Origin of the sequence: Ureibacillus xyleni (assembly GCF_900217795.1) — a bacterium.
Lineage (GTDB): Bacteria > Bacillota > Bacilli > Bacillales_A > Planococcaceae > Ureibacillus > Ureibacillus xyleni.
The window spans coordinates 1-57,671 of the sequence record NZ_OBMQ01000010.1 but is presented as its reverse complement, the minus strand read 5'-3'; the positions used below and the strand labels follow the sequence as shown (position 1 = coordinate 57,671).

Sequence of the window (57,671 nt, the reverse complement as noted above, 5' to 3'; positions counted from 1 at the left end):
AAAATTAATGGTTCCAATCGACTGAGAAATGTATGGTGTATTTTCCACAATTTCAACTTGAAAAGGGACAAATGGATTTATTGAGCGAAATCTTTCTGTTCGATTGACAAGGCGTTCTGTCGCTTCTTGTAAAACATTCAATTCATCTTTTTGTCTTTTTATACTTTCAAGCATTTCGATTTGTATTTGTTGGATTGATTGAACTTCTAAAAATTGATGAACAAACTGGGCAGCTTTTTCGTAAGATTTTATTCTAACTCCACTACCCTTCGTTGCCTCTACAATTTCTAAATCTTGCAGTACAGCAATTGCCCGTCTAGCAGTTTCTGATGATACCCCGTACTGGCTTGCTAAAGAGGATCTTGCATATATTTTTTCACCGATTAAATATTTTTTCTCTACAATTTTTGAAGCTATATCAGCAGCTATTTTCTGATACTTTGGCTGCTTTACTTGAAGCTTTCGATTTTCCATTATGGCTACACCTTTCAAATGCGTTTATATAATGGATAATATTAGCCCATTCTTTTTTTATAATCTAGTTTAAATATATTTAATTTATTCGTTTGTTCAACTTTCAAATTAATTATTAGAGGAATTACAATATAAAGAGCATATGCACAACACATCCAAGCTGCAAAGGAAATTACTTGTGATGTTTCAAGCTTTTCAAAGATTATTTCATAATTGGATAGTGATAAGGTATCCAAAGTGAGCCCAATTATTGTTCCGATTAATCCAAACTTCAGAGGCCCATATTTAGTTTTGTCAAATAACATATAAATTTTTGTAGTAAAATATAATAATATGCCTGTACCTAGTAATAAAATTATTAAGCTGACAAAATATCCTTCTTCACCAGGAGTAATCAGTACATACTTCCCCAAAAAAACAAAAAACATCGTCGCAAAAAACCAAACGAATAACCCAAATATCAATGGTTTAAGGAAATTTTTCATTTTACCTATCCTCCGATTGTAACGTATTTAACCCAGCTATCAATTTTTCTATTTGTTCATAAACCTTATCTACAGGGAAACCCTTCATCAGTACGGTTTGTAACGCAATTCCATCAATCATCGCGTTGAAGAGAATCGCCCAAGTTTCGTGATCTACACCGTTGATAGGAGATTGTGTCCAACTAATCCTAATTTTTTTATAAAGGCTCTCATTTTCTAATGCTAAAATTCCACCTAATTGTTCACGAATTTTTTCGTTATGAAAGCCCGCTGCAACTAAAGAGAAGAAAAGTTTATGAAAAAATGATTCATGACTACATCTGCTTTTTGCAGAGTGTAATGCCTCTTTTATAATCATCTCATCACTATTTGATAATTCACGCCAGGCTGATTCACAAATATCCTGCACAATCTCGACAAGCAGTTGTTCCTTTGTTCGAAAGTGATAATAGATTGTACCTTGAGTTACCTCCGCTTTTTCTGCTACAGAGCGCAAAGTAAAGCTTTCTATGCCGTTCTCTACAATACACTGTTTAGCACTTTGAATCAGTGTCTGTTTATTAATTACATTTGGCTTTGCCATGTTACCCTCCTATATTTAGTTATTCAACTGACTAACTCAATTCATACTTTAACATCAACTTTTTATTTTTTCAATTCATTTATTGACATTCACGTTACGTCATCCTTTATGCTGTAAATATCAGGAGGGTTACAAAAATGGAATACACAATCAGTAAACTTGCAAAATTAGCGAATGTTAGCACGCGAACATTACGTTATTATGATGAAATTAATTTGTTAAAACCTGCTAGAATTAATAGTTCAGGCTACCGTATTTACGGGCAAAATGAAGTAGATCGCCTACAACAAATTTTATTTTTTAAAGAGCTAGATGTGGATTTGGATACCATTTTATCAATAATGAATAATCCAAACTTCGATAAACAAACCGCCTTACAAAATCACTATAGCCAACTTGTGGATGAACGCAACCGCCTGAATCAACTGATTGAGACAATTGAAAAAACAATGAAACATGAGAGAGGAGAAATTCAAATGAGTAATCAAGAAAAATTTGAAGCCTTTAAAAATAAACTAGTAACTGAAAATGAAGAAAAGTACGGTGAAGAAATACGGGGTAAATATGGTGTTCAAGTAGTAGATGCATCTAACAAGAAATTCAAGGGAATGTCAGAGGAAGACTACGCCGCTTTGGAGAAGTTGGGTAATGAAATTTTAGATTTACTTCCAAAAGCAGTTGCTACAGGGGATCCTACTTCCGATATAGCACAACAACTTGCTGCAAAACATAAAGAATGGCTTACATTTACATGGCCATCTTACTCAAAAGAAGCACATGCAGGACTTGCTGACATGTACGTTGCAGATGAACGTTTTAAAGCATATTACGATAAAGCAGTCGACGGAGGTACTGAGTTTTTACGAGATGCCATTCACATTTTTATAAAAGGAAATTAATAGCTTGTTTTAGAGGTGTAGAGTCTTCCCCTTTACACCTTTTTGATTTTTTTACAAAATATTGTATTTTTGTTTTCGATTTTGGGCAACATACAGTTAATACTACCTAAAATAGGTAAGTTTCGAATCTATTAAGCCTCATAAAGGAGACTAAAATTAATATGCAAAAGCACGAAACTAAATTGAAAAAAGTTTCTTATGAATATGACGATAAAGAATACATAGTAATCAGTAAATGTCCTCATTGTAATTTAGATATTCATCCGAATGCAGAAGACAGTAAAGACTTAGAAAATGATAACTTTAAAATTCGGGTTATTTCTTTAAACTGTCCATCCTGTAAAAATCATTATTTTATATTTAATGATTTTGGCGAAGGAGTACCAGCGAATGGCAAGTATCTATTCTCTATTCCAATGTATGGGTTTAACGAGCACTCTCTCATTAAAAACACTTCGAAAAAGTTTCAAAGCTTATATACACAATCAATCAATACAGAATTACTCGGCTATAAAGATATTTCTTTTTTTGGCTATATTAAATCCCTTGAAATTCTACTTAAAGATATTGCTGTTATCGAACATCCAGAATCAGAGGATCAAATTCTCTTTTGCAATCTTACTACATGTTTAGAACAGTTTCATGCGACGAACATTCATTTGTTTTCTAATAAATTATTGGAAGTACTAAAATGTGATTATTTACACTATCAAAAAACAGATTCCTTTTTTTCGTATATTGATCTTGTAAAGGATTGTATTGATTATTTCCTTCTTTATTTAGAATTACTATTAAAAACGATAACTATCAACGAAAATAATAAACTTATTAATGAAGCCAAAAAGGGAGCAAATTAATATTTTATTAAATTCAGCTGTTGGAGGAAATATTTCTTCGACAGCTTTTTATTATGTACACACCCAAAACAATGCATATTTAAAAAACGCCCGGTGAAAACTATGAAAAAGAGGAGTTTACGATTATGCCTAAAATTGTTTCCATTAGTACATATAACCCACCATATATACTAGAACAATCTAATATTGAACAATTAACTAAAGAACTTTTCCAGGATAAAATCCCACAACTCGAAAGATTATTAAAGGTTTTTGAAAATGGTGAAATTGAACAACGCCAATTTTGTGTTCCATTGGATTGGCATAGACAAAATCACACTTTTGAAGAACGTAACAACCTATATATAGAACTCGCTACGAATTATAGCGTAGAAGCAATAAAGGCTTGTTTAAAAAATCCCCAGTTTTTAGATCAGCCAATATCCACTATGGAGATTGACGCGATTATTTTTGTTTCAAGCACGGGCATATCAACTCCAAGTATTGATGCCAGAGTAATGAATAAATTAAAATTCTCTGATCGTTTAAAGCGGCTTCCAATTTGGGGATTAGGTTGTGCTGGAGGTGCTTCGGGTGTTAGTAGAGCCTTTGATTATTGTTTAGCTCACCCTACTGAAAAGGTTCTTGTTGTATGCGTTGAGCTAGCAAGCCTCACTTTCCAGCAAAATGACTTTTCAAAAAGTAATCTAGTAGGTGCTTCACTATTCGCAGACGGTGTAGCATGTATATTAGTATGTGGTGATCAAGTACTATTGAATACAAAGAGACCGATACCCCATATTGTGAATACTGCTTCAAAGTGGATGCCAGACTCAGAGAATGTCATGGGTTGGGATATTAGAAATGATGGTCTTCATGTTATTTTTTCAAGGGATATCCCTTCAATTATATCAAAATGGCTTGGTCCCTTTATTCATGACTTCTTAGAGGAGGAAGGTATTACAATAAATCAATTGGTAAATTTCGTAGCCCATCCTGGTGGTAAAAAAGTATTAAGGGCATATGAAGAAACATTGGAACTAACCGAAGAACATACTGCAATTTCACGTTTTATATTAAAACAACACGGCAATATGTCCTCCCCTACTGTTTTATACGTTCTTGAGCAGTTTATGTTAAAGGAAACACAACCGGATACTTATGGATTATTAGTCGCTCTTGGACCTGGTTTTAGTGGAGAAGCAGTTCTTTTACATTGGAGGGATTAAAATGATTATTGTCGTGATTATTGCTTTCGTTGTAATTCAAAGACTTGTTGAAGTTCTTATTGCGAAAGGTAATGAAAAAAAAATGAAGGCATTAGGTGCATATGAAGTTGGACAATCACACTATCCTTTTATGATTGCACTTCATGTAAGCTTCTTTATTAGCCTAATTGGAGAAATCCTTATATTTAACCGTCAACCTTCTCCTATTTTTATTTGGCTATTTGCTTTATTTTTATTAACTCAAGGTTTGCGTATTTGGTGTCTAGCTTCCCTTGGACAATATTGGAATACTAAAATTATTATTTTACCTGGAGCTAATGTTGTAAAAAAAGGGCCTTATTTATTTTTCAGACATCCTAACTATTTAGTTGTATGTATTGAAATTCTAGTTCTCCCGCTTATGTTCCAAGCATATTTTACAGCTATCTGTTTTACACTATTAAACTTCGCAATGCTGTCTGTTCGTATCCCACTAGAAGAACGAGCATTAGTAGAAGTCACAAATTATAAAGACCAGTTTAAAAAGAACGTATCCTCCCCATTAACAAACGATAATCATAACTAAATTGGATAAATTTAATCTATATTCTAGATAAATTTGCCCTTTATCATAAAAGCAACAGAAAAGGTAGTATATTATTAGAAATACACTCAAATAAGTCGTATAATTCAATTTGATTATGGCATACAATATTCACAAAATGGCAAAGATTTTGTCGAAAATTGTTAAATATTAATATTCACACAATCATAAACAATTTTTATTGCTAGCGAGGAGACAAAGTTTATATTACAATGTAAATTTTTAGTTTTTTTGTAGTTTTTCATCTATACTTATATAAAAGGTCTATTGTTTACTATGTTTTTATATTATGATGTTTTACGTAGCAATGGTAAAATAGTCAATTTATTTCAAAGTGTGGCTATTTGTGAAATATTTTTCAAACTTTTTAGATAAAAAGAAAATTCAAATGGAAAAGGAGAATGAAAATGTCAGAAGAATTGATCCAAGCTCAAGCATCTGTTAGCAAAGAAAAAATAGATTTACTTGATCAATTATTAAAACCTGAAGTTCAAGAATCGTTAACAACTTTAGTAGAAGCATTACCAAAATTAGCTGAGGTTGTTACCCTTCTAACTAAAGCTTATGACATGGCGCAATTAGTAGCTACAGATGATGTATTAAAAAATGATACAGTAAACGCAATTAAAGAAGTTTCAGTACCTGTTATTGATTCTGTAAAAGGGTTAGCTTCAGCTGCAATCGAAGCAAAAGACCGCGCAGAAGAAACAAACGAATCTATTGGCTTATTTGGTTTATTAAAACTATTAAAAGACCCAGAAGCACAAAAACTTTTCCGTTTTGCCAACGCATTTTTACAAATCCAAGCTGAACGTAAAGCTTAAAGTTATTTAGCCATTAATTTAATAAGGACGGAGGATAATCATGTCAAAAGAAATCGTCATCTTAGGTGCGGGCTATGGTGGTTTACTTACTGCACTTAAATTACGCCAATATGCAAGCAACGATGAAGCAAAAATTACCGTTGTAAATAAATACCCTTCTCACCAAATCATTACTGAATTACACCGATTAGCAGGTGGAACAATTAAGGAACCTGCAATTTCATTTTCATTAAACAAGTTATTTAAAGGGAAAGATATTAACGTAGTTGTTCAAGAAGTTAAATCTTTCAACGTAGATAACAAAGAAGTATACCTTGCTGATGGATCAGTTCTATCATACGACAATTTAGTTGTTGCTTTAGGAAGCCAAACAGGTTTCTTCGGTATTCCAGGACTTGAAGAAAATAGCATGGTGTTAAAATCTGTTGATGATGCAAATCGTATCTACGCACATATCGAAAGTAAAATTGAGTCATATGCACAATCAAAAAATCTAGCTGATGCAACGATTGTAATTGGTGGTGGTGGTTTAACTGGTGTGGAACTAGTTGGCGAAATCGTTGATAACTTCCCAAAAATCGCTAAAAAATACGGTGTAGATTTTAATGAATTAAACATTAAACTAGTTGAAGCTGGTCCGAAAATTTTACCAGTTCTTCCTGATGACTTAATTCAACGCGCTACTGAATCGTTAACGAAACGTGGCGTAGAATTTTTAACAGGCCTTCCTGTAACAGGTGTGGAAGATAATAAAATCTCATTAAAAGATGGCACTGTGATTACTGCAAACACATTCATTTGGACTGGTGGAGTAGCAGCTTTACCAATCGTTCAAGAATCTGGTTTAACATGTGATCGTGGTAAAGCAACAATTAATGAGTATCTACAATCAACTTCTCACCCAGACGTATTTGTTGTTGGAGATGCTTCTGTAGCTCTTCCTTCAGATGGTGGACGTCCATTATATCCACCGACTGCACAAGTTGCATGGCAAATGGGTGAAACTGCCGGGTATAACATTTTTGCCTTACTACGTGGTCAAAAACTTGAACCTTTTAACCCAATTAACTCTGGAACACTTGCTAGCCTTGGACGTAAAGATGGTGTAGCAATTGTTGGTGGTAACAATATACCTCTTAAAGGTCTTCCAGCTACTTTAATGAAAGAAGCTAGTAATATTCGTTACTTATCACACATTAAAGCGTTATATGGTCTAGCGTATTAATAAAAAAAGATTCCGGGCAATCCGGAATCTTCTTTTTTTGCTTTGGGCGCCTTCGCTATTCTATTGTTCTATACTTGGTTTTCCAGCTTCAATTAGTTCTTTGCTGCTCAATAGGAAGAAACTAAGAATAAAGATGAGTAGCCCTGAAACAATGAGTAACCATTCAATTGCAACGATATCTGCTAATGGTCCATAAACAAGCATTCCTAATGGCATCATGGATGTCGAAATCATCGTAAGTACTCCAAAGACACGGCCTAAAAAATTCGCTTCCACTTTTTCTTGTATAAGCACTGTTGCTGGTGTATTAAACATCGGCATAATAACCCCAGCCAAGCCCATGAAAATTAAATATAACCAAAATACAGGAACTACGCCAAATAGAAGCGTGCAAATTCCAAAGATAATGGCTGACAGTGTCATCGTATGAGTTTTATTTTTAAAGCCTCCCCATGAAGCCATAAGTCCCCCACCAACAATCATTCCAATTGAAAAGGCTATTTCAATTGCCGATAGATACCATTCATTTGCTCCAAACGTACGGGTCACTTGTAATGGTGTTAAAAAGGACGCTGGTGCTGCTAAGATAAAGAAGGCGCCAAAGAAAATAAAGTACTTTTTAAGAAACGCATGGTTGTTAATATACTCAAGTCCTTCTTTAAAATCATTAAAATAAGTTGTTGTTTGCTGCTCCTGCGCTTTAGTATGAATAGGAATCTTTAAGAATAGTAAAAGTGTCAATACAGCAATGGCAGCGGTGATAACATCAACAAAGAATATGAACTCAATAGTAGTAAATGAAAGTAAAGCAGCACTAGCCATTGGAGAAATAAGCATTATCAACGCCTGAATACTTCCATTGATTCCATTTACTTTTGTAAGTTTATCTTCAGGAACAATTTGAGGTAAAATCGCTCCCACAGCCGGCATTTGAATACCCGTTCCTATTGCACGGATTGCATACATCACAAATAACAGCCACATTGAGTCATACCCGTTTAAAAATAATATAGCTAATATCAATGTCGCTAGGGCAATCATTGAATCTGATAGCATAATGAGCATTTTTCGATTGTATCGGTCTGCCCATACCCCAGCAAAGGGTGACAGGAAGAATGCCGGAAGAAATCCACATATAATGGAAATCGTCATCATGATTCCTGATTGGGTTGTAAGCGTAATATACCACATAATGGCGTATTGAACTAAGGAAGAGCCAAATAATGAAATCGTTTGGCTAGTTAAAAAAAGAGCAATATTTCTTTTCCAATTCAAGTTTGTAAGTTCTGTATGATTCATAAGGACATCCCTTTTCTATATTTTGATTGACTTATCAACATAGAACCGTTCGTCACAAGACTTACACTAAAAAAACACAAGGATTGCCCCTCGTGTTAAAAAGTAAATGGATTTATTGATTAAAAAGAGGACACACTAATCCCCATTTTAAGCACACGAATAATGTAGGTTTCTTAACATGTCAGACTAATCCCATTTACTCACTCAAAAAGCAGAGCCTTGAACGTATTAAATTAACGGTTCGCAGTTTGGAAACGTAGTCTAACTGATTGCATGTCTTGAAACCTCCGTTCATTAAAGATGCAGTTATTATATCACAAGCCCCCCTACCAAAAAACCGATTTACACTATCTTGATTATTTTCCTTTGCAATTATCTGTAAAGGGGTATAATGGTAAATACGAATTTAGTTTAGAAGGTGAGAAATTTATGAGTCACACAAAAGCTACTCTTAATAATCCCATTTATCCTGTTATGATTGCGATTGGAGTAGCTCATTTAATTAATGATACGATGCAATCAGTCGTTCCAGCAATGTTCCCCTTACTTGAACGGGATTTAGGGTTGTCATTTACAGAGCTCGGGATAATTTCCTTTGTATTAAATATGTTTTCATCTGCTCTTCAACCCGTTGTAGGATTCGTCAGCGATAAAAAGCCGATGCCCTTTGCGTTACCTATTGGCATGATGAGCTCTTTTGTTGGACTAACAATGCTAATATTAGCTGAACAATATTGGTTAATCCTAATTTCTGTTTTGTTTTTAGGCTTTGGCTCTGCAGTTTTCCATCCTGAAGGCTCACGGGTTTCCTTTATGTCTGCGGGAAACAAACGAGGGCTAGCTCAATCGATTTATCAAGTCGGCGGAAACTCAGGACAAGCATTAGCACCTTTAATTAGTGCTTTTATTTTAGATGTATATGGTCAACGAGGTGCTGCCATTGTATTACTACTTACAACGCTAGGCATTGCGATTTTATTAAAAATTTCAAGATGGTATGTCCTTCAATTACAGGCAGAAAAATTGGCAGTTAAAAAGAAAAAAGTGCTTGTTTCATCATTACCACCCTTAACGAAGAAACAAGTAGGTATTGCTTTAACACTATTAATGGTCATCATATTTGCCCGTTCTTTTTACACGACCAACATTACAAACTTTTATGTCTTTTATTTAATGGATCATTATGACTTAACATTGCGTTTAGGACAAATATTTATTTTTATCTTTATGGCCTGTGGTGTAATCGGAACATTCTTCGGTGGGTCCTTATCAGATCGTATTGGACGAAAAAATGTAATTCTACTATCTGTTGTAGGACCGTTACCATTTTGTTTGCTATTACCATATATGCCGATATGGTTAGTCTTAATCTTTTTAATCGTTATTGGCACACTGATTATGATTAGCTTTTCGGTTACAGTCGTTTATGCTCAAGAACTTGTCCCAAGTAAAATCGGCACAATGGCGGGTTTAACAACTGGATTTGCCTTTGGTATGGGGGCAATTGGTGCTGTTGTGATTGGATTTTTACTCGACAAAATCGGAATCGCTAGTACTATACAAATTATATCAATTCTCCCTATCCTATTAGTTGTTGCATTCTTCTTACCCAAGGATAAAGTTGAGAAACCCGTTTAATGAAAAAAGCAGGTTGAGCACTTACACTCAATCTGCTTTTTAAAATTATTTTCTTAACTTCTTTTGGTAAAATCGAATGACCACAATGCAGAACACAATTGCAATCGCTGCATAGGCAATATTCGAATAGATGTCCATGTAATGCACAATCGTTTCCCACGACTCCCCAACTGCTGCACCTATATTTACTAACACCATATTCCAAATTAACGTACCTAGTGTTGTGAGTAATAAGAAAATCCCAAAGTGCATTTTGGCTAGTCCAGCTGGTAATGAAATTAAACTACGAATTAGAGGTATAAACCTGCAGAAGAATACCGTCCAAACTTCATATTTTTCAAACCAAGCATTTGCTTTATGAATATCTCGACTTGTTAAACGTAAAATTCTCCCCCATTTATCGACAAAGCGCTCTATACGATGAATCCCTACAATGGCTCCAATCCCATATAAAATAATAGCACCTACCACAGATCCAATTGTTGATGCAATCACAACCCCTGTAATCGTTAAATCCGTTTGGGTTGTCATAAATCCACCAAAAGTTAAAATAACCTCTGAAGGAATTGGTGGAAATAGGTTTTCTAACATTATAAGTAGGAAAACACCTATATACCCAAAGTCCTCCATAACGGTTGTTATCCAGCTTTCCATTGATTCTCTCCTTATGTATAAGTTATCCGAACACGTTTACTCTAATGCTACTTCATATTCTAACCCTATTCAAATAGTTTTTATTAGATTCTTGATGTTTGAATTTTAAGTATGTTAAAAGTTTATGTGCGGTTTTCATCACTTTATGTGCGAATTCCACGGGTTTATGTGCGGTTTTATTCACTTTATGTGCGCTTTCTACCAATTTATGTGCGAAAAAATAAGCCAACGAATTTTTCTCGTTGGCTATAATATAAGACTATTATATAAATCTATTGGTTCCCACATTACTTTGTCCATTTTTTTATTTGACTTTCCGATCCGTATACAAAGTGATTAGGCAATACTTCATATACTTTCATTTGCTCAGTTGCATCTTCATGAACGTATGGTATTCTCTGACGCTTTCTTTCTGTCAATGGATCTGGTAGAGGAACTGCTGATAATAGCGATTTTGTGTAAGGATGAATTGGATGATTATAGATTTCATCGGATGTACCTAACTCTACAATTTTCCCTCTGTACATTACAGCAATTCGATCACTAATATATTTCACCATTGATAAATCATGGGCAATAAACAGGTATGTTAAATTACGTTCTTTTTGCAATTTTTTCAGCAGATTCACAACTTGTGCTTGTATTGAAACGTCTAGGGCAGAAATTGGTTCATCTGCAATGATAAAACTTGGGTCTAAACTTAATGCGCGGGCAATACCGATACGTTGGCGTTGACCACCAGAAAACTCATGGGCATAACGGTTGGCATGTTCACGGTTTAACCCAACCGCTTCTAATAACTCGCCAATTCGTTCGCGTCGTTCTTGTTTATTTTTATATAAACCATGAATATCAAATCCTTCTGCAATAATTTCACCCGCTGTCATACGTGGGTTTAATGATGCATATGGATCTTGGAAAATCATTTGCATTTCACGGTTAAACTGCTTTAACTCTTTTCGAGATTTTCCAGCATGAATATTTTGACCTTTGAACAGAATTTCACCATCAGTAATATCGTAAAGTCGGATAATAGAACGGCCAGTAGTTGATTTCCCGCAACCAGACTCCCCTACTAAACCTAGTGTCTCTCCCTCATATACATCAAAACTAATACCGTCTACTGCTTTAATTGGATTATTGGAAGAGCCGAAATATTGTTTTAAGTTTTTTACTTCAAGCAACTTATTTGCCACTATTTTCAGCCTCCTCTAAATAGCCTTGAATTCTTTTTTGGATTGCATCTGGAATCGGAATTTGCGGTGCGTCTGGATGCAAGAGCCAAGTTTTCGCATAATGTGTGTCGGAAATTTTAAACATTGGTGGTTCTTTTTCATAATCAATCGCAAGGGCAAATTCATTTCTTGCTGCAAAAGCGTCCCCTTTTGGTGGGTGAATTAAATCAGGTGGTGACCCTGGAATAGTGCGCAATTCTTCTTTTTCATTATTTTTCAAGTCAGGCATCGAACCTAATAGACCCCACGTATAAGGATGTCTTGGGTTATAGAATATATCATTTACAGTACCATACTCCACAATTTGACCAGCATACATAACTGCTACCCGATCAGCAACATTTGCTACAACACCTAAATCATGAGTAATAAAGATAATCGAAGTGTTTCGTTTCTTTTGAATATCCTTCATCAATTCTAAAATTTGCGCTTGAATTGTTACGTCTAGAGCTGTTGTTGGTTCATCGGCAATTAGTAGTTTTGGATCTGCTGCTAATGCAATGGCAATTACAACACGCTGACGCATCCCACCACTAAACTCATGAGGATATTGACGGAACCGTTTTTCAGGCATTGGAATACCAACAAGATCTAATAATTTAATTGCACGTTCTTTTGCTTCAGCGCTTGTTACTTTCTTGTTATGTTTTAGAATTACTTCTGTTATTTGCTTTCCTACACGCATCGTAGGGTTAAGCGCTGTCATTGGATCTTGGAAAATCATCGCAATTTCATTTCCTCGAACCTTCGACATTTCTTTTTCTGTAAGTGGGACAATATCACGGCCATCAAACAGAATTTCTCCACCTGCATAAATTCCTGGCGGTTGCGGAATGAGTTTCATAATCGCGTTACTTGTTACACTTTTTCCCGAACCTGATTCACCAACAATCGCAAGGGTCTCTCCTTCGTAAAGGTCAAAACTAACACCACGTACAGCTTGAACGATTCCTGCATATGTTTTGAAGTTAATTTGTAAGTCATTAACTTCTAGTAATTTCTTTTTCATCATTTTCACCTTCTTCTATTTACGTAATTTAGGATCAAGTGCATCTCGTAAACCGTCTCCAACCGCATTGAACGCGAAAATTGTTAACGAAATGAACAATGCTGGGAAGAATAAACGCCACGGTGCTGAAGTTAATGCTTTATTCCCTTCAGAAGCCATTGTTCCCCAACTCGCTGTTGGCTGTGGTACGCCTAGCCCTAAATAACTTAAGAATGATTCTGTGAAAATCGCAGAAGGAATTGTTAATGTCATTGTAACTAAAATTGCACCTAAAGCATTGGGAACTAAATGGCGAATAATTAAATGCCATGTATTTGCTCCTAATGTTCTAGCAGCTAATACGAATTCTTGACTTTTTATTGATAGCACTTGTCCACGAACGATACGTGCCATGTTTACCCAACCTGTAATCGATAAAGCGATAATCATAGGAATTAAACCTGGTTTTAAAACTACTAATAAAATGATAACTACTAATAAATATGGAACAGCTGATAAAATGTCTGCAATACGCATCATAATATTGTCAACGCGTCCTCCAGCTAAACCTGAAATACTTCCCCACAAAACCCCAATGATTAAATCGATGATCGCTGCAGTAATTCCGATGAATAGGGAAATACGTGCTCCTTGCCATACACGAACAAAAATGTCACGGCCTAAATCATCAGTTCCAAACCAGTGAGCGGCAGATGGAGGCGCATTGTAAATTCCTAATTGTTCACGGTAACTATAAGGTGAAAATACTGGCACAAATATTGCCATTAACACGACGATAATTAAAATGATTATACCGACAATCGCTAATTTATTTTGAGAGAAGCGAAGCATTACTTCTTTCCAAAACGACACGGATTTATCAGCCAATTTTTCACTTTCATCTGTACGAACACCGACAATTTTAAACTTGTCAGGTGAAATCTTATCAAATTGTTGATGTTGTTGTGTCATTACTTTTTCGCTCCTTTCAATTTAATTCTTGGGTCAATTACACTATATAAAATATCTACAATTAATACGGCAAATAAAAGGATAATGGAATAGAAAACAGTAGTTCCCATGATTACTGTATAGTCACGGTTTGTAATACTCGTAACGAAATGTTTTCCTAATCCTGGGATGGCAAAAATTTGTTCAATAATGAAACTACCTGTTACTACCCCTGCTGTTAGTGGACCTAAATATGTAACTACAGGTAGTAAGGCATTTCGTAATGTATGTTTAAATACAGTTGTCCATTTTCCAAGTCCTTTTGCCCTTGCCATTTTGACATAATCACTGCTACTTTGCTCTAACATACTAGAACGTGTCAACTTTGCAATAAAACCTGCATGTGTAATGGCAATTGCAGTGGCAGGTAAAATACTATAGGAGAAACCTTTCCAACCACTAACCGGGAATAAATCTAACTTAAACGCTAAGAAATATTGCATTAATCCAGCTAGAATAAATGAAGGAACAGAAATACCTAATACAGCAATTGTCGATGATAAATAATCAGGAAAACGATTATGGTACAGTGCTGCAATAACTCCTAATAATATCCCTAAACCAACAGATATGAGCATTGCTTCAATTCCTAATGTTAATGAAATCGGGAAACTTTCCGCAATAATATCATTTGTTGAACGACCTTTATATTTCATTGATTCTCCAAAATCAAATGTCACAGTATCGATTAAATAATCCTTATATTGAACGTACCAAGGATTATCTAATCCATATTTAGCATTTAATTGTGCTTCAATTTGCGGCGGGAAATCACGCTCACTTGCAAAGGGACTACCAGGTGCCAATTGAATTAAGAAGAAAGTTGCAGTTACGATAATGTACAGAGCAATCAAAATATATACTAATCTTTTAAAAATATATTTTAGCAAAATGGTCCCCTCCTTATAATAGAAATCTAATAAGTACAAAAAGCTGCTTAAAATCGAATTGTCATCGATCGAAGCAGCTTTTGTACCATTACAGAGCTGTTAATTATTTTTTAATATCTACATATTTTAAGTAAACATTACCCAGTTGATCTGGAGCCATGTTTTCAACGTAATCTTTCTTAACTGAAAGGTTTGTGTAGTAGTAAATTGGTGCAACAGGGAATTCTGTCATAGCAATTTTTTCTGCTTGTTTTAACAGTTCAATTCGTTTTGCAGGATCTGTTTCTTTTGCAGATTGTTGTAATAAAGATGCATACTCAGCATTTTCCCAACCTGTATCGTTGTTACCATTTTCTGCAGAATCAAATTGTTCTAAGAATGAATATGCATCGTTGTAGTCAGCAATCCAACCCATACGAGCAGTATCAAAATCTAAAGCAGTTAATTTATCTAAGAATACTTGCCATTCTGAGTTATCAATCGTTACATTAATACCTAAGTTTTTAACCCAGCTTTCCTGAATGTGTTGTGCAATAGCAGAATGGGCTTCACTTGTGTTAATAGAAATACCAATTTCAATTTCACTTGGATCAGAAATTCCAAGTTCTTTCATACCAGCTTCTAGTGCTGCTTTTGCTCCTTCGATATCATTATCTTCGAAGTAACCAGTAGCATCTTCAAATCCTTCAACAGCGTTAGGAACCATACCTAAAGCAGGTGTTTGTTCACCTTTTGTAATGTTTTCAATTAAGCCTTGACGGTCAACTGCTAGAGTTAACGCTTTACGGATGTTAACATTTGAAGTGAATTCACCAGTTGTATTGAATTTGTACCAATAAATTGCAGAATAAGGCTCGATATTTAAAATACCTTCTTCGTTATAACGATCAATTGCATCAAGAGCAACTGTTCCAAATGGAGCACCTAAGAAATCAATTTCCCCAGCGTCAAACATTGTAACTGTAGTTGTTTCAGACTCAACCATTGAAATATTTACTTTGTTTAAAGCAACATTTTTTGCATCCCAATAATTTTCGCTTTTTTCTAATGTAACTGAACCACCATGTTGCCAATCCGTTAATTTGAATGGACCATTTGTTACATAAGTTTCTCCAGCTTCAGCATACCAAGTGTCGTTTGCTTCAGCTGTTGCTTTGTGAATTGGGAAGTATGTTTTAAATGCTGTTAATTCTAAGAAGTATGGAGTTGGATTTTCCAATGTTACTTCTAACGTTTTTTCGTCAACTACTTTAATTCCTAAATCTTCTTCTGATCCTTCACCTAAGTTATAAGCTTGAGCTCCTTTAATAGGGTAAAGAATAGAAGCATATTCAGAAGCATTTGCAGGATTTAAAGCCCATTTCCATGCATATTCAAAGTCTGAAGCTGTTACAGCATCACCATTTGACCATTTTGAATCACGTAAAGTGAACGTATAAGTCAGTTGGTCGTCGCTAATTTTTACATCTTCAGCAGCGGCATTTTGGATTTCACCGTCTTTTCTAGTTGTTAAACCTTCAAACACGTTTTGTAAAATCACTCCTGATGTACTATCAGTAGCTAGTCCAGGATGTAATGATGGTGGTTCAGAAGCAATTACTAAATTGATTTCTTTTGAGCCTTCCCCATCTTTTTCCTTTGAGGCACTCTTATCCTCTTCTTCCCCTCCGAAGTTACAAGCAGCTAATACTACAGATAAAGCTAGTAACAGCGTAAGAAGGAGAAAATTCTTTTTCTTCATATAAAATCCCCCTAACTTTTTCGTTAATATATATTTCCCATTTTTCAGAAAATTTTGCTGGTAAATTTCAACTTTCTGAATACTGAGCCATTAACAATTATTATATTAACAAAAAGTTAATAGTAAATAAACAAAAAAGCAATTTTTCTGATATATTAATATTTTCCAACAATAATACGAAAAACCTTGTAAAATAATTACTTTTTACATTCATTTTTCACAAATAATTATATGTTAATAATTTACAAAATTATATAAATAAAATATTATATCAATATTCTGATAATGCGTACCCTCCACTCAACTTGTTGGTGCATAAATGATGAACCGTTGATTAAACAGAAAAAAACACAACAATTAAATGTTGTGCTTTTTCGGATACATTATTTATTCCACTTAGTTATTTGACTTTCCGTACCATAGACAAAATGTCCAGGTTTTACTTCGTGCAATGTAGCTGTATTGTCAGATTCCTCATGTACATACGGAATTCTTTGACGGATTCTTTCAGTAAGTGGATCTGGCAAAGGAACTGCCGATAAAAGAGATTTTGTATACGGATGAATAGGATGATGATAAATCTCATCTGACGTCCCCAATTCCACCACTTTCCCTCGATACATTACTGCAATACGATCACTGATATATTTCACCATCGATAAATCATGGGCAATAAACAAATATGTTAAATTTCGTTCCTTTTGTAGCTTCTTCAAAAGATTCACAACTTGCGCTTGGATAGACACATCCAAGGCTGAAATCGGTTCATCTGCAATAATAAAACTCGGATTCAAACTTAACGCTCTTGCAATACCAATCCTTTGACGTTGCCCACCTGAAAATTCATGAGCGTAACGGTTTGCATGTTCTCGATTTAAACCAACTGCTTCTAATAATTCAGCTATCCGCTCTTGTCTTTCTTTTTTATCTTTATATAGACCATGGATGTCAAAGCCTTCACTTATTATCTCTCCTGCCGTCATACGGGGATTAAGTGAAGCATATGGATCTTGGAAAATCATTTGCATATCTCGGTTAAACGCTTTCATTTCTTTACGAGATTTAGATGCATGAATATTTTTTCCGTTGAAAAGTATTTCACCATCTGTTATATCATAAAGGCGAATGATGGATCTGCCTGTTGTGGACTTTCCGCAACCGGACTCACCTACTAAGCCTAACGTTTCCCCTTCATAAATATCGAAACTAATTCCATCAACTGCTTTGATTGGATTGTTAGAAGCGCCAAAGTATTGTTTTAAGTTCTTTACTTCAAGTAATTTTTTAGCCATTTTCATGCGCCTCCTTCAAATAGCCTTCAATTCTACGTGAAATTGATTCTGGCACTTCTACTTTCGGAGCATCTGGATGTAATAACCATGTTTTTGCAAAATGTGTATCTGACACTTGAAACATTGGTGGTTCCATTTCGTAATCGATTGCTAAAGCAAATTCATTTCTCGGTGCAAAGGCATCCCCTTTTGGTGGTTGTGTTAAATCTGGTGGTGATCCAGGGATTGTTCGTAACGCTTCTTTCACATCATTTTTTAAATCCGGCATAGAACCAAGTAATCCCCATGTATATGGGTGTTTAGGGTTATAGAAAATATCATTTACTGTTCCATACTCTACAATTTGGCCCGCATACATAACCGCTACCCGGTCAGCTACATTGGCAACAACACCTAAATCATGAGTAATAAAAATAATAGAAGTATTACGCTTCTTTTGAATATCCTTCATTAGCTCTAAAATTTGTGCTTGAATCGTTACATCAAGTGCTGTTGTTGGCTCATCTGCAATTAAAAGTTTTGGATCCGCTGCTAGAGCAATCGCGATAACTACACGTTGACGCATCCCACCACTAAACTCATGCGGATATTGACGGAAGCGCTTCTCAGGCATTGGAATTCCGACCAGTTCTAATAGTTTTAATGCTCTCGCCTTCGCATCTGCACTCGATACTTTTTTATGTTTTAAAATCACTTCTGTAATTTGCTTTCCTACACGCATCGTGGGATTTAATGCGGTCATCGGATCTTGGAAAATCATCGCAATGTCATTTCCTCGCACCTTAGACATCTCTTTTTCAGTTAACGGAACTATGTCTTTTCCATCGAATAAAATTTGACCTTCCGCATAAATACCAGGTGGCTGTGGAATAAGCTTCATAATGGCATTACTCGTCACACTTTTCCCTGAACCAGACTCACCTACGATAGCCAACGTTTCGCCTTCATATAAATCAAAGTTAACCCCACGAACAGCTTGAACAATTCCTGCATAAGTTTTAAAGTTAATTTTCAAATTATTTACTTCTAACAATTTTTTACGCATCTCATTCACCTCTTTTATTTACGTAATTTCGGATCAAGTGCATCTCGTAATCCATCACCGACTGCATTAAATGCGAAAATCGTTAGTGAAATAAATATTGCAGGGAAAAATAGTCGCCATGGTGCAGAAGTTAACGCTTTGTTCCCCTCAGAAGCCATCGTTCCCCAACTTGCTGTAGGTTGTGGTACACCCAAACCTAAATAACTTAAAAACGATTCTGTGAAAATCGCTGTTGGAATTGTTAATGTCATCGTAACTAAAATTGCACCCAATGCATTTGGAATAAGATGTTTTTTGATTAAATGCCATGTATTTGCGCCGAGAGTTCTTGCTGCCAATACATATTCTTGATTTTTAATTGATAACACTTCCCCACGAACGATACGAGCCATATTAATCCACCCTGTAATGGATAAGGCAATAATCATTGGCAATAAACCAGGTTGTAAAACTACAAGGAGAATAATTACAACAAGTAAATAAGGCACTGCAGAAAGAACATCTGCTATACGCATCATAATGTTATCTACACGTCCACCAGCAAGCCCTGAAATACTTCCCCATAGAACACCAATGATTAAATCGATAATGGCAGCGGTTACACCAATGAATAAAGAAATACGTGCCCCTTGCCAAACACGGACAAATACATCTCGTCCTAAATCATCTGTACCAAACCAGTGAGCTGCAGATGGAGGCGCATTATAAATCCCTAACTGTTCTCGATAACTATAAGGTGATAAGAAAGGAACGAAGATGGCCATTAACGTAACGAGCACTAAAATGATAATACCAAATATAGCCAATTTGTTTTGACTAAATCGTAGGAACACTTCCTTCCAAAACGATACAGATTTAGCGGCTAATTTTTCATTTTCATCCGTACGACTTCCTACAATTTCAAACATTTCAGGTGAAATCTTTTCTTGTTGTTTAGTTTGTCCCATCATTTCTTCGCTCCTTTCAATTTAATGCGTGGATCAATGACACTATATAAAATATCTACTACTAGTACTGCAAATAAAAGAATAATTGAATAAAAAACAGTTGTTCCCATTATAACTGTGTAATCACGATTTGTAATACTTGTTACGAAATGTTTTCCTAACCCTGGAATCGCGAAAATTTGTTCAATAATAAAACTTCCTGTTACAACCCCTGCTGATAATGGTCCTAAATATGTTACAACAGGTAGTAACGCATTTCGCAACGTATGGCGGAATACTGTTGTCCACTTTCCAAGTCCTTTTGCTCTTGCCATCTTGACATAATCGCTGCTTTTTTGTTCAAGCATACTAGATCTTGTCAATTTTGCGATAAATCCTGCATGCGTAATAGCGATTGCAAAAGCAGGTAATATACTATAAATAAATCCCTTCCATCCACTAACTGGGAATAAATCTAATTTAAATGCTAAAAAGTATTGCATCAGACCTGCTAATATAAATGAAGGTACCGAAATTCCCAGTACAGCAATGGTAGACGCTAGATAATCTATAGTACGATTATGGTAAAGTGCCGCAATTACACCCAATAAAATTCCTATACCAATAGATAAAATCATTGCTTCGATACCTAAAGTTAAGGATATTGGGAAACTTTCTGAAATAATATCATTTGTGGAACGCCCTTTATATTTCATAGACTCCCCAAAATCAAAAGTAACCGTGTCAATTAAATAATCCTTATATTGAATATACCAAGGATTATCCAATCCGTATTTCGCATTCAATTGTTCTTCTATTTGCGGTGGAAAATCACGTTCACTTGCAAATGGACTACCAGGTGCTAATTGCATTAAAAAGAATGTCGCTGTGACAATGATATAAAGAGCAATAAGTATATAAACCAATCTTTTAAGAATATATTTTAGCATTCTCTAGCCCCTCCTCTTTCTATTAATTTTAATCGTAAAAAAGGCTGCTATAAATCGATTAACTCGATATAAGCAGCCTTAAAGATCTTAACCTTTTTTCAAGTTAATAGATTACTTTGTAATATCTACATATTTAAGGTAGATGTTACCAAGTCTGTCTGGCTCTAAACCTTGAACGTAATCTTTCTTAACAAATAGGTTTGTATAGTAATAGATAGGTGCTACAGGGAATTCAGTCATTAGAATAGACTCTGCTTGTTTTAGAATTTCTAGACGTTTTGCAGGGTCTGCTTCTTTATTCGATTGGTCGATAAGCGCTGTAAATTCAGGGTTTTCCCAACCTGTATCGTTGTTACCATTTTTAGCAGATGCGTACATTTCTAGGAAAGTATATGCATCATTGTAGTCAGCAATCCAACCTAAGCGACCAATTTGGAAGTCTAAGTTAGTCAATTTGTCAAGATATACTTGCCATTCAGAGTTATCAAGTGTTACTTCGATTCCTAAGTTAGTACGCCAGCCTTCTTGGATAAATTGAGCGATAGCTGAGTGCGCTTCAAGTGTATTAAATGATAATTTAATATTTAAATCTTTCACATCTGTAATACCAAGTTCTTTCATACCAGCTTCTAAAGCTTTTTTCGCTTCTTCGATGTCATTATCCTTGATGTATCCGCGATCTTCTTCAAAACCAGAAATTGCAGTTGGTACCATACCTAAAGCAGGTGTTTGCTCACCTTTAGTAACGTTATCAATTAAAGATTGACGATCAATTGCAAGTGTTAATGCTTTACGAATATTTGCATTTGACATAATTTTGTCTGTTGTATTGAATTTATACAAATAGATAGCAGCATAGTCGCTAATATTTAAAATTCCTTCTTCTTTGTATCGATCAATAACATCTAGTGACACAGTTTGGAAAGGTGTACCGATGAAATCGATTTCACCCGCATCGAACATTGTTGCAGTTGTTGTTTCTGACTCTACCATTGAGATGTTTACTTTGTCTAAAGCAACATTTGCAGCATCCCAGTAATTAGCATTTTTCTCTAATGTCATAGAACCACCATGTTGCCATTCAGCTAAAACGAATGGACCGTTAGAAACATATGTTTCACCTGCTTCAGCAGACCAATCTTTATTTGCTTCTGCAGTTGCTTTATGAATTGGATAGTATGTTTTGAATGCTGTTAATTCTAAGAAGTAAGGAGTTGGGTTTTCTAAAGTAACCTCTAACGTTTTTTCGTCTACTACTTTAATTCCTACTTCTTCTGCAGACCCTTTACCTTCATTGAAAGCTTGTGCACCTTTAATTGGATAAAGAATTGATGCATATTCAGATGCATTTTCTGGTGTTAGTGCAAAAATCCAAGCATATTTAAAATCTTCTGCTGTTACAGGATCACCATTCGACCATTTTGCATCACGTAAAGTAAATGTATAAACTAATTGGTCATCACTAATTTTTACATCTTCAGCAGCAGCGTTAGTAATTTCACCATTTTTATAAGTTGTTAATCCTTCGAAAATGTTTTTTAATACCCCATTTGAAGTACTGTCTGTTGCAATCTGTGGGTGCATTGATGGCGGCTCTGAAGTAACAACTAAATTCAGTTCTTTTGGTCCTGAAGCTGTTTCAGTTGTGTCAGTTCCACCTTTTGATTCCTCTTTAGCTGGCTCACTTTCGCCACCAAAGTTACAAGCTGCTAATACTAGAGTTAAAGTTAGTAACATTAGCATTAAAAGCCAGTTCTTTTTCTTCATTCGTATCCCCCTCTTTCTTTGATTCCCTATTTTCTGAAAATAGGATGAACAACATCATCATAGCAAAAAAAAATTCACAAATAAACTAAAAATTTACTTTTCTAAGAAAATTTATATTTTTCTTTATATTAATATAGCACCTTGATATTGTGCTGTTTTAGCTATCTATTACTTTAAATTGCTAATATATTAAAGCGGTTAAATTACTATATTTTAATTAGTTATTATTAAATCAATATTCTAATAAAGTTCAGAAAATTCTATATATTAATATAGCACCTTTTACAGAATTGTCATAGTTTTTTGTAATTTTGTCTTAACTGATTTTTGAATAACAAAAAATTTTTAAATTTTTTTTAAGAAAGACACATTATTCTAACTACAATTTTATTTACTTTACCCCACTTTTTCGATAAGATTTGTCTGTTCAACCTAGAAAGAAGGTAATAATCATGCCATTTGACTTAGACCTATCAATAGTCGTCTTATTATTTTTGTTTGGTTTTTTAGCAGCATTTATAGATTCTGTTGTTGGAGGGGGAGGACTAATTGCATTACCTGCGTTATTGTTCACAGGTTTGAGTCCTTCAGCGGCAGTAGCAACAAATAAACTTGCTGGTACAATGGGCTCTTTAACGAGTACAATCACCTTTTATAAATCAGGGAAAATGGATTTAAAAACAATTGCCAAACTGTTTCCAATTGTTTTTATCGCTTCTATGATTGGGGCTTGGATTGTTCATTTAATGGATCCTGATTTGTTAAAACCATTAATGCTCATCATGCTTGCCCTTGTTGCAGTTTATACGGTTTTTAAGAAAGATTGGGGAAGTATTTCGACCTATAAGAAATTAACAAGAAAAAAATTTATAGGTTTTATTTTTTTAGTTTCTATTATTGGATTTTACGATGGATTCTTAGGTCCTGGGACAGGTTCCTTTTTAATTTTTGCTTTTTTGCTAATCGGTTTTGACTTCTTAAAAGCAGCCGGGAATGCAAAGTTTTTAAATTTCGCCAGCAATATTGGGGCTCTTGTAATGTTCCTCATGTTAGGTCAAATAAATTTCGTATATGGATTCATTATGGGAGTGGCTCAAATTATCGGAGCCATAGTTGGTTCAAAATTTGCTATCCAACGTGGTACTAACTATGTACGACTATTATTTATTGTTGTGACAATTTTATTGTTAACAAAAAACACGTACGATTATTTCTCTCAATTATAAAAATGATCAGGGGAGCCATCCTCTGATCATTTTAAATTCCCTACAAAGTCATAAAACTTTTCAATTTCTGTTAATGATTCGTTACAAGATATACTATCATCACAAATATAGTTTCCTCGTTTTGTATATGTTCCAAGCGCTGTTCCACTTTTTGATACCATCAACATTCCGACCTTAGAATGTCTATTGCAAACGGTACAAATCCCCATCTTTTCTGTAGTGCTATATACGCCGCGCACACCTTTTAAAGTTTCGTTTTCTCGATATACAATATATTTTCGATTCGTACCAGGATCAAACCAACTTAAGTAAGAAATTTCCTTCCAATCAACATTCTCAAATTTAGGAAGTTTTAATTTTTTATCTTTTGGAAAAAGCTTCTTGATTTCACTATCTGTTGGTCGTTCAAATGGCTTAACAAATGCTTTTATTTCATTAAAGAAATGCTCCATCTGTTCCTTTGTTTTCAGTTCGAAAATGGGTTGCATTACTAGTTGTTGATCTAAATCAGCGAAAACTAACTGATTGTTAATCTCTTCTTGGGCAAGAGCCTGAACTGCTTGAATGACGTTTGGATCTTTCGACGAAGTATGGGCATTAAATATTTTTTTTGCTTGTTTTTTCACAATTTGATATTGCACAGTAGTCATAAATTCCATATAAAACAACTCCTTCTGCTATAGAGTACAGAAAAAGTGAGTTCACCACAATTGGTAACAATTTTTTAAATTAAAGTATACCTAAGGAGGGCAGATTTGAATTTGTTACTAATCCAAAAACGGGGCGGGTTATTTGATTCCAAGTAATGGTAATGAAAAAGCCATTCCATTTTCCACAAAGTTTTGTCTTTCATTATAGTTTGAAACAAAGTGTTCTATCTTACTTATAAGGATTCTCCCCCTTATCCCTACACGTACTCAAAAATCTCCATAAAAAAATCGCCTCATTACAAAATGAGACGAACAGATGTTAAACACATTTTTTGTAAACTATCTTTTTAATCGTTTCTACAGATAAATGATAGTCTTCCGCTAATGTTTGAAGGGACTCTCCTTGTTGGTAAAGTCGCTTAATATGGGCGTTTCGTTCTTGTAATCTTTGTCTTTCTCCAGTTAACGCGCCCCACTGGACTCGCTTCTTTTCGGGTTTCGGGATGTAAATTAAATCCCCTTGAACATATTGTTGTATTTGTTCGAGAAGCTCTTTTGGTAACACCTCATGTGCATTCACGTAACGCATTGTCATTCTCCTTTTACTTTTGTTTTCAAAGTTAAAGGGCAAAGCGTTTATGAATAACATGACAATGTAAGGCGATGAAGCAATCCTACCTCACGCAAAGTATCGCCATATTATTCACTGGCTTTGCATGAGTTGTTGCATAAGGCGACAATCTTCTTGTCATTCTTATCACATCCTTAAAATGGTATAATCATAAGTATATCGTGTAACTAAAAAAAATCGAGGGAAAACATACGTAAGTTTCCATTCGATTAGTATTCATCCACTAAGTAGATACTTCCTTTTATTTTCTTACAGTTCCTTTTCACGGCGGCTAAAGCATCCGAAAGTTCCTCAACAGTTTGAAATTGGCGTTTGTTATTCGTTACCACCGCTACCGATAGTGACATAATTAAAAATTTCTCCATCTTCCCCGAACGACCCTTACATTTAAAATTTGGGTCCATTAAATGGTCTTTTTCGTAAAAGGTAGAGATAGATTCATCAAATTCTTTAATAATTGGTATACAAACATTATCTATATTATGATGTGGACATATTGCCATAAAATCATCTCCACCAATATGGCCTAAGAAATGCCCTTTTTGTTGTATATTTCGCTTTAATATTTCTGTCAAAAAAAGAATTACTTTATCCCCTTTATTAAAACCATATAAATCATTATAAGATTTGAAATGGTCAAGATCGAAATAAATAATACTATATTTCGGTGCATGCAAAATTTCACTTAATCTTTGGTCTATCAATTGGTTTCCAGGTAAATTACTTAATGGGTTTAAAAAGCTCGCCATTTCCACTTGAATCTCAACAAAATTCATTAGTAAAGCACGGATACTGACAACACCAGCAAATTTCCCATCCTTCGTTACAATGACGTCATCATATAAATCCTCTTCTTGCCTTTCCATCGCAAGTTTACTAACGATAGTGATTGACTCATAATAATCGACCATTAATGGATCGGTTTTAGCTAATCTCATATTTTCTCTACCCATATATAGATTGTAGCCATATTGCGTACCAATCTTCTGGTAAAAATGTGTTCTAGTTATTTGTGCAATGGGCCTTCCAAGATGCACGACTACAATTCCCCGTATATTCGGGTTTTCGGTAAATATCTTGTCCACTTCTTTATTTTTTACTGAAGGGCTAATATAGGGGGCAGCTTTTACAATCCTCCCTATATTGGTTGACACTACACTACTTGTCTTCACCATTTTCCCACCTGTTTGAGTCCATATTTTAACGAAATTCCCCACGTTTGAGCTCCATTTTAGGTCGACCAATTGCATAACCTTGTCCATAATGAATTCCAATCGATTGTAAAGTTTGAATTTCCTCGGGGCGTTCAATACCTTCAGCAATAATTCCAGTTGTGCCAGATTGTTCTGCATAATTATAAATAAGTGAAATTAACTGTTGCCCAGCATCACTTTGATCTATGTTTTGAATAAGTGAACGGTCTAATTTTATAAATTCAGGTTTTAAATAAATAATAGTTTTCAAACTATTGTAGCCTGAACCTACATCATCAATCGCTATTCGATACCCTTGTGATCGGTAGTTAGAAAGTACCCGTTCAAATTCCTTAAAATCGGTTACAGCGCTTCTTTCAGTTATTTCAAAAATAACCTGATCTGGTTGGATTCCTAGTTCTTTTAACAAACGCAGTGTCTCTCCACCATGATAGTTTTTATCTAGCAATACGTGTGGATGAATATTTATAAACAAAGAAAAGCGATTATCCAATCCATCAGTTTCTAATCTGGAAATATAGCGTTTGAGGGATAAATTTCTACAAAACTTTTCAAATTCGAAAATCCTATCTGTTTTTCCAACAAATTCATAAAAAAGATCTACACTTGAAAATAATTGAGATTTACTTGGTCGATTTAATGCTTCAAAGGCAAATGTTTCCCCAGTCTTCAAGTTGACAATTGGTTGAAAAAAAGTGTCGAGTCTTTCGTTTTTTATTATCTTCCTAAGTTCGTTATATCTTTTATAGTAGAGTAAATCTTCATGACGGCGGCCATATAAATATTTGAAATAAGAAAAAAGATTGAGAGAAAAGTTTTTCGAATATGATAAAGAATTCATACTGGCTCCTTGTGAATACGGTGATATTGCTAATAATATGCCTTTAGTATTAAGGGTATATTAATTTTTTATTAACGATCTGTAAAGTAAGATTGTTTACCCGAAGATAAAAAAATGAGCAGCTTCTCAAAATGAAGCCGCTCCTTATTTAAATTCCATTCCTGTACGAATAATTTCAAACTTAACATTTACTTCAATGGTCATTTGTTTATAAATCTCTGCCCATTTATCTGTAGTCTTCACTTCTTGTTGCCAATACTCTGGATATTTTGCTCGAACCCGTGCTCCAATCCCAATAACATCAGATTCACTCTCTTGCCACTTCTTCACAACTTTATTATATTTTTTGGTCGCAACATTCGATGCCTCTTCCTCTATTTCCTTTATCTTTCTATTTGTTATATTTTTTACGTTTGATTGTTCTTCAACATTAGCCTCAATCTCGACAGTTATGCTTGCTATTGGTACATCATTTTTAATTTTTAACTCGATATTTGAATCTCGTTGATAAGATTCAAGAATATAAACTCCCCCATCATCTGTTGAAACCGCCATTCCATAACCGCCTGGATTTTTTTCCTTCATTCCTAAAAAGACTCCAATTTCAAAAGGCGTCATTGAACCAGCCATTTTATCATGTTTAAAAAAAGCAAGTCCGTTTACTAAAATTCGTTCTTGTTCAATTAACTTTACGTATGGAAGAACTCCATCAATTCCAATGTCAGCTAGGTCTATCCAGAACTTCCCTAAATATTCTCGTGGTAATTTTCCAAATCGCAATGCATTTTCTAGCGTATCGGATAAATATAAAGATGGCACCGTTTCGATTGGGGGAGCTGCCCTTAACACATCTTCCGCCTTACCCGTACTAACTACCATCCACGCTGTTCTTCTTACTTCATATTCTCGTTTTAAGAAATCATTAATATCATCTAAACCTATTTTGGCAACATCCTCATTTATAATAATGATTTGGAGGTGGCCTAAATATAATTTTTCCGCAAGTTGCTGCTGTAAATTTGCCATTGCATCTTTCATTGAAAAGCCTGCTGTTTGTACTACCCATGCCGTTTTATCGGACGTGTTGTTTCCCCCGCCTTCAGGACCTAACTTTATTTTTCCCGGAACTGCTAATTGAGCAGTTAACTTATATATATTTTCCTCCTCTCCTGCTAAAGTGTCTTTGTCCCGATACGTAATTTCAGGAATCGTAAAGTTTTCAGCTTCTTCATCGACAACATCAATTGCAATTCCTAATATATTTGCCCTTTCTTCTAAATCATACCGATCCCAGCAACCAGATAAAAAAAGTGAAGCCATGAGGAGCAATATTAACCATGAAATCTTTTTCACTCATCCCACACTTCCCTTCTTGCGTCTGACCTTCGCTATTACCATTAAGAAAAATACATACACAAAATAAAACATTACACTACCTGTCCAAAAGACCCTTAGATAGCTATAAACATCGAAAATATCTCTAGGAAATAAAGCGATAAAAAACGCAATGGGTAATGCGATAAATGAAATTAAACGATATTTTTTTGTACTAAAAATTTCTGCAACACCACGCACAAATATAAAGTAATAAGAAAGTAGTGTTGTGAAGACAGCGAATATCCAAGAAATAATAAAAATTGCATCAATACGTGCGAGGATCTCCCCTGGTACCTCTACCATTCTTGCTAAGACAAGTGTAGACCATAACATTTCTAATATTTTCATTTCGCCAAAAACAGCAAGGGAAATGGTTACTAAAAACAAAACAAAGAATGTGCCAATTAGAAAACCCCAAATACCTGGTGTCACACACTTTTTAGGATTTTTCAAATACGGTATCACCATTGATAAGATGTAATAGTTTGACACGGCTGCCATTATAACAATTGCACCAGACATAAATTCCGTTAAAGATATTTCATGACCAGTTATAGGTAACAGATGATAATACTCAATATCCTTAAAAGAAGGTAAGAGTACTATTAACAAAGGAATAATAATTAATGGAAAGTAAAAAAAGTGAATATAAGCAAATGTTGATACATTACTAAAATTTATGACTGAACATAAAAAAAGCATTGCAAAAATTGAAAAATGAATTGGTGTATCCGGTAACAATCCCCCTACTAAAACTTCTGCAAATTGCCGTGTTTCTAATCCTATTAATACAAGTGCTACAAGCAAGAACAAAACCATAATAAAATTCCCAAACAGTTTCCCTAAAATCGTTTTACTGTAACCAATAAAGGTTTGGTTTGGAAATCTTTTTCCTAAATACAATAATCCCAGTAAACCTATAAAAGAAATAATCATCCCTACAACACTTGCTAAAGGAGCTGCATTACCGGCTTCCTCTATTACAAACCTTGGTAATGCTAATATAGATACACCTAGTATTGTTCCAGCAATAATAATAGCAAATTGAACTGAGGTAACTGAATCACTATGTTTCATCCGGTTTACCTCCATCTTTACTTAGGAAATTGTGTTCTGCTTTATCTTTAACTCGACCACCAACTCGTTTTTTATTTTTTGGATTAATTTCTTTTGGTCGTGCTTTCAACCAATTTAACGGCGCCCTTATTATTGAATCTTTATTTGATGATGCATCCCCCGGAGAAATTGGACTCATAAATGGCACCCCAAAGGAACGCAAACCAATCATATGGTTTAATATGAGAACAATACCTACTGCTAGCCCTAATAAACCGAATGTTCCAGCCAAAATAATTAAAGGGAAACGTAGCATCCGAAAAGAAGTAGCAGCATTGTAAGATGGGGTAGCAAAAGAGCCAATTGTGGATAATGCGATAATTACCACAGTAATTGGACTAACAAAACCAGCTTGAACTGCTGCTTGTCCGACCACTAATACCCCAACAATCGATAATGCTCCACCAACCTGTTGAGGCATTCGAATGGTTGCTTCCCGTAAAATTTCCATAGCAATTTCCATTAATAACACTTCAACAAATACAGGAAAAGGAACTCCATGCCTTCCACTTGACGCAGCCACTACAAAACCAGATGGAATTAATTCTGGATGGAAAGATAGGACGGTTACATAGAAAGAGGAGAATGTAAGTGAAAATATGAGTGCTAGTATTCGAATTGTTCGAATAGCAGATGTAATTAACCATCGATCATAATAATCTTCACTAGTTTGATAAAATTGATTAAATGTCGCTGGTGCAATTAATGCAAACGGACTTCCTTCTACTAAAATTGCAACACGCCCTTCCAAAAGGTTCCCAACCACTTTATCTGGACGTTCTGTATTTTGAATTTGTGGAAATGGTGACCAAGGATTATCTTGAATAAACTGCTCGATATATCCCGCGTCCAAAACCCCATCAATCTGAATCGCATCAATTCTTGTTTTTACTTCTTTTAATAAAGTGTCATTTGCGATATCTTCCAAAAAACAAACAGCAACTTTAGTCCTCGTTCTTGTTCCGACTTCAGTTTTTTCTATGCGAAACTCTGGAACAGGAAGGCGATATCTTAGTAAAGCAACATTCGTAGAAATTTGCTCTATAAACCCATCTTTAGGTCCACGAACAACTCGCTCCGTTTCTGGTTGATCTATTGCCCTTTTCTCTTGTCTAATTGCATCAAATAGAATTGCTTCTTCCACACCTTCAAGTAGAACAATTACTTTTCCAAGCGTTATCGATTGAATTAAGGTTGAAAGATTTTTCTCTTTTTGAACATCAGCATGATAGAGAATATCTTTTTCTAAAATCGTTGGTATTGAACTGATTATCGTCATATTTAGATTCGTTTGTTCCTGAAGTGGCTGAATAATATCCCGCTCCACTTCTTCCCTTTCAACCAAAGAAGTTAGGCATAGAAGTGCAGCTGATTTACCCCCAACATGAAACTCTCTAATGAGGAAATCCATATCGTTCTTAAAAATTTTGTGAAAGTGCTCAATATTACTTTTTAAATTTGAGGTAATCCTTTTATCTTCATTTTCTATCATAATTTCACTTTTAGGGATCGTTTGCTTCGGTTGTTCGGATTTCGTTCTTTTTCTAAAAAATGGTGACATACTAACACCTACTTTCAATACTCTAAAACAATTGTAATTAGTATGTTTCGTGAAAAATTTCCCATACATAAAAATGTATTACCCGTACTAGTTAATTCTCTGTTTTGTCTGCAGTTTTAATTACACACCAAGGATATATTCTAAATATCTTTTATTCAGGGAAACTTTTACCCATAAAAAAATCCCTCCAAATTATAATGGAGAGATCTGTTGTACTTATCTTATTTATTTTCCAACGCTAGTTTAATATGTGCCAAATGGTGGTGAATATGCCAAGAACAGAAACCGATTGTAGTAGGAATTGTTTGTTTCCCTGTAACTGGGTGAGAAAAGAATTTGTTCAATTGTTCCTCAGTTAAATGTTCAAGTAAAAATGAAAAACGCTCATTAATTCCTTCTATTATTTTAATTGAAGCAAGTAAAGGAACATCCGAATCTACTAATGAAGCCCACTCATTTTCCTCAAAAGGTTTAATTGTAGGATTGTCTTCCGTTAAAGCTAATTTTATTCTTGTATAATAATTGATTTGGGCATCTGCTATATGATGAACTAATTGTTTAATCGTCCAAGCACCTTGACGATAAGTTAATTGTTGTTCTACCTCATTTAGGTTTCCGACAACTTTATTTAAAACTAAAGGAAATGTAGAAATTTCGGAAATCCATTTATTCAATTGCTTTTCTGTAATATCTTCCGGCACTTCAAATTGGCCTATAGGATATTTTATGTTGTCCACGATGCTCACTCTTTTCTTGTAAATTATGATGAGACTTTTAATGCACTTTGAATCTGTTCAAAATGATGTTCGTCATGCTCTATAATACCTAACAAGTAGTTATACAAAGTTAATGTAGAAGAACCTATCATAAATTCCTTTTCCCAAATTTCAACAGGAATATTATTAATCGCAATAATTAATTTTCTTCTGTTTGCAATAAACTCTTCTATTATCTCACCTTTTGTTTTCATTCTGCTTAATGTGGCAGCTTGTTGATTCAGTTGATTCACATCCGGACTATTTGGTAGGTCCTTATCCCGTAACAAAAATGGCAATCGTTGTTCAGTGATGTAGCGGTCCCATGGTATTAAGTGGCCAACAATTTCAGCAATAGACCACTTCCCTTCAGCAATAGGAGTTCTCCACTGTTCTTCTGTTATTGCGGTTAATCTCTTCACGCGATCAATAGAATTTTCAAAGTAGATTAATAAGTTTTCCTTATTTTTTAGCAAGAAATTCAACTCCTAAAAGTTTCCCTTTAAATATGTGTTCGATATGCGTGTTAAATTTCCTTTTAAAATTAGGATACTTTTTCTACTATTTCCATAGATAAAACAATCAACCAGTATAAGAAGAAAACAGTATACACGACTCCAATCGAAAGTTTTGTATTATTCAAAAATGATTTTTTACTATATTTATGCATCATTTTATGTTCAAACTCCAAATAGTCTTCAAGAATGTTCCCCGTTAATTCTAAATCTTTGTAATAAACATTTATTCTTGTTTCAATTGTCCAAAATACATACGTCAATAATATTCCACAGATAGGCATAACAAAATTCGAGAATAATAACTCTTCATCCGTTGATTTTTGAGCCACTTGTACAAGTCCAAACTGAATCGCAAAATACACAGGAAAGAGCGCAAATCTCAAATTACTATAATGTCTTCTGGAAGCCTTGATTTCTTTATATTGTTCCAATGCTAGTTGTTTCTTTGTATCTAATTCACCCATATTAAAACTCCTTTATTTATATCAATCAGTTTATTTTATCGAAGAAAATAAAAATATGAAATAAAAAAGTAGGATAAAGGTTTTAGATTACAATTATCGATTGTAGATTTTTATCAAAATAATCGGGTATAATGCAAAAAAATAAGCAGACATCTCTTTCAATGTCTGCTTACAATTTATTGAGTGTTTACCCTTTGAACATTTTTTAAGACAATTTTACTTTTTGGAATGCTTGGGATATCATCCAATTCAAAATGTAAATCTTGTTCGGGCACTTCATACTCCATTTTATTTACTAAATAATCCAATCCAATTTTCATTAATTTAATGGTAATTCCTTCACCCGCGCATCGATGGCCTAAATAGTAATCGCCACCACCTTGTGGGATAAAGCTAAAGGGTGTCCCTTCCCAATGTGCAAATCGTTCAGGGCTAAATTCTTCAGGAGTATCCCAAATTTTTGGATCATGGTTTGTACCATAAAGATCTAAAAGTGTTAATGTGCCCTCTTTAAATTGATAACCATTCCATGTGAAATCTCTTTTTACTTTTGCAGCTACAAATGGAAAGAATGGATAAAAACGTCTTACTTCTTGAACAAACATTTTAGTGTAATCGCCATACATTTTTAGCTTTTGTTTTTGTTCCGGGAATTGAAGTAAGGCAAGCATTGTAAAGTTAATATAAATGGCAATTGCCACAATTGGTCGAAGCATATTGATTACTTCAACAGCAGCAATTTCAACATCTAATAGCTCTCCATTTAAGTCTTTGTAATTGGAGAATTTATGCAAGACCGACTCTCTAGGAAAACTTATCTTTCCTTCCCGAGTATCTTGAATGAGTTGTTGGATGTTTTTTTCAATAGCATTACGTAGTGTTCTTCCCATCCAATGAGCAGGTCCAATTGCAGCTGGAGATTCAAACATTGTAGCGAGCTCTTTGGTCATCGTTTTTACATCGTCTTCATGAAGAGGTGCTCCAATCCACTTAAACGCTACTTTGCATAGTAGCTCTTTTACCTCTTCATATAGCGCGATTTGATCCATCTTTATCCATTCATCTAAGGATTTCTCCCACTGCATTTCTGTAATATCAATCAGTTTGTTTATGTGCTCAGTAGTCATAACAGACATCAATAATTCTTTTCTGCTTCGGTGTTCGTCCCCATCTAATGTTTGCACACTGTTTTTTCCAAACAAAGTCTGAACGATACGATTTGGTGCAGCATCACTTCTCTGGAACTTGTCCTCATCATAAAAAAGTTCGGCAGCTTCACTACCTACCATACATATTGCTCTTTTACCTAACAACCTTGTTTCAAAAACATCTGAGTTTAAATGTTCTTTTCGATTTACAATAAAACGATATCCTTCTTTTAAAAGGCTTAGACTGTGATCAAGTCCTTCTTCCCGTGGCATTTGATTGTCCACTTTTTTCACCTCTTTTTTTAAACTATCCCTATTCTTTCTAAAGAGTTTTTACTTTATTCGATAATAAAAAAACACCACCAACTTTTTGCTGGTGATGTTCACATTTATATAACCATTGAGTACTCTTTTGGTAAATCAGTACATAAGTGAGCTAATTGACCTTCATACTCTAATTTAAGAGCTTCAATGTTTTGTAAATCGTATGGAGATATTAAGGCATGGGGTTTTTGAAAACTGAGCAATTCTCCTTCATTTAATACTCGCGCAACAAATTCAGAGCAAAAATATGCATTTTTACGATGAAGTGGCTTATTAATAATAAATGAAATAAGTCCTAATAAATTGTATCGGTATAAATGCTTTTCTTTCTCAATTTTATTTATAAATGATCGCATTTTTTCAATTTGATCTTCCGTTACATTACAACTATAAATTGCACATCTAGCATTTATAAAAAGACCTTGTCGCACATCTTCATATACAAAGCCACCGACAAAAGGATTACGAGGTTTTTTACGTCCGAAACTATATACTTCCATCAGTTGCTCATCAAACACAATGGAAGCATGATTATAGGGCTTTTTTGTATATAACTTAATCATCTTCGTTAGCATTGAGCCAGTGTCAGTGAATAATAAGTATATTTTTTTCCTCTCCATAAAAATTCCTTTCAAATTATCGTCTTTTAATAAAAATATAATAGATTTAAAACCCTTTGGTAACCGACTATAGAGTTAGTTTCATATCCGTCTAGGGACCTAGAATGCTTTAACTAGTTTCTCTTTATTAAAATGTTTTATTAGGGCAGATTATAGAGTATTTTAATATTGCGTTAGATATGAACATTAACATAAAAAAAAATAAAACACTAGCTTTATAATTAAATTTCCTTTTTTCTTAACATTCTTGTAAATAAAATGTCGCATAATTTTATTTCCTTAATGTTCCATATAGTCCAATCTTAATGTTATAATCAAAAACGAAAGTAGTAATATTTTCTATAGAATGGAGGAACCTATTATGAAAATAGACCGTGACATTTTATTACTAGAAAAAGCTATTGGTAAGAGCGATTATTCACTAGCTCGTAAGATTATTGAACTAAATGAAGAAAAATTTAAAAGACCTTATATCCGTTCTAAATTAAGTATGGAAGCACTGACTCTACTTAACTGTGTCCATGATTTAAACGACGAAAGTAATAAAGAATTATATTCAAGAGAAACGCAACTAATTATTCGTCATATAAATAAATTAGCTTATGATTGTAGATTTTCTGAAATTAAGCGTTTCACATTTTTACAAAAAGACCTTTTATCAAATCCAAAGATATATGGTGCTTTAAGCTCAGATGCAAAGGCATTGATTGCACCGCCTGATAGTCAAGTTGAAGCTGACTATACAGTGATGAATTAAGACATTGTCATCCGGTGACCTCTTAGGATAACGAGCAAAAGACGACTAGCCTTGGAAGAACTGATTCAACTTTAAACAACATTTCGAGAAAGAATCTCTATCTATCCCGAACAAAAGTAATTAATAAATAATAAACAAAAAACCCGGAAAACTAAGTTTCCAGGCTAATTTCATAATTTGAGATTAGATTCTTTTCCAGACATTTTGGGTGGATTTTCAAACTTTGAATTGTTCTCTGCGTTAATCATAACGAAAATCCCTCCTAATAATCATTTCGGGATTGTTGTAATGAAAATATTGATAGTACGAACTCTTTCTACCCTTCAATACCAAAGCTATTTTCTTTTGCTTATTTATTCATTTTCTGCAAAATAAAAACCCGGAAAAATCCGGGCAATGACTCACTGAAATCTTCATGATGCTTTAAAACTGTCTAGCTTTCGCTTCACTTCTCAAAATTTGGTTTTGAAGAGAAACCTCCATCTGACCATTCATTCGAGATTTTTGAATCTTAGGCTTTCCCCAGTTTCGGTGATTCTTCAGAGAATTCGAGCCAAATAGACCCTTCCTACCCATTCGATAACACCCCTGTTCATCATGTTTGATTCCCTAATGTGAAATCATATTTAGTATTGATCAACTCACCTAATTTATACAAAAAAAACCCGGAAAATTCATTCCGGGCATAAGATTCACTAAAAATCTCCATGATGCGCTAAAGCTGTCTAGCGTCAAAATCGCCTTCCCTCAAACGTTGGTTATGCGGTGTTACTTTCGTTTCACCATTCATTTGAGATTTTTGAAATTTCGGCTTTTCCCAGTTTCGGTGAGTCTTATCAGAATTTGGATCAAGTAGACCCTTTTTACCCATCGATAACACCCCTTATTCATCATGATTGATTCCTATAGTGAAATCTTTTTTAGTATCGAACAATAAAACGTTTCTATACTTTTAATTTTTTTCGAACGTAAATTGGCCTACCATTTCTTCTAACTGTTCCGACATTTCTCGTAATTGTTCAATAGATGCATATACTTCTTCAGTTAATGCTAACTGACCTTCTGTAAGTTCTGCAAAATCAGTTGTTTTATCAGAGGATTGTCGGGCAATTTCAAAGACTTCATTAATAATTTCTACTATTTTTGTACTACCTTGAGAAAGTTGTGCAATCGTTGTATTTACTTGTTCAATTTGATCTGTTACAACATGAATTGCATTATTTATTTTGTTGAAAACATCACCTGTATTAACCATTACGGTTGTTCCCTTATCAACTTCATGGTTACTGTTTATCATCGTTTCCATTGCATCTTTAGTTTTCATTTGTATTTCTTTAATTAACCCAGCAATACGGCTAGCCGCATCACCAGATTGTTCTGCAAGCTTTCGTACTTCATCAGATACAACAGCAAACCCTTTTCCGTATTCTCCTGCACGTGCCGCTTCGATGGCTGCATTCAAAGCTAGTAGATTTGTTTGACTTGCAATATCTGTAATCATTACCACAATTTCATTAATTTCGTTGGATTTTTCACCAAGATCTTTAATAACTTCTGAAGAATGATATTGAGTATTCTTTATTTTTTCCATTTGTTGTATTGCCTGTTCAAGCTGAGTCTTACCATTAATAGAAGTTTCATTTGCAATTTCAGACGAAGAGGATACTTCCGCTATATTTTTTGATATTTGTATAATCTCATTCGACATGACTTTAATCGTATCAGCTGCATTCCCAATTATATCTACTTGGCGTTTAGCTCCATACATAATATTATGTATCGCTTCTGTTAAGTTCTCGGTCATATTCGAATTGTGTTCCGCTGTGCTAGACATTTCCTCTGAAGAAAGAGTTAATTTTTTCGAACTATCATCAATCGTTCGAATCATATTTTTTACATTATTAACCATGTCGTTGAAGGAATTCGTAAGCTCGCCAATTTCATCTTTTCGAGAAGTTTCTAAGCGAACGGTAAAGTCCCCCATTTTAACTTTACGCATTTCCATTGTTAATTGTTTTAATGGGCGATTGATCATACGTGCAACGAAGTAAATCACACAGACAATAACAAGAAGTGCAATAATTGTATAGACTATTACTTCTCGTTTTTTATCGCTCATAAGTTCGTAAATACGGTCGCCATTGTAATCTGCGCCAATTAGCCCAATCATATCGCCATTAGAATTTTTAATGGGAACATAGGCTGAAACGTTGGCACCATATTCTTTATCATATGTGAGTTCTCCTACTTGAGTTTCACCAGTTTCAAACGTATTGATTAATGCCTCATATTCATTTTCTTCAACATCGCCAATAGTTGATGCATCAGCTGAGTCTAAAGGAAATCCGTCAACCACATAAAAGTATTCGTATGTTCCACTGTCATTACTTCTTCTGTTCATTGTATAAAGGTAATTTAGACCATTTGTTTCTTTAATATCATTTAGTATTTCCCGAAGTTCATAGTAGTAGTCTGTTTCGCCTGTTTCAGGAGTTATTTGCTCATATTGGTTTGTATCAATTTTAGTTACAGCCTTCTCAGCAATTAGCTTTGCTTGTGAACTAATGGAATCCACAACAAGTCTTGTAGAAGATTCATAGATTAAATAACTCATAAAGAGCGTGGAAATAATAAAAATTGATGAAAAAATCACAAGCATTTTTGTTTGTAAACTTTTCATAGATACCTCTTCTTCTATTAGATTTCTTTTTTCCTAATAACCTTTTACCTCATTAGGACTTTAATATTATTATGTATCTATTGATAAGAAAATTCCATAAATTTCGTTTAGAAATGTAGTTTTTTTATATAAAATCGTGAATATAATTTTCATAATATATTACTATATGGCAAGTTTTTTTATGTTTGTTTTGACAGATGTAAAAGAGGTATGTTTAGTTTTCGCTCTATACATAAATTCCAATTTCTATTGCAATTTTGGCCTTCATCCGCTTTATGAAGAAGACCAAACCACTAGAATCCTCCATTACAACCCCCAGTAAGTGATTGTATCGAAAAAGCCTATAATTACTAATATTACCCCTGCAAATCTGTGAACATATAATCCAATCCCTTTGCTTCGTTTTAAAATAATCCGTTTCGCATCGAACGCTTCAATAAGAGCAAAAATGATAAGTAGCGGAATCGAAGTTGCCAAACCAAAAAATGCTGGTAAAACAAAGCCGTATGATGTATTGACTACTGTTGGCATGAGCCAGACAAAAAATAATACGAACATCGTAGGGCAAAAAGCGATTGAAAAACTTGCACCTAAAAGAAAGGAGCCGAGTTTTCCTTCTTTCATGACTAGTGGTATTTTCGTTGTTAAACGATCAATGAACCTTAATTTCAATATTCCTAATAATAATAATCCTGTAATGATTAACAGTGGTCCAATAATTTTACGGAATATTGGAAAATAGATTGTCATTTCACGCTCAAAGACTTGTCCAAATATCCACGCTAACCAACCAATCAAACTAAATACGAGGACTTTCCCTAAAATAAAGAAAGCCAACTCTTTCCATATACTTTCTCTTTGAATCGTTCGATATCCATAAAAGGTAATGGCACTTATATTGCCAGTTAATTGACATGGTGCAAATGCGCCGATCAGTCCTAATAGGATGGCTATAATCAACGGCGAATGCTCATAAGAATTTAAGAAAGTAGAAATTGGTTCACTAAAAAAATTGCTTATATTTGAAAGCAAATTATACATATAACTAACCCCTTTCCACTCTAACATTACTATTTTGCAAATTGTTTTAAAAGAGTATACGGGAACACTTTTCGCCTAACTCCATATTTTATATAGAGGAAAGGAGCGAAAAAAATGGTTTCAATAGAGCCAATTGAATTAAACGGACACATGTTTACTGCCGTTACTGTGCGTTTGCCAAAGACAACATTGTTAACTGTTTCAAATGAGAACGGGTATATTATGTGCGGTGCTTTAGATGTCGGCCTTTTAAACAGTAAATTAGCAGATCGAAAAATCATTGCAGGTCGTGCCGTTGGGGTTAAAACAATTGACCAGTTACTAAAAGCTCCACTAGAGTCAGTTACGTATGAAGCAGAAAAGTTAGGTATTGTAAAAGGCATGATTGGTGAAGAAGCATTACTGAAGATGATTTAGCTTAGATAGGACATGTAATAAAATGATTAAACCAAAAAGGATGATGACAATATCAAAAACTTGTTTCCTTCCATGCCTCACACTAATATTGGAAGATGATCGATTTGATATTGATCGGTGGGAAGATGATGGCGGTCGAAGTCTTGTAACAGAAAGATAGGAACATTTATATTAAGATACTTAAAAAACGCAAGGGCACTGAAAAAGTCGATTTTAATAAATTTTTATAATAAAAATACGCTCAGATCTTTTAGGAAGTGGGATTCACGAAGACTCCTACGGGAACAGCTTGAGCTGAAGACCCCGCAGGAGCTTGCGACGAGGAGGCTGAAGCCAAGCCCGTGGAAAGCGAAGTGAATCCCACCTTCTATTTAGAAGCAAATAATTACTATAAATTTTTATCGGTATTTAGTTTTTCAGTGGCTTCAAAAAACGCAAGGGTGTTTTTTATAACATTCTTGCGTTTTCATTTGTGTTACAATCCTTTTATTTTTAAGTATTCCTTCCAGGCAGTAATACCGCCTTCTAAAACTACAACATCATATTCCTTCTCTGCCAGTATGTTCGCACATTTTGTTGCAGAATTTCCTGTTGTACACGTTACAATTACTTGTTCATTTGTTGGCAAAGAATCAATAATTTTTTCATTACTTGTTTCTAATTCAAAAATATCATTTTTATTTATGTTGAGCGTTTCGATATGTTTACCTTCTATATGATAATCGTTGTATTTTTCCTCAGCTCTCACGTCTAAAAGTACTAACTTTTCACCCTCCCTCATTTTTCCAAATAACTCTTCTGGTGTAATGATTTTAAGTGTCAATTTAAATTACCCCTCTATATTTGTAAGTTCTATTATTACTTTACCACTATTCTTCCACGTCATGTGCACTAAAAAACAATCAATTTGCTATTCCCCCTCTTTATATAAAGGCTATTACAATTTATCCATTACATCTGCTCAAACACTTCTATTCTCTTTGCATAGTTTGTAGTGAGATAGGAGGTGAAATAGAGATGAAGATGATTCGTAGACTTCTAATAATAGTTTTGTTTTGCACAAGTTTTTTACTATCTACTCACAGTGGCTATGCAGTTGAGCCTGAAAGTACAAAGGAGTATTTTGGGATAGATGTTAGTAGGCATCAAGGGGATATCGACTTTGAAAAGGTTGCAAATGCAGGTGTTCAAGTTGTATATATAAAATCCAGTGAAAGTTCTAGTTGGGTTGACCCGTATTTCGAGAAGAACTATAAAGGGGCAAAATCAGCAGGTCTTAAAGTTGGATTTTACCATTACGTCATTGCTCGAACAGTTGAGGAAGCAAGAAATGAAGCAAATTTCTTCGCAACTTTAATACAAGATAAAGAGTATGATGCAAAGCCTGTGATGGACTTTGAAGATTTAGAAGGTTTAAATGCTGAGGAAGTCAATGTGATTGCGTTAGCTTTTGCAGAAGAAGTTGAAAGACTTACAGGTAAGGACGTTCTAGTCTATAGTAACGCCCACAACGCAACAAATGTATTTGATGAGTCTTTAACGAAGTATTCATTATGGCTTGCACAATATGACGGAAACGTACCGTCAAATGAAGTAATTTGGGACACATGGGCAGGATGGCAATATTCCGACACAGGAACTGTTGATGGTATAAGCGGCAATGTGGATTTGAATACTTTCAATGATGGAATATTTTTAAAAGATTCATCTTTAGTGGAAGAGCCTACTAGAACTCCGGTATCAACCCCAACAACATCAACCTATACAGTAAAACCTGGAGATACCCTCTCTAGTATTGCAAGAAACTATGGAGTTACAGTAGCCTCGATTGTTGAAGAGAATAGTATTAAAAATCAAAATTTAATCTACCCTGGTGATACATTGATTATCAATTCTGATATTCAGAGCAGCAGCACAAATGTCAATTATGTAGTGAAATCCGGAGATACACTTTGGAAAATTGCAAAGAGATACGGGACATCTGTCAATTCTATTGTTCATGAAAATAATATACAAAATCCGGATTTAATTTATCCGGGAGATACGTTTAAAATTCCTATAACGAGATAATTGCAATAAGAGCGTTAATTTATTTAACGCTCTTTCACATGTTCTTTTAGAAAAATATAAGAAGCAATGTACCGACGATGAAGCAATAATAAGTAAAGTAAACTAATTTCCCATTTTTCATGATGCCCATAAACCATCTCATTGCAAAATAAGTCATGAAAAGCGTTGCAATAAAGGCAGCTAAATATGGAATTGCTAACTCTGATTTATTTGGTTCATTCAGGAAATCCGTAAAGCCTAAAATTACCCCTCCAACACTCACGGGGATATAAAGCATAAAAGAAAACCTTAGTGCTGTCTCTTGTTTCATGCCAACAGCAATTGCAGATATTATGGTTGCACCCGAACGACTAATTCCCGGAGTCAAAGCTACTGCCTGCCCTAAGCCAACTAGTAAAGCATCCTTTACTGTTAGATCGCGCTCATCTTTATAACCTTTCATATTGCGAATAATCCAAAGGGCTATACCTGTAACAAATAGCATCATGGCAATCGTGGTCATACTAACATTTTCAGCAATAATATCATTTAATAACACACCTAAGGCACCAGCTGGAATGGTACCAACAATAATAAAGATAACAAAGCGAAAATCACTTCGATAACGTTTATTTTTCGTTCTTAGGTAAGCTATTGAATTTGACAGAAGCCTTCCTATGTCATTGCGATAAATAAAAAGAATTGCAAATAGAGATGCCGTATTTGTTAATATCGCAAAGGTAAATCCTTGTTCGCCTAGGCCTAATATTTCACTTGCAATCATCACGTGTCCACTTGATGATACTGGAATCGGTTCGGTAAAGCCTTGAACTAGTCCAATAATTATCATTTTAATAATATATAATATATCAAGCTCTTCCATGTCATCCTCCCTAATCATGACTACTCAATAACATTAACGAATTTTAACTGGGAATTGTTTCCGGAAAATGTTTTTTACGAGTATCACAACAATTGCCTAAAAAAAACACCCTTACATGAGTTTGTAAGAGTGTTTACTAGCTTTATAAATAAGTATTACAAGCCGCCTTGCCGTATTTATTATAGAAAGTTTTAAACCACCACTCCTCAAAGTGGGTGTTCGCAAAAGATTTCCTGTATATCATCATTCACAAGTGTGATGCCCGCCATTCCACCTTCTATATAAAACTCCCTTTTACAGCTTAAAGGTTAAAACTTAATATCGTTACGTACAACGCAGCTCTATAAATTATTTTATACTTTAAGTTATCACATATTCAAGTAAGTATCTTCTAAGAGAAAAGTCAAATAATTAATAATGGTATTAAGGTAAAATAGTGAGATGTTTCACCTTTATCACTTATATTTCAACACTTTGAACATCTGATTGGATATTGACTAGCTTTCTCTTAAATAACCCAGTATATAATAATATACTACCAGCTAAAATAATAACTCCCATATAAATTGACATTTGAGAAGGCATTAAAAATACCCCCATAATAATACTAAAACGTGCGATTAAATCTCCTCCTGTATAACCTAAATTGGCAAATGCAGCATAGGATCCTCTTTGATCTTTTGGCATCATATTCGCCTGTTCTGCATTGACAATAGGAGAATAAATTAGTTCACCCATAGTGGCTACAAAGGTAAAGAAAATTAATACATACCAGACATTACCCGAAGTAATCGCCATATAGCCAATACCGTAAATAATTAATCCAAAAATGAGTATCTTCTTCGTGTTAAAACGATCTGTTATTCTTGTAACGATAAAAGTAAGTAATACTACAATTACCATATTTTCTACGTTTAGAATACTTAACATTCTGACGCCACTAATTTCAAAATTCCCTAAAAAAATCGAATCAAAAGACTCCACTAACCGAACTCCGATGTAATTGTTTAATGTTAATTCAGCTCCAATAATCAGCATTGATCCTACAACAACCTTTACAAAAGGGCCATCTTGAAGGGCAATTTTATAATTATTTAAAACATCAATGAGTACGTTTTGATGCTTTTGTTCTAACAATACTCTTTCTGTTTCATTCAACCAAAGCATAAAGGCTATAGAAATACATACTAACGTTACTGTTAAAATAACAAACAATAGAATTTGATGGTTTACGTATAGAAGGCCACCCGCTGCTGTTCCAATCGCCATTGAAAGATTGACAAGCCAGTAATCCGCAGCGTAAATATATTTGCGGTTTTCTGGAGTAGTTGAATCGATAATAAGTGCGTCCATCGTAGGATATTCCATACTACTCGTTATCGTAAAGGTAATATATGCAATAGCAAATAAGCCAATAAGTTTGTTTTCAGGTATTAAGCTGATGGTCATCAATAAAAACATAAGCGCACTTAAAGATGACGTAACAAGCAAGATTTTTTTTCGGTTAAATCGATCCGAAACATAGCCGCCAATCAAATTAAAAATAAAGCTGATAATGACCGTTATGACTAAAAAAATCCCCGCCCATACTTTACTTAAATTTTGTGCAAAAAATAACGCCATAAAAGGCATGATTGCGGATGAAGTTAAACGATTAAAAAATGATGTAATTAGCCGGACTTTTACATTTTGCGGAAAGTTTCCCCACTTCATATTTTCCCCTCCTATACTCTTTATAACAGAGAGAAGATGTGGAAAATAGTGCTTACATAATTATAATTATTTAATGCCTATATTTTTGCATTGAAAATATGAATTAGGAGCAAAATACTTTCGTTATGAGTGTACTAATTCAAAAGTTAAGAGGTGTTAGTAGATTGCGAAAGATATTACTTGTAACTAGTTTGTTTTTGTCCATATTTACTGTAATCCCTTCTCAAGCACAAGAATCAAACGAGGTTAATACATCACCTACAACTACAAATATTACAATTTCAGGCAATGCCAATTCTGATTTGCTCAATCAATTTACAACAATCTTAAAAGAGAAAGAAGAAAAGAGTTTTGTTGAGGTGGAAACAGATTCTGGTGATCCCCAGTTTATTAAGTTGAACCAGTTCAAAACTTATTTGAACCTTCCTTATGCGAATACAAAAAATCCACGTCAACAACTCGATATTATCTATCCATCAGTTGGAAACGCTCCATATAAAGTTATTGTTAATTTCCATGGAGGCGGTTGGATTTCAGGGAGTCGAAAATCAGCAAACCACTCTGCTGTTATGCTAGCAACTCAGCAAGGCTATGCAGTAATCAATGTAGGCTATCGTTTAGCTACTGAAGAAACATGGCCAGCCCAACTTCACGATGCAAAAGCAGCCATAAGATTTATAAGAGCTAACGCAAGGAAATACCGATTAAATACAAATAATATTGTAGTATGGGGAAACTCTGCTGGTGGTCATATTGCAAGTATGTTAGCCGCTACAAATGGTATGAAGGATATGGAAGACCTTACGTTAGGTTATGAAAAGTATTCTTCAGATGTACAAGGTGTGGTTTCATTTTATGGCATATCAGACGTTACGCACTTACGGAATGAAGGAGTAAACTATGCGAATGCATTATTAGGGTTTAACGTACAAGAAAATCCTGACAAAGCTCGCTTAGCAAGTCCAATCGAATACGTTTCTGAAAATTTTCCACCTATTTTTATTATCCACGGTACTAATGATCAAGTCGTGCCTTTTGAACAATCAGTAAAGTTTGCTGAAAAAATAAATGCGGTAACCGGTAAAAATCAAGCACATCTTAAACTATTGATCAAAGGAAAGCATGGTGATAAAAATATTAAAAGTGTGGAAAATGTTGATGAAAGCCTAAATTTTGTAGATAAAATTATGTATCCTGAACGAAAAAATCCATACCGTACAAAAAGATATAAAGAAATCAAAACTACTACTGAAGTAGAATAAACAATCTGCACCTTGTAGAAAATTTTCTACAAGGTGTTTAGATTAAACAAGCTTAATGTCCCATCGCATCACTAAATTTCCCTGTAATTTTTTCAATTTCCACTTCGAAAAGTTCTGTTTTTGGAAGTGCAGGGTACCCACCTTTTTCGAAAGTCCAATTTGGATCCCCATATTTTTTCCATAAACAATCGTAGAACCACTCTTTTTTCGCATCTTCTTCAATATGTTTAATCGTTCCAAAAATTACAGCACTCGTATAGCCAAGCGCAGATTGACATGCATATTTTTTCCCTGGTACGATATCGCCCATTTCACTTATTTCAATACTAACTCGAGGATTGTTTTTAACATTCGACCAAAAATGGCTTTCTCGTAAATTACCTATATGTACATATAGTTTTGTTCCTTCTTCATATACAAAAACAAAGGGAATGACATATGGATAACCGTCTTCACCAACTGTTGCTACGTGCGCTACCTTTGCGTGTTTAATAAAATGGTATACTTCTTCTTCTGAAATTTCTCGTCTTTTATTGTTAATTGTACCTCTCACTCAAAACACTCTCCCTTCTATTAAATATATATTCTAAATACTTCTTTCATATCCTCTATTTTCATATACTTTTTTATAGAATCTTTTAGAATTTATAATTATATTAAAAACATATCCTAACCTTTATTTCTAAAAGATAAAGAATATGATAGAATTATTTATAGTAAACATACTAGGGGGTAAAATATAATGGCTAGCAATGCATTAAAAACTAATGCTAAAATCTCTCCAGAACGTGTAGATGAAGCATTATCAATTCGTGACCGTTTAATTATCGAATTATTAGTAAGCGTACTTGATGAAAAGTTAGTTATTGAACGTCATATTTTAAAAGAACGTTTAGCAAATCTTGTAGAACTTGCAGATTACGATGCAGAGTTAAAAGAAACGATTCACGGTATTGTTGCTAAAATGTAATGATTAAAGGAGGCAAAAATTATGCCTCCTTTTTTATTTGGTCATATTATAAATGGACAAACATACACTTTCAACATACATACTACTAGAGGAGGATGTTATGTTAGAAAGTGCACTTTTATATATGGTCATCTTAAGAATCATCTCTGGAAGCATTGAAATTACTGCAGCTGGCCTCATGTATAAATTTCAATCGGTAGAAAAAGCGCTAGCCATCAACTCTATGCTCGCACTTGTCGGACCAACAATTTTAATCATTACAACTGGTATTGGCATTGCTGGATTAAGCGAGAAAATTTCCTTTTTGAAAATGGTTTGTTTATTTAGTGGGGTCGTACTAATCTTAATTAGCTTAAAGATGAAATAACTACTTAAACCAGCCCCGTCGTTTGAAATAAAGTAGCATTGCAACACCAATAATGACCATTACTGATAGAGATAAAAAATAACCATACTTCCATTGAAGCTCAGGTATATTTTCAAAATTCATTCCGTAAATACCCGCGATAAATGTCAATGGTGCAAATATCGATGTAATAATGGTTAATAGTTTCATGACATTATTTGTTTGATGTGAGTTTAAAGACAAATAACTGTCGCGAATATCTGAAGTGACCTCACGATTGGACATGACCATTTCCGATAATTTCAACAGATGATCATAAATATCTGAGAAATATTCCCTTCTCTCACCAACACGATTTAAATTTAAATGATGAGAATTTAACATTCGATATAATAAATCACGCATTGGATTAATCGTATGCAATAAATTTAATAACATATTCCTTGTTTCAAACAACTCATTCATTAGACGATTCATAGATTTACTATTTGAAATCTCAATCATTTTTTCTAAATCATCTTCAATACGATAAATAATTGGAAAATAGTTATCGACTATTTTATCTAAAATTTCATAAAAGACATAATAAGTATCACAATCCACTAAAGATTCCATAGACAAAATGTGATTCCAAACTTTCGACACCTCAATGGACGGAACTTTGTGAAAGGTTACAATACAGCTTTCACCTACAAAAAAGTCAAGTTCATCTTTAATGATTGTCTTGTTTTCTTCCCGAACGATATGCGTTACATAATACGTATAATTTTTATAATAATCTAGCTTCGGTCTTTGAAACTCCTGTACACAATCTTCAACCGCTAATGGATGAAAGTGAAAAGTGTCAGAAAGGTACTTAATTTCTTCTTTTGTCGGTTCACTAAAATCAACCCAAAACCATTTATAATTTGATAACACTGCATTATTAATGGAAACATTTTTCTCAAGATGATTATCTTTTGTTATTCCTATAAAGTTTATCATTGAATAAATCCTTCTTAGTCGTTATATCATAAAAGGGTTTTCCATTTTATAAGCTTGAATAAACTGATGAATCGCCTCATGTAATTTGTGAGGCGCTTTTGTTGGGATGTGGTGTTGTTCTTGATTTAAAATGACTAATTCGTTGTTCGGGAGCTTGCTGTGTAAAATTTGAGCGTACGGTAGGAACGTCTTGTCCTTAGAACCATAAACAAGCAGAACAGGAGCTTCAATTTTTGTAAGCAACTCCGTACAGTTGAACAACATACTATAGCGCAAGTACTGTTGAATGTTAACTGGATGACCTTGCACCGAAGCTTTTTTTAACTTTTTTGATATATTTCGTGTATCAGAATTTCCTTTTACAATTGATTTAGCTAAAATACCTATCGTCTTCTTCTTTGATAATCTAATCGCAGTAGCTATTTTAAGTTTCAACTTCCAATCATTCACCTCAGACATACCACTAATGATGATTCCACCAAATGCGCGTTCTGGATGTAGAAGTAGCAATTCCAATAAAACAGAACCGCCAGTTGAATACCCACAAAAAAATGCCCTTTTTATTTTTAATGTTTCTAAAAGCAATAAAACATCCTTAACGATTAGGGGATACGTAACTGGATGCTTGGAATATCCACTTCTACCATGACCTCGTATGTCAAATACAATAATTTGATATTTCTTCGATAAATGTTCAAGTTGATACGTGAAGTTGGTGCTTGATAAAAGGGGAGGATGAATAAAGATAATCGGTACTCCCTCTCCCTTCACTTCATAATAAAGTTCAACGCCATTACTAATTATTTTCGGCACTATCATTGCACCTCATCCTCATTAGTTAACTTTGTAAAATGATTTTTGCTGCTTTTATTCCGGAAACTACAGCTCCTTCCATTGTTGCAAAGTAAGGCTGGCGTGTATAATCACCTGCTAAAACTAACCCTTCTATCGCAGTTTTCTGTTCCGGTCTATATCGATCATTATTTGGCTCTAAACTATAAAAATCTTCAGGGCGACTAACAACTCGATAATTTGTTAAGCTTGATTCTAAATCTAACCCAAGCTCTTTTCCTTCTTTTTGAACTTGCCTCACAATTTCCTCATGATCCATAGTTAAATACTTTTCAGGTGGAGTTAAAATGATTGAAAGTCTCCCAGGTACATGGGTAAAAGTAGAACGAGATTGCTCTGCAAAGCTAGCTAAAGAAGTTAATGGTCCAAAGGTTGTACGATCATATGGCAAAACTGGCTTTGTAAACTCCATTTGCACCGTAACAGCAGGCATTGTCTTCAATTGAAATAATCTATGAAAAGCTGCATCATGTAAAAACGGTTCTTTTAAAATCGTCTTTGCACTACCTATATCTGCAGCAAGCACTATATAATTTGCATTTACTGTACTTCCATCTTCCAAAATAACTCCTTTTACCTTTCTATCTTCAACTAATAATCTTTTAACAGGAGATTCCGTTCTAATCTCTCCCCCAAGCTTTTTAATATAGTTTGCAATTGGCTCTGCAAATAATTCAGTCATACCGCCGAGATAGCCACCTATTCGCATGCGATAAAAGCGCTGAATTGCAGGTAAAAATAGACCGAAAAATACCTTACATGAATATCTTTCAGGAGGTAAGAAAAAGATTCCTGCACTAAGTGGGATTACTGCATAATGTAAAGCATGTTCACTAACATGATGTTTTTTCGCGTAATCTCTTACGCTTGCCCGATCAAGTGAATCTGGGTTTTTCAAATATTCAATAAAACCATTGACAAAAAATCTGGCCAAAGATAATTTATCCTTCCATGAAAGAATGTCGTTATTCCCTAGCACCCCTTTTAACATATCAATAGGACCGAATATAGGCGACATACCAAAAGTGGCAGTATCTTTCTTCCCTTTTATTCGCACATCAACATTTTCTTCCCATTGAACAATTTTGTCTGGATCTACACCAACTTTCCTTAATACTCTTGGCAACTCTTTATAATATCCAATATGCCGATGAAAACCTGATTCTACAATCATCCCGTCTTCATCCCAGGATGACGTCCTTCCACCAATTACTTTTTCCTTTTCAAAAATAATGACAGACTTCCCATTTTCAACTAGTTCAAGAGCAGCGGTAAGACCAGCCAATCCTGTTCCTATAACAATCACATCAAAATACTTCATTAAATACCAACCCTAACATTATTATTACTATAAAGTTTTAGCCAAACTTAGTATTTTTAAGCGTTGTAACAATGGGACATTTTACTTTTTAGAATAAATTACATTTTTAGAGCAATACTTTTTTTGAAGGGAGGAATTACAATGTATTTTTATAAAGAAGATTTGATTAATATGATTGTTCCAGACAAACCCGATCCAGCAGCAGCAAAAGTATTACAGGAAACTTTAGGTGGACGTTTTGGTGAAATGCGCACAATGATGCAATTCTCCTTCCAAAGTGCAAATTTTAGAGGCAAGGCAAAACAATATCGCGATCTTATTCGGGGTATTTTTCTAGAAGAAATTAGTCATGTAGAGCTTGTTCAAACAACGATTAACCAATTATTAAATGGTGCCGGTGAGTATGGTGTTGGAAACGCAGGAGTTGACCAAGCACCACTTGATGAGGCGATTAAACATGCCAACCCTCATCATTTCATTATGGGGGCGCAAAGTTCGTTACCTGTCGATGCTGCAGGAAACCCTTGGAACGGGAATTATGTGTATAGTCACGGAAATCTAGTAGCTGATTTACTCGATAATCTCGTTCTTGAATCTACTGGTGTTCTTCAAAAATCGAGAATTTATGAAATGAGTTCTAATAAAACATTTAGAGAAACGTTAGCGTTTTTAATTGTCCGTGACAATGCCCATCAAAATGCATTTGCTAAAGCTTTAGAGACATTAGGAGTAGATTGGGCGAAACTATTCCCTGTTCCTAACTATGATATAAATAAATATCCGGAATGCCGCAAATATGTAGAGATGGGCTTCCATAACGCATTCTTCAATTTCCGATTAGACCCTACTCGTGTTGGTGAAATCTTTAATGGTGAATCCCCAAGTCGAAACAGTGGCGAATTACAATTAGTTGACCCACCAACACCACATCCGGTTCCTGAACTACCTGAAATGCCAAATGAACATAGCCCCGGATTATGGGATTTAAACAATTAAGAAAAAAAGTGCTCGTCAAAAATCATTGACGAACACTTTTTTTGTTACTAAACCGTTTGTATAGATTTTTTCTGGTTCCGTTTCACTGGGTCTAATCTTCTTTCGATGATTCCTAATATAATGTCAGCTAAAATCGCCATTAGAGCTGTTGGAAGCGCACCTGCTAAAATGATGGCAGTTCCGTCAGTTGCATTTGTACCACGAATAATGATATCACCAAGACCACCTGCACCAATAAAGGCGCCTATTGCCGTAATCCCTATGGCAACTACTAGTGCAATTCGAATACCCGTTATGATAACCGAAAGAGAAAGCGGAAGTTCCACCATATATAATACTTGAGCTTTGGTCATCCCCATTCCACGCCCAGCATCTGTCACACTTTTATTGATGTTTGTAATTCCTACATACGTGTTTTTGATTACTGGTAGCAATGAATACAAGAATACTGTTGCGATGACTGTCGTTTTCCCAAGCCCAAGTACGAGCATGATAATTGCCATCAAAGCAAGAGCAGGTATTGTTTGTATAATGTTTGCAATGGTCATCACAACAGTTGATAATTTTCCATATTTGGAAACTAAAATCCCAAGCGGAATACCAACAAGCGCTGCCAATAACACACCGTAAATTGAAATTAAAAAGTGATCAAAAAACTGACTAAACACATATAAACTATTTTCTTGCATATAGAAAAAAAATTGTTCAGTTGTCGACATTTGAGTCATATCCTTCATTACTTTTCACCTCCAGAAAAGTAATTGTGTTCAACTAAAAATTGTTCTGCAACGACTGCTGGTTCAATCAAATTATTATCCGCTAAGAAATTTAACTTTTGCATTGTCTCTGTTGAAATCTTGCCAACTAGACGATTAATTGCTTCATGTACTTCAGGTTTTTCCTCAAGCAGCTCGGAATCCGCAAAAGGACTTGCATCATATGGCGGGAAGAAATTTAAATCGTCTTCCAGAACGACTAAATCGTAGGAGGCTATTCGTCCATCTGTCGTATAACCTAAAACAACATCCAGTTCCCCAGAATTAACTGCTTCATATACTAAACCTATTTGCATCGGGTACGTACGTGCAAAATCAAAACCATATGTTTCAACAAATGCTTTATAGCCATCCCCTTCACGATTCATCCAAGACGTATCAACCCCTGCTTCAAGTTCACTTGCAACAGCAGCTAAATCACTAACCGTTTTCAAGTTATACTTATTTGCAGTTTCCCTCGTCACCATAAAGGCATATGTGTTTTCAAATCCGTATGAATCATAAAACGTTTGTTGAAAACGATCTGCAAAGGCTTGTTGAACAAATGTTAATGCTTCTTCTGGATCTTTCATTGGTTCTGCTTGTAGTGCTCCCGTTAAGTCTGTTCCTGTATAACGAACGGCGGATAAATTTGCATCCCCATTTATCATTGCTTGATGGACAACAGTACTTGAACCAAGGTTATTAATGATTTCTACCTTTTCATCCGTATAATGCTCAATCATATATTTCATCATATAAGCTAAAATTTGCCCTTCCGTTGTTACAACAGAGGCAATCTTTAGTTCATCGTTGTCCTTACTAGTTGTTAAATTACATGCGCTAACTAACAATGTAAGGATAAGGACGATTAGAAGAAGGAATCTCTTTTTCACGATGCACGTCCCCCTTCTAAACGTAGCCCCTTAGGAGTTACGATTTTTTCAAGCTTACCTAAAATGAAGTCCGCTAACAGTGCAAGTAATGTCACAATAATCGCTCCACCTAAAATCAGCTCTGTTTGATATAAGTTGAGACCATTAAAAATAAAATCACCTAATCCCCCAGCTCCAATATATGAAGCTAACGTTGCCCATGAAATTACATACACTGCCGATAATCGAATTCCTGACATAATGACAGGTATTGCAAGGGGTAGTTCTACAAGAATAATAGATTGTAGGTTTGTCATACCCATCGCAATCCCGGCACCCTTTGTATTTTCATTCACGGAATGCATTCCAATAAATGTATTGTTTAAGATTGGTAATAGCGAGTAGATACATAATGCAACGACAGCTGGTACCTTTCCTACACCAAAGAACGGAATCATTATAGCGAGGAGTGCAAGAGATGGAACTGTTTGCAGTACGCTTGTAATACTTAATACAATTTTTGAAAGTAATTTTGTTTTAGATAGTAATATACCCAGAGGAACTGCGAAAAGGACACCTAGTAAAAGGGCAATCATCGAAATATAGAAATGCTCCCAGGTTTTCAGTAAAATTTCCGAACTATTTTCAGTGAAAAAAGTAATCATTGGAGACTCAACTCCTCTATAACAGCACTACCAGCTGCTACTTCTCTAGTTGCTGCTGTTGGCTCTTCATCTCCCCAAATCGTATCATAGACAATATCAACAATATTTGCTCGTGTAACTAATCCGACCAATCGGTGCTCCTCATCGACTACTGGGATATTTTTTAAGTTGCGCTTTAAAATTCTGCGGACAGAATCTTGCAATTTGGAACCTGTTTTCACGTAGAATACATCTGTCTCATAAACTTCCGATATACTTTTTGATGTTCTACGTGCTCCAGTAAAGCCTTCTACATCTAAATATCCTTGTAGTCGATTGTCGCCATCCGTTACAAATAACGTGTCTACGCGCTTTTCCACCATTAATCGAATGGCTTCATCGATACTTTTTTCAATTGTAATAGAGATTGGTTTAATCATGACTTCATCAACTGTTTTCACATTTGGCTTTTGTTGTATAAGCCTGTGTGATCCGATGAATTCTTTAACAAAATCATTGGCTGGATTTGCTAGGATGTTATCAGGTGTGTCAAACTGAATAAGTTTCCCTTCATGCATAATGGCAATCCGATCTGCTAATTTTATTGCCTCATCCATATCGTGGGTAACGAAAATAATCGTTTTATTTAATCGTAGTTGAATGTCTTTGATAAGGTCTTGCAGGGTATCACGGGTAATTGGGTCAAGAGCGCCAAAAGGTTCATCCATTAAGATAATGTCTTGGTTTGCGGCAAGAGCTCTTAAAACACCAATGCGTTGTTGTTGACCACCTGAAAGTTGCGACGGGTAAAAATCTAAATAGGATGGTGGTAAATTGACAAGTTCAATTAAACGGCGAGCCGTCTCATCTTTCTTCTCTTTCGACCATTTTAATAAATGTGGAACGAGCGTAATATTATCACGAATCGTCATATGTGGCATTAAACCGATTTGTTGAATCACGTAACCGATACTCCTTCGTAACGTAACGGCATTCATTTTCGTAATGTCTTTACCATTTAGCAACATTTTTCCGCTAGAAGGCTCCACCATTCGATTAATCATTCGAAGCGCAGTCGTTTTTCCACTACCACTTGTGCCGATAAAAGCAATAAATTCTCCTTGTTGTATCTCAAGATTTAATTGTTCGACGGCAACTTTTCCACCTCGATAAATTTTTGTTAAGTTCTCAATTTGTAACATACTTCTCATCACTCCTTCCCCTTTAATTTTATCTAGACTTCGCATCCAATTTAAAGGAAAAACCGTTTTGCAATATGTAAATGTGACAATTTAGTGAATTTTTATTATAAATTTTGTGGCAAATTTCTTGTTTTTTTATTTAAGTAATCCATCGTTAACCCTTGGGATTACTGTCCTTACTAGGCGGATGATAAAAAGCCTCGTTGAAATAATTTTCAGAAAATTTAAACTTATTGGGACTTGACAGAAAAATCACCTTTTTCTAAGAGAAAATGTTGCAAAATGTAGAGAAGTAAAGAGCAAATAGAAAAGCAATCCCAATACCTAAAATGGCAATGGGATTGCTTATTAATTTTCCTAATCTCTTTCTACAATATATTTCAATTTGTTTACTTTGTTGTGCCAAAATTGTTCAAAGTAAGTTAACCAATCTTGTAACTCTTGTAATGGTTCAGGTTGTAAATAGTAGATTTTTTCTCGACCATTCTTTTCTCCGCGCACAAGACCTGCTTCAGTTAACACATTTAGATGCTTCACAACAGCGGTTCTACTGATGTCAAAATGCGACGATATCTCAGCAATCGATTGTTTTTGTAGCGACAATAAATAAAGAACATCTCTACGTGTCGGATCTGCTATCGCTTGAAATACGTCATACTTTGGCAATTTTTCGGTCATTACCCTTCTACCAAATGTTTTAGTTTTTGAATAATGCCACTCCAACCTAAATCCATCGTTTTACGTATTTCAGTATTTGGACGTCCAGCTTTCGGCACAATCGCCCCAACTTCATTCCAGCCACCATGAATTAGTGTAAATTCTGTTTCACCATCATTTTCTTCTAATAAAAATGAAACAAACCAGCCATCTTTATCCCATTGGAACGATATTTTGTTTGGCTCATCAATTTCATTTACTTTACATGGTGAAGGCCCAAAAGGAGATTGAATTGTAAACTCATATCCCTCTTCTAATTTAAAATCACTAGGCATAAACCATTGGGCAATCGCTTCAGCACTTGATACATACTCCCAAACTTTCTGAATCGGTGCTTGGATTGTTACTTTTTGAATAATATCTGGTAAGTTTGATTGTTCAATTGTCATTATAGTTGCTCCTTAACTAGTTCCTTCAAGTACCTCGATATTATATAGAACCAAATGGTGTTATGTCAATCATAAGAAAAGCGAAAAACTACCCGCAGTACGCTTTTCATTAATCTTCCTTACCATTTTAGTCTTCATGGTGGATGTGAAAACACTTTTTCTTGGTTTCCCATGTGATTTTTGTCTTCAAAGGGCTATGAAAACGTTTCATTTCCAAATGATTTCCGTCTTCATTAGTTATGAAGACAACTTTTATTATCTTTCCTTGCTATTTCTGTCTTCATAGTGGCTATGAATACGCTTTTCCCTGATTTCCCATGGGATTTTTGTCTTCACAAGTTCCGTTCCCTATATCAAATACAAAATGACCGCATATAGCAACGGCATTATCGTTAATATATATCCATATTTCCCTAACCTTTTAATAAATAAGAAAATAACGCCGATTAACCAAAGTGCTATGAAAAAAATATCAACATAATATTCTATCTCTAAGCTTCCATGTTCCAATATTGGGATCGAAACAAATAAGGCAAAAACTCCGGTCCATAAAATGTGGATAATTCTATATATTTTAAGTATCATGAGTACCTCCCTTTTAGTTACTGACGTATTAGAGTCATTAAAGATTCATTTAAATGTTATTTCCAAATAATGCTTCAATCATTAATTGGAGATACTCTCATTTTATATTTTTCTATCAATCTTCCAAATTGTGAAGCAAGAATTTGTTGAAATAACATACCGAACACAACTGGCATTACAACCTTCGCAGGAAAATACGTACTTGCAATCACGACACCTACCGCAATATTACGCATACCACCAGTAAAAACGATTGTTGTGACAATGCTAGGGTCCTTAAATAGATAGTGACCAATCACAAAACACATTGCATATCCTGATGCAGCTAATATTAAAACAACCATAATAATCCAAGCGATATCCCAAGTTATATTTTTCAAAAATGGCGCAATTGCACTGCTGTTAATCATTACAATTAAAAATAAGCTCAATTTCTGAAATGGCGCTAATGGTTTTCCTATTGTTTGATTAATATTCCCTTTTGTCCATTCATTTAGTATAACCGCAGCAAAAGACGGTAAAACGATCATCCATAATAAGTCTAGCATTATTGACATTGTGTCGATTTCAATAGTTTTCCCAACAACAACCTTGGATAATAATGGAATAACTATTGGCGAAAGCATTGTATCGATTAAAATAATGGATAAACAGAGTGGCAAATGGCCTTTGCAAATACTTACCCAAATAAAGCTCGTTACTCCTGTTGGTACTGCTACGGATAGAACAAATCCTATTGTTAATAAATGATCATGAAATAGAACAGTTGAAACAAAATACGCCCAAACTGGCATTACTATATGTAAAAATGCGATGGTTATTAAGATTACCCAAGGATACTTTGTAAAACTTCGTAATCCTTGAAAGTTCATACTTAAACTGCCGGCAAATGTCATAAATGCAAAAAGCCAAGGTACTAAAAACAGCAATTGTCCTCCCAAATCCTCAAGAAATACCCCAATAACTAAACTAGCTGGTGTTAATATTGGCATCATTCTTTGAAGAAATTGGTTTATTTTATTTAGCATTTGAAGCCTTCTTTCCCTATCTTACTAACTACACTATACACCTATTTTTCTACAGTGTTGTAGTGTAAATAAAAAAAGAGCCTCTTAAGACTCGAAGCCACTGAAAAACTAAATACCGATAAAAATTTATAGTAATTATTTGCTTCTAAATAGAAGGTGGGATTCACTTCGCTTTCCACGGGCTTG

At 34.6% G+C, this 57,671-nt stretch carries 61 protein-coding genes and 1 other RNA gene (1 of these 62 running past the window's edge); 16 read left to right on the top strand and 46 right to left on the bottom strand.

Translation table 11 applies throughout. The features are described from left to right. The 3 genes in view from CRO00_RS14015 to CRO00_RS14005 are tightly spaced (at most 41 nt apart) and all read right to left on the bottom strand, a layout consistent with a single transcriptional unit that may run on beyond the window. On the bottom strand, positions 1–474 hold the 5' portion of the coding sequence (locus CRO00_RS14015) for a GntR family transcriptional regulator (RefSeq protein ID WP_097074292.1). It extends 159 nt beyond the left edge of the window; only the first 474 of its 633 coding nucleotides appear in the window; its start codon is at positions 472–474; the stop codon falls past the left edge of the window. Between the two features lie 41 nt (positions 475–515). Then, on the bottom strand, positions 516–959 hold the full coding sequence (locus tag CRO00_RS14010; RefSeq protein ID WP_097074291.1) for a DUF5367 family protein: 444 nt from the start codon (positions 957–959) through the stop codon (positions 516–518). A 1-nt stretch (position 960) separates the two neighbouring features. Then, positions 961–1,542 (bottom strand): TetR/AcrR family transcriptional regulator, encoded by a 582-nt coding sequence (locus CRO00_RS14005; protein WP_097074290.1) that lies wholly within the window; start codon positions 1,540–1,542, stop codon positions 961–963. A 137-nt stretch (positions 1,543–1,679) separates the two neighbouring features. Here CRO00_RS14005 and CRO00_RS14000 point away from each other — a divergent pair, with 137 nt between their 5' ends. The 6 genes from CRO00_RS14000 (at position 1,680) to CRO00_RS13975 (ending at position 7,138) form a co-directional block, all read left to right on the top strand. Continuing rightward, the gene (locus CRO00_RS14000; protein WP_097074289.1) at positions 1,680–2,441 is read left to right on the top strand and encodes a MerR family transcriptional regulator; all 762 of its coding nucleotides are present in this window, start codon (positions 1,680–1,682) and stop codon (positions 2,439–2,441) included. Positions 2,442–2,602: 161 nt separating this feature from the next. Beyond that, a complete protein-coding gene (locus CRO00_RS13995) occupies positions 2,603–3,298 on the top strand; it encodes a hypothetical protein (protein ID WP_097074288.1) in 696 nt (231 codons plus the stop codon). 125 nt (positions 3,299–3,423) lie between these two features. After that, positions 3,424–4,506, top strand: a complete 1,083-nt coding sequence (locus CRO00_RS13990) for a type III polyketide synthase (RefSeq protein WP_097074287.1) — start codon at positions 3,424–3,426, stop codon at positions 4,504–4,506. A 1-nt stretch (position 4,507) separates the two neighbouring features. Continuing rightward, positions 4,508–5,071, top strand: a complete 564-nt coding sequence (locus CRO00_RS13985; RefSeq protein WP_097074286.1) for an isoprenylcysteine carboxyl methyltransferase family protein — start codon at positions 4,508–4,510, stop codon at positions 5,069–5,071. A gap of 425 nt (positions 5,072–5,496) precedes the next feature. Continuing rightward, the gene (locus CRO00_RS13980) at positions 5,497–5,913 is read left to right on the top strand and encodes a DUF1641 domain-containing protein (RefSeq protein WP_097074285.1); all 417 of its coding nucleotides are present in this window, start codon (positions 5,497–5,499) and stop codon (positions 5,911–5,913) included. Positions 5,914–5,953: 40 nt separating this feature from the next. Next, complete coding sequence (locus CRO00_RS13975) at positions 5,954–7,138, top strand: NAD(P)/FAD-dependent oxidoreductase (RefSeq protein WP_097074284.1); 1,185 nt, start codon at positions 5,954–5,956, stop codon at positions 7,136–7,138. Positions 7,139–7,198: 60 nt separating this feature from the next. Here the strand turns inward: CRO00_RS13975 and CRO00_RS13970 are convergent, their stop codons facing one another. Further along, positions 7,199–8,437 carry an MFS transporter gene (locus tag CRO00_RS13970; RefSeq protein ID WP_097074283.1) on the bottom strand — a complete coding sequence of 413 codons (1,239 nt, stop codon included), beginning with the start codon at positions 8,435–8,437 and terminating at the stop codon, positions 7,199–7,201. A 429-nt stretch (positions 8,438–8,866) separates the two neighbouring features. Here CRO00_RS13970 and CRO00_RS13965 point away from each other — a divergent pair, with 429 nt between their 5' ends. Continuing rightward, positions 8,867–10,075 (top strand): MFS transporter, encoded by a 1,209-nt coding sequence (locus CRO00_RS13965; RefSeq protein WP_097074282.1) that lies wholly within the window; start codon positions 8,867–8,869, stop codon positions 10,073–10,075. Positions 10,076–10,120: 45 nt separating this feature from the next. Here CRO00_RS13965 and CRO00_RS13960 read toward each other — a convergent pair whose 3' ends face one another. The 11 genes from CRO00_RS13960 to CRO00_RS13910 form a co-directional block, all read right to left on the bottom strand. After that, on the bottom strand, positions 10,121–10,729 hold the full coding sequence (locus CRO00_RS13960) for a DedA family protein (protein WP_097074281.1): 609 nt from the start codon (positions 10,727–10,729) through the stop codon (positions 10,121–10,123). A 287-nt stretch (positions 10,730–11,016) separates the two neighbouring features. After that, a complete protein-coding gene (locus CRO00_RS13955) occupies positions 11,017–11,925 on the bottom strand; it encodes an ABC transporter ATP-binding protein (RefSeq protein WP_097074280.1) in 909 nt (302 codons plus the stop codon). Beyond that, positions 11,915–12,973 (bottom strand): ABC transporter ATP-binding protein, encoded by a 1,059-nt coding sequence (locus CRO00_RS13950; protein ID WP_097074279.1) that lies wholly within the window; start codon positions 12,971–12,973, stop codon positions 11,915–11,917. Before CRO00_RS13950 ends, CRO00_RS13955 begins: the two co-directional genes overlap by 11 nt. 15 nt (positions 12,974–12,988) lie before the next feature. Beyond that, a complete protein-coding gene (locus CRO00_RS13945) occupies positions 12,989–13,924 on the bottom strand; it encodes an ABC transporter permease (protein WP_097074278.1) in 936 nt (311 codons plus the stop codon). Continuing rightward, positions 13,924–14,853, bottom strand: coding sequence for an ABC transporter permease (locus tag CRO00_RS13940; RefSeq protein ID WP_097074277.1), 930 nt, complete (start codon positions 14,851–14,853; stop codon positions 13,924–13,926). The genes CRO00_RS13945 and CRO00_RS13940 overlap by 1 nt, the downstream gene beginning before the upstream one ends. 103 nt (positions 14,854–14,956) lie before the next feature. Continuing rightward, the gene (locus tag CRO00_RS13935) at positions 14,957–16,594 is read right to left on the bottom strand and encodes a peptide ABC transporter substrate-binding protein (RefSeq protein WP_097074276.1); all 1,638 of its coding nucleotides are present in this window, start codon (positions 16,592–16,594) and stop codon (positions 14,957–14,959) included. 383 nt (positions 16,595–16,977) lie between these two features. Continuing rightward, positions 16,978–17,886, bottom strand: a complete 909-nt coding sequence (locus CRO00_RS13930; RefSeq protein WP_097074275.1) for an ABC transporter ATP-binding protein — start codon at positions 17,884–17,886, stop codon at positions 16,978–16,980. Continuing rightward, positions 17,879–18,931, bottom strand: coding sequence for an ABC transporter ATP-binding protein (locus CRO00_RS13925; RefSeq protein WP_097074274.1), 1,053 nt, complete (start codon positions 18,929–18,931; stop codon positions 17,879–17,881). The genes CRO00_RS13930 and CRO00_RS13925 overlap by 8 nt, the downstream gene beginning before the upstream one ends. Positions 18,932–18,945: 14 nt before the next feature. Next, positions 18,946–19,839, bottom strand: coding sequence for an ABC transporter permease (locus CRO00_RS13920; protein WP_237658432.1), 894 nt, complete (start codon positions 19,837–19,839; stop codon positions 18,946–18,948). A 38-nt stretch (positions 19,840–19,877) separates the two neighbouring features. Continuing rightward, a complete protein-coding gene (locus CRO00_RS13915; protein WP_097074272.1) occupies positions 19,878–20,807 on the bottom strand; it encodes an ABC transporter permease in 930 nt (309 codons plus the stop codon). A 111-nt stretch (positions 20,808–20,918) separates the two neighbouring features. Beyond that, positions 20,919–22,574, bottom strand: a complete 1,656-nt coding sequence (locus CRO00_RS13910; protein WP_097074271.1) for a peptide ABC transporter substrate-binding protein — start codon at positions 22,572–22,574, stop codon at positions 20,919–20,921. Between the two features lie 452 nt (positions 22,575–23,026). Here CRO00_RS13910 and CRO00_RS13905 point away from each other — a divergent pair, with 452 nt between their 5' ends. Then, positions 23,027–23,800, top strand: a complete 774-nt coding sequence (locus CRO00_RS13905) for a TSUP family transporter (protein WP_097074270.1) — start codon at positions 23,027–23,029, stop codon at positions 23,798–23,800. Between the two features lie 26 nt (positions 23,801–23,826). Here the strand turns inward: CRO00_RS13905 and CRO00_RS13900 are convergent, their stop codons facing one another. From CRO00_RS13900 to CRO00_RS13845, 12 genes are all read right to left on the bottom strand, one after another. Then, complete coding sequence (locus tag CRO00_RS13900) at positions 23,827–24,459, bottom strand: FusB/FusC family EF-G-binding protein (protein ID WP_097074269.1); 633 nt, start codon at positions 24,457–24,459, stop codon at positions 23,827–23,829. A 310-nt stretch (positions 24,460–24,769) separates the two neighbouring features. After that, on the bottom strand, positions 24,770–25,039 hold the full coding sequence (locus tag CRO00_RS13895; protein WP_097074268.1) for a CD3324 family protein: 270 nt from the start codon (positions 25,037–25,039) through the stop codon (positions 24,770–24,772). Positions 25,040–25,290: 251 nt separating this feature from the next. Continuing rightward, on the bottom strand, positions 25,291–26,253 hold the full coding sequence (locus tag CRO00_RS13890) for a GGDEF domain-containing protein (protein ID WP_237658427.1): 963 nt from the start codon (positions 26,251–26,253) through the stop codon (positions 25,291–25,293). 28 nt (positions 26,254–26,281) lie between these two features. After that, entirely contained in the window at positions 26,282–27,136 is an 855-nt protein-coding gene (locus CRO00_RS13885; protein ID WP_097074267.1) for an EAL domain-containing protein, read from the bottom strand. Positions 27,137–27,280: 144 nt separating this feature from the next. After that, complete coding sequence (locus CRO00_RS13880) at positions 27,281–28,489, bottom strand: Ger(x)C family spore germination protein (protein ID WP_237658426.1); 1,209 nt, start codon at positions 28,487–28,489, stop codon at positions 27,281–27,283. After that, positions 28,490–29,590, bottom strand: a complete 1,101-nt coding sequence (locus CRO00_RS13875; protein WP_161946699.1) for a GerAB/ArcD/ProY family transporter — start codon at positions 29,588–29,590, stop codon at positions 28,490–28,492. Beyond that, the gene (locus tag CRO00_RS13870; protein WP_097074265.1) at positions 29,580–31,190 is read right to left on the bottom strand and encodes a spore germination protein; all 1,611 of its coding nucleotides are present in this window, start codon (positions 31,188–31,190) and stop codon (positions 29,580–29,582) included. The genes CRO00_RS13875 and CRO00_RS13870 overlap by 11 nt, the downstream gene beginning before the upstream one ends. Positions 31,191–31,411: 221 nt before the next feature. Continuing rightward, positions 31,412–31,927 carry a YfiT family bacillithiol transferase gene (locus tag CRO00_RS13865; RefSeq protein ID WP_097074264.1) on the bottom strand — a complete coding sequence of 172 codons (516 nt, stop codon included), beginning with the start codon at positions 31,925–31,927 and terminating at the stop codon, positions 31,412–31,414. Positions 31,928–31,950: 23 nt separating this feature from the next. Continuing rightward, on the bottom strand, positions 31,951–32,421 hold the full coding sequence (locus CRO00_RS13860) for a DinB family protein (protein ID WP_161946698.1): 471 nt from the start codon (positions 32,419–32,421) through the stop codon (positions 31,951–31,953). 68 nt (positions 32,422–32,489) lie between these two features. Next, a complete protein-coding gene (locus CRO00_RS13855) occupies positions 32,490–32,927 on the bottom strand; it encodes a hypothetical protein (protein WP_097074262.1) in 438 nt (145 codons plus the stop codon). Between the two features lie 176 nt (positions 32,928–33,103). Further along, positions 33,104–34,348 (bottom strand): CYP152 family fatty-acid peroxygenase CypC, encoded by a 1,245-nt coding sequence (locus CRO00_RS13850; RefSeq protein WP_202615684.1) that lies wholly within the window; start codon positions 34,346–34,348, stop codon positions 33,104–33,106. A gap of 116 nt (positions 34,349–34,464) precedes the next feature. Then, a complete protein-coding gene (locus CRO00_RS13845) occupies positions 34,465–35,034 on the bottom strand; it encodes a hypothetical protein (RefSeq protein WP_237658425.1) in 570 nt (189 codons plus the stop codon). Between the two features lie 346 nt (positions 35,035–35,380). Here CRO00_RS13845 and CRO00_RS13840 point away from each other — a divergent pair, with 346 nt between their 5' ends. Then, complete coding sequence (locus CRO00_RS13840) at positions 35,381–35,776, top strand: hypothetical protein (RefSeq protein ID WP_097074259.1); 396 nt, start codon at positions 35,381–35,383, stop codon at positions 35,774–35,776. A 423-nt stretch (positions 35,777–36,199) separates the two neighbouring features. Here the strand turns inward: CRO00_RS13840 and CRO00_RS13835 are convergent, their stop codons facing one another. The 4 genes from CRO00_RS13835 to CRO00_RS13820 form a co-directional block, all read right to left on the bottom strand. Further along, positions 36,200–36,352: a YpzG family protein gene (locus CRO00_RS13835; RefSeq protein WP_097074258.1), complete on the bottom strand. Its 153-nt coding sequence runs from the start codon at positions 36,350–36,352 to the stop codon at positions 36,200–36,202. A 139-nt stretch (positions 36,353–36,491) separates the two neighbouring features. Beyond that, the gene (locus CRO00_RS13830; RefSeq protein WP_097074257.1) at positions 36,492–36,647 is read right to left on the bottom strand and encodes a YpzG family protein; all 156 of its coding nucleotides are present in this window, start codon (positions 36,645–36,647) and stop codon (positions 36,492–36,494) included. Between the two features lie 81 nt (positions 36,648–36,728). After that, a complete protein-coding gene (locus tag CRO00_RS13825) occupies positions 36,729–38,456 on the bottom strand; it encodes a methyl-accepting chemotaxis protein (protein ID WP_097074256.1) in 1,728 nt (575 codons plus the stop codon). Between the two features lie 306 nt (positions 38,457–38,762). Continuing rightward, on the bottom strand, positions 38,763–39,497 hold the full coding sequence (locus CRO00_RS13820; RefSeq protein WP_097074255.1) for an urease accessory protein UreH domain-containing protein: 735 nt from the start codon (positions 39,495–39,497) through the stop codon (positions 38,763–38,765). Positions 39,498–39,611: 114 nt separating this feature from the next. Between CRO00_RS13820 and CRO00_RS13815 the strand changes: the two genes are divergently transcribed. Then, positions 39,612–39,914: a YunC family protein gene (locus tag CRO00_RS13815; protein WP_097074254.1), complete on the top strand. Its 303-nt coding sequence runs from the start codon at positions 39,612–39,614 to the stop codon at positions 39,912–39,914. A gap of 22 nt (positions 39,915–39,936) precedes the next feature. After that, entirely contained in the window at positions 39,937–40,074 is a 138-nt protein-coding gene (locus CRO00_RS20330) for a hypothetical protein (protein WP_202615681.1), read from the top strand. Between the two features lie 315 nt (positions 40,075–40,389). Here the strand turns inward: CRO00_RS20330 and CRO00_RS13810 are convergent, their stop codons facing one another. Continuing rightward, on the bottom strand, positions 40,390–40,737 hold the full coding sequence (locus CRO00_RS13810) for a rhodanese-like domain-containing protein (RefSeq protein ID WP_097074253.1): 348 nt from the start codon (positions 40,735–40,737) through the stop codon (positions 40,390–40,392). 194 nt (positions 40,738–40,931) lie between these two features. Between CRO00_RS13810 and CRO00_RS13805 the strand changes: the two genes are divergently transcribed. Further along, a complete protein-coding gene (locus CRO00_RS13805; RefSeq protein WP_097074252.1) occupies positions 40,932–41,984 on the top strand; it encodes a GH25 family lysozyme in 1,053 nt (350 codons plus the stop codon). 46 nt (positions 41,985–42,030) lie between these two features. Here the strand turns inward: CRO00_RS13805 and CRO00_RS13800 are convergent, their stop codons facing one another. The 3 genes from CRO00_RS13800 to CRO00_RS13790 form a co-directional block, all read right to left on the bottom strand. Then, the gene (locus CRO00_RS13800; RefSeq protein ID WP_097074251.1) at positions 42,031–42,846 is read right to left on the bottom strand and encodes an undecaprenyl-diphosphate phosphatase; all 816 of its coding nucleotides are present in this window, start codon (positions 42,844–42,846) and stop codon (positions 42,031–42,033) included. Between the two features lie 155 nt (positions 42,847–43,001). After that, positions 43,002–43,191, bottom strand: a non-coding RNA gene (gene ssrS, locus CRO00_RS13795) — 6S RNA. Positions 43,192–43,305: 114 nt separating this feature from the next. Continuing rightward, complete coding sequence (locus CRO00_RS13790) at positions 43,306–44,559, bottom strand: MDR family MFS transporter (protein WP_097074250.1); 1,254 nt, start codon at positions 44,557–44,559, stop codon at positions 43,306–43,308. A gap of 164 nt (positions 44,560–44,723) precedes the next feature. On the opposite strand from CRO00_RS13790, the gene CRO00_RS13785 reads away from it, so the two are divergent. Beyond that, positions 44,724–45,821 carry an alpha/beta hydrolase gene (locus CRO00_RS13785; RefSeq protein WP_161946697.1) on the top strand — a complete coding sequence of 366 codons (1,098 nt, stop codon included), beginning with the start codon at positions 44,724–44,726 and terminating at the stop codon, positions 45,819–45,821. A 52-nt stretch (positions 45,822–45,873) separates the two neighbouring features. Here CRO00_RS13785 and CRO00_RS13780 read toward each other — a convergent pair whose 3' ends face one another. Next, positions 45,874–46,374 carry a pyridoxamine 5'-phosphate oxidase family protein gene (locus CRO00_RS13780; RefSeq protein WP_097074248.1) on the bottom strand — a complete coding sequence of 167 codons (501 nt, stop codon included), beginning with the start codon at positions 46,372–46,374 and terminating at the stop codon, positions 45,874–45,876. 189 nt (positions 46,375–46,563) lie between these two features. Between CRO00_RS13780 and CRO00_RS13775 the strand changes: the two genes are divergently transcribed. Both CRO00_RS13775 and CRO00_RS13770 read left to right on the top strand, forming a co-directional pair. After that, entirely contained in the window at positions 46,564–46,791 is a 228-nt protein-coding gene (locus tag CRO00_RS13775) for a phosphate-starvation-inducible protein PsiE (protein ID WP_097074247.1), read from the top strand. Positions 46,792–46,891: 100 nt separating this feature from the next. Beyond that, the gene (locus tag CRO00_RS13770) at positions 46,892–47,158 is read left to right on the top strand and encodes a YqhV family protein (protein WP_237658424.1); all 267 of its coding nucleotides are present in this window, start codon (positions 46,892–46,894) and stop codon (positions 47,156–47,158) included. Here the strand turns inward: CRO00_RS13770 and corA are convergent, their stop codons facing one another. From corA to CRO00_RS13755, 3 genes are read right to left on the bottom strand one after another with little or no spacing between them, the layout of a single operon-like run. Next, on the bottom strand, positions 47,159–48,121 hold the full coding sequence (corA, locus tag CRO00_RS13765) for a magnesium/cobalt transporter CorA (protein WP_097074246.1): 963 nt from the start codon (positions 48,119–48,121) through the stop codon (positions 47,159–47,161). Positions 48,122–48,142: 21 nt separating this feature from the next. Continuing rightward, positions 48,143–48,934, bottom strand: a complete 792-nt coding sequence (locus CRO00_RS13760) for an alpha/beta fold hydrolase (RefSeq protein WP_202615683.1) — start codon at positions 48,932–48,934, stop codon at positions 48,143–48,145. A 25-nt stretch (positions 48,935–48,959) separates the two neighbouring features. Next, positions 48,960–50,294, bottom strand: coding sequence for a hydroxysqualene dehydroxylase (locus tag CRO00_RS13755; protein ID WP_097074244.1), 1,335 nt, complete (start codon positions 50,292–50,294; stop codon positions 48,960–48,962). Between the two features lie 141 nt (positions 50,295–50,435). Here CRO00_RS13755 and CRO00_RS13750 point away from each other — a divergent pair, with 141 nt between their 5' ends. After that, complete coding sequence (locus CRO00_RS13750; RefSeq protein WP_097074243.1) at positions 50,436–51,290, top strand: manganese catalase family protein; 855 nt, start codon at positions 50,436–50,438, stop codon at positions 51,288–51,290. 47 nt (positions 51,291–51,337) lie between these two features. On the opposite strand, the gene CRO00_RS13745 is transcribed toward CRO00_RS13750, so the two are convergent. The 7 genes from CRO00_RS13745 to CRO00_RS13710 form a co-directional block, all read right to left on the bottom strand. Next, positions 51,338–52,027, bottom strand: coding sequence for an ABC transporter permease (locus CRO00_RS13745; RefSeq protein ID WP_097074242.1), 690 nt, complete (start codon positions 52,025–52,027; stop codon positions 51,338–51,340). Further along, entirely contained in the window at positions 52,027–52,941 is a 915-nt protein-coding gene (locus CRO00_RS13740; protein ID WP_097074241.1) for an osmoprotectant ABC transporter substrate-binding protein, read from the bottom strand. The genes CRO00_RS13745 and CRO00_RS13740 overlap by 1 nt, the downstream gene beginning before the upstream one ends. Then, entirely contained in the window at positions 52,938–53,585 is a 648-nt protein-coding gene (locus CRO00_RS13735; protein ID WP_097074240.1) for an ABC transporter permease, read from the bottom strand. Before CRO00_RS13735 ends, CRO00_RS13740 begins: the two co-directional genes overlap by 4 nt. Further along, a complete protein-coding gene (locus CRO00_RS13730) occupies positions 53,582–54,766 on the bottom strand; it encodes a betaine/proline/choline family ABC transporter ATP-binding protein (protein ID WP_097074239.1) in 1,185 nt (394 codons plus the stop codon). The genes CRO00_RS13735 and CRO00_RS13730 overlap by 4 nt, the downstream gene beginning before the upstream one ends. Positions 54,767–55,123: 357 nt before the next feature. Then, complete coding sequence (locus tag CRO00_RS13725) at positions 55,124–55,444, bottom strand: ArsR/SmtB family transcription factor (RefSeq protein WP_097074238.1); 321 nt, start codon at positions 55,442–55,444, stop codon at positions 55,124–55,126. After that, entirely contained in the window at positions 55,444–55,866 is a 423-nt protein-coding gene (locus CRO00_RS13720) for an SRPBCC family protein (RefSeq protein ID WP_097074367.1), read from the bottom strand. The genes CRO00_RS13725 and CRO00_RS13720 overlap by 1 nt, the downstream gene beginning before the upstream one ends. A 665-nt stretch (positions 55,867–56,531) precedes the next feature. Further along, positions 56,532–57,485, bottom strand: coding sequence for a bile acid:sodium symporter family protein (locus CRO00_RS13710; protein WP_097074236.1), 954 nt, complete (start codon positions 57,483–57,485; stop codon positions 56,532–56,534). Between the last annotated feature and the right edge of the window lie 186 nt (positions 57,486–57,671).

Coding starts and splice junctions, on each gene's coding strand:
- CRO00_RS14010 (WP_097074291.1), bottom strand. CDS start 959: ATGAAAAATTTCCTTAAACCATTGATATTTGGGTTATTCGTTTGGTTT.
- CRO00_RS14005 (WP_097074290.1), bottom strand. CDS start 1,542: ATGGCAAAGCCAAATGTAATTAATAAACAGACACTGATTCAAAGTGCT.
- CRO00_RS14000 (WP_097074289.1), top strand. CDS start 1,680: ATGGAATACACAATCAGTAAACTTGCAAAATTAGCGAATGTTAGCACG.
- CRO00_RS13995 (WP_097074288.1), top strand. CDS start 2,603: ATGCAAAAGCACGAAACTAAATTGAAAAAAGTTTCTTATGAATATGAC.
- CRO00_RS13990 (WP_097074287.1), top strand. CDS start 3,424: ATGCCTAAAATTGTTTCCATTAGTACATATAACCCACCATATATACTA.
- CRO00_RS13985 (WP_097074286.1), top strand. CDS start 4,508: ATGATTATTGTCGTGATTATTGCTTTCGTTGTAATTCAAAGACTTGTT.
- CRO00_RS13980 (WP_097074285.1), top strand. CDS start 5,497: ATGTCAGAAGAATTGATCCAAGCTCAAGCATCTGTTAGCAAAGAAAAA.
- CRO00_RS13975 (WP_097074284.1), top strand. CDS start 5,954: ATGTCAAAAGAAATCGTCATCTTAGGTGCGGGCTATGGTGGTTTACTT.
- CRO00_RS13970 (WP_097074283.1), bottom strand. CDS start 8,437: ATGAATCATACAGAACTTACAAACTTGAATTGGAAAAGAAATATTGCT.
- CRO00_RS13965 (WP_097074282.1), top strand. CDS start 8,867: ATGAGTCACACAAAAGCTACTCTTAATAATCCCATTTATCCTGTTATG.
- CRO00_RS13960 (WP_097074281.1), bottom strand. CDS start 10,729: ATGGAAAGCTGGATAACAACCGTTATGGAGGACTTTGGGTATATAGGT.
- CRO00_RS13950 (WP_097074279.1), bottom strand. CDS start 12,973: ATGAAAAAGAAATTACTAGAAGTTAATGACTTACAAATTAACTTCAAA.
- CRO00_RS13945 (WP_097074278.1), bottom strand. CDS start 13,924: ATGACACAACAACATCAACAATTTGATAAGATTTCACCTGACAAGTTT.
- CRO00_RS13935 (WP_097074276.1), bottom strand. CDS start 16,594: ATGAAGAAAAAGAATTTTCTCCTTCTTACGCTGTTACTAGCTTTATCT.
- CRO00_RS13930 (WP_097074275.1), bottom strand. CDS start 17,886: ATGGCTAAAAAATTACTTGAAGTAAAGAACTTAAAACAATACTTTGGC.
- CRO00_RS13925 (WP_097074274.1), bottom strand. CDS start 18,931: ATGCGTAAAAAATTGTTAGAAGTAAATAATTTGAAAATTAACTTTAAA.
- CRO00_RS13920 (WP_237658432.1), bottom strand. CDS start 19,839: ATGTTTGAAATTGTAGGAAGTCGTACGGATGAAAATGAAAAATTAGCC.
- CRO00_RS13915 (WP_097074272.1), bottom strand. CDS start 20,807: ATGCTAAAATATATTCTTAAAAGATTGGTTTATATACTTATTGCTCTT.
- CRO00_RS13910 (WP_097074271.1), bottom strand. CDS start 22,574: ATGAAGAAAAAGAACTGGCTTTTAATGCTAATGTTACTAACTTTAACT.
- CRO00_RS13905 (WP_097074270.1), top strand. CDS start 23,027: ATGCCATTTGACTTAGACCTATCAATAGTCGTCTTATTATTTTTGTTT.
- CRO00_RS13900 (WP_097074269.1), bottom strand. CDS start 24,459: ATGGAATTTATGACTACTGTGCAATATCAAATTGTGAAAAAACAAGCA.
- CRO00_RS13895 (WP_097074268.1), bottom strand. CDS start 25,039: ATGCGTTACGTGAATGCACATGAGGTGTTACCAAAAGAGCTTCTCGAA.
- CRO00_RS13885 (WP_097074267.1), bottom strand. CDS start 27,136: ATGAATTCTTTATCATATTCGAAAAACTTTTCTCTCAATCTTTTTTCT.
- CRO00_RS13875 (WP_161946699.1), bottom strand. CDS start 29,590: ATGAAACATAGTGATTCAGTTACCTCAGTTCAATTTGCTATTATTATT.
- CRO00_RS13870 (WP_097074265.1), bottom strand. CDS start 31,190: ATGTCACCATTTTTTAGAAAAAGAACGAAATCCGAACAACCGAAGCAA.
- CRO00_RS13855 (WP_097074262.1), bottom strand. CDS start 32,927: ATGGGTGAATTAGATACAAAGAAACAACTAGCATTGGAACAATATAAA.
- CRO00_RS13850 (WP_202615684.1), bottom strand. CDS start 34,348: ATGCCACGGGAAGAAGGACTTGATCACAGTCTAAGCCTTTTAAAAGAA.
- CRO00_RS13840 (WP_097074259.1), top strand. CDS start 35,381: ATGAAAATAGACCGTGACATTTTATTACTAGAAAAAGCTATTGGTAAG.
- CRO00_RS13835 (WP_097074258.1), bottom strand. CDS start 36,352: ATGGGTAGGAAGGGTCTATTTGGCTCGAATTCTCTGAAGAATCACCGA.
- CRO00_RS13830 (WP_097074257.1), bottom strand. CDS start 36,647: ATGGGTAAAAAGGGTCTACTTGATCCAAATTCTGATAAGACTCACCGA.
- CRO00_RS13825 (WP_097074256.1), bottom strand. CDS start 38,456: ATGAAAAGTTTACAAACAAAAATGCTTGTGATTTTTTCATCAATTTTT.
- CRO00_RS13820 (WP_097074255.1), bottom strand. CDS start 39,497: ATGTATAATTTGCTTTCAAATATAAGCAATTTTTTTAGTGAACCAATT.
- CRO00_RS13815 (WP_097074254.1), top strand. CDS start 39,612: ATGGTTTCAATAGAGCCAATTGAATTAAACGGACACATGTTTACTGCC.
- CRO00_RS20330 (WP_202615681.1), top strand. CDS start 39,937: ATGATTAAACCAAAAAGGATGATGACAATATCAAAAACTTGTTTCCTT.
- CRO00_RS13805 (WP_097074252.1), top strand. CDS start 40,932: ATGAAGATGATTCGTAGACTTCTAATAATAGTTTTGTTTTGCACAAGT.
- CRO00_RS13800 (WP_097074251.1), bottom strand. CDS start 42,846: ATGGAAGAGCTTGATATATTATATATTATTAAAATGATAATTATTGGA.
- CRO00_RS13790 (WP_097074250.1), bottom strand. CDS start 44,559: ATGAAGTGGGGAAACTTTCCGCAAAATGTAAAAGTCCGGCTAATTACA.
- CRO00_RS13775 (WP_097074247.1), top strand. CDS start 46,564: ATGGCTAGCAATGCATTAAAAACTAATGCTAAAATCTCTCCAGAACGT.
- CRO00_RS13770 (WP_237658424.1), top strand. CDS start 46,892: ATGTTAGAAAGTGCACTTTTATATATGGTCATCTTAAGAATCATCTCT.
- corA (WP_097074246.1), bottom strand. CDS start 48,121: ATGATAAACTTTATAGGAATAACAAAAGATAATCATCTTGAGAAAAAT.
- CRO00_RS13755 (WP_097074244.1), bottom strand. CDS start 50,294: ATGAAGTATTTTGATGTGATTGTTATAGGAACAGGATTGGCTGGTCTT.
- CRO00_RS13750 (WP_097074243.1), top strand. CDS start 50,436: ATGTATTTTTATAAAGAAGATTTGATTAATATGATTGTTCCAGACAAA.
- CRO00_RS13745 (WP_097074242.1), bottom strand. CDS start 52,027: ATGAAGGATATGACTCAAATGTCGACAACTGAACAATTTTTTTTCTAT.
- CRO00_RS13735 (WP_097074240.1), bottom strand. CDS start 53,585: ATGATTACTTTTTTCACTGAAAATAGTTCGGAAATTTTACTGAAAACC.
- CRO00_RS13730 (WP_097074239.1), bottom strand. CDS start 54,766: ATGTTACAAATTGAGAACTTAACAAAAATTTATCGAGGTGGAAAAGTT.
- CRO00_RS13725 (WP_097074238.1), bottom strand. CDS start 55,444: ATGACCGAAAAATTGCCAAAGTATGACGTATTTCAAGCGATAGCAGAT.
- CRO00_RS13710 (WP_097074236.1), bottom strand. CDS start 57,485: ATGCTAAATAAAATAAACCAATTTCTTCAAAGAATGATGCCAATATTA.